This is a genomic window from Dyadobacter sp. AC419, assembly GCF_979253085.1.
On sequence record NZ_CEEDCD010000009.1, the window covers coordinates 1 to 46,932 of the forward strand.

The window sequence follows — 46,932 nt, forward strand, 5'->3', positions numbered from 1 at the left end:
ATGTTATATGTCCTCTACTTGGTTCGGTTATGCGAACCGGGTGTTTAACCGAGCCTCTCATTGTCCGTTCTCTAGTTTTCGCATTTATCGTGAAACGCTTTCGCGTTTTTCGTGCGCCGCTTCATGCGGCTCGTCAAGGATGAAGGCTGGCAATCTTTGTCTATCCGGAAAATCGCTGACGCCATCGAATATAGCGTGCCGGTGATTTACGATCATTTTGAAAATAAAGAAGCCATCCTGTTTGAACTTTCTATGGATGGTTTTCGGTTGCTGGAAAGGACGCTCGAAAAGAACAAAAAGAAATACGCCGATCCGGCACAGCTGCTAAAAGCACACGCAGAGGTTTACTGGAACTTCGCTTTCAAGAATCCGGAATATTATCAACTCATGTACGGACTGGGGATGCCCTGCTCCGGTTCCGGAAAGATCAAGCCGGAATTCAATGTCTTCCGTAATTATATAGGACAAGCCATTGAAAAAATTGTAAAAGAAAAAAAATCGACCGACGATGAAACCTGCTTTAAAATTCATGCGTTCTGGTCGGTACTACATGGCCTCATCTCGATCGTAATGATGCGCTGCGCCGACATTGACGATTCGCAAATGAACAAGAAAGTAATGGACGACACTGTGGAAGCATTCATAAAAAACTTATAATTTTTTTCAAAATAAGCTAACACTGTTAGTAATAATAACCACACTATCTCTTAAAGAAAGTCTATCTCCACCACAAAAAACGACCTTCAAGGCCATGACAATCAAACATCTAACCAAAACAAGGAAGCTTGCCCCATTTGTACTATTAGCGACATTATCAGGCGCACTTTACAGCTGCGGATCCACCACCGCCAACGCACCAGCCGAAATGCCAGCCCAATCTTTGCCCGTACTCACCGTAAGTGACCACCAGGTTACCGCGCACAGAGAATTTACAGCATCCATCGAAGGAAGCCGCGACATCGAGATCCGTCCCCCAAGTGGATGGTTACCTGGATAAGATTTCCGTTGACGAAGGTGCGTATGTAAGAAAGGGTCAGGTGTTGTTTCACATCGACGCGCGCCCTTATACTGAGCAGCTTAACACAGCTAACGCGAGCCTGCAGTCTGCAAAGGCAGCTTTGGAAAGCGCAGCCATTAATGTGGACAAACTTGCGCCGCTGGTTGCCAACAATGTGATTTCGGACGTGCAATTAAAATCAGCAAAAGCCGCTTACGAGGCTGCAAAGGGCAATGTTGCGCAAGCGCAAGCCGCTGTGGATGCTGCCAAGATCAATACAGGCTACACTTCGATCAAAGCGCCTGCGGATGGTTACATTGGCACCATTCCGTTTAAAACGGGCAGTCTTGTAGGAAAGGCAACGATGGAAGCGCTTACCGTGCTTTCTGAAACCAAGGACATTCACGTTTACTTTTCCATGAGTGAGCTTGACTTCCTGGAATTTAAAAATCAGTTTCCTGGCAACACCGTTGAGCAGAAAATCAAGCAGATTCCGCCTGTTGAGCTGGTTTTGGCCGATAACAGCATTTATCCGCAAAAAGGAAAAGTGGAAGTTGTGGAAGGACAGTTTGACAAAACCATGGGCGCGATCAACTTCCGGGCAACATTCCCGAATGTGAACGGACTGCTTCGTTCAGGCAACACCGGTAGGATCCGGATTCCAAGAGAACTCACGAAATCTGTGCTGATCCCGCAGGAAGCCACATTCGAGCTGCAAGATAAAGTGTTTGTTTACACGGTTCTGGACAGCAACAAAGTAGAAGGCCGGCCGGTAACCGTTTCTGACCGAAGCGGACGCTATTATCTGATTTCAGCAGGATTGAAGCCTGGCGAAAAGATTGTTTACAACGGTCTCGACAGGCTCCGTGACGGAATGGCCATCGCGCCTCAGAAGATGTCCATGGACAGCCTGCTGCTCGCCAATCCCATTTAAATTGACCCTAGAAAAGTAATCGTTATCAAGGAAATAGCACCATAGCGTTGTGAAATGCTATGGAACGCTATCCCTTTGCAAAAACAAATTTACCCAATCATGCTCTGACACTCCGGAGCAAAACAGCATTTTTATGTTTCAGAAATTTATAGAAAGGCCTGTTCTTTCGACGGTTATCTCCATCCTTATACTATTGCTGGGAGGTATCGCGCTGACAACATTGCCCATTACCAAATTCCCCGACATTGCTCCACCGACTGTCCAGGTTACCGCAGTATATCCGGGAGCAAACGCCGAAGTGGTTGCCCGTGCCGTGGCCACGCCCATCGAAGAAGCCGTAAATGGTGTTGAAAACATGACTTACATGACGTCGTCGTCCAATAATGACGGCACCATGGCGCTGAATGTTTATTTCAAACAAGGCACCGACCCGGACATTGCAGCGGTGAACGTGCAAAACCGTGTTTCAAAAGCCGTGAGCCAGATTCCGCAAGAAGTGGTGCAGGCGGGGATTTCGACGCAAAAGCAGCAGAACAGCATTATCATGTTCGTGGCATTGTCCAGTGAAGACAGCACCTATGATGAAACGTTTTTGTTGAATTATATCAAGATCAATTTGGTGCCTCAGCTGCAACGTATACCCGGGGTCGGACAGGCGCAGCCGTTTGGAACGCGTGATTATTCAATGCGGATCTGGCTGAAACCGGACCGTCTAGCAGCATATAAACTGTCCCCGCAGGAAGTGACGAGTGCCATTCGCGAGCAAAGTCTGGAAGCTGCGCCGGGACGATTGGGCGAAAGCAGCAAGGAGGTTTTTGAATATGTTTTGAAATACAAAGGAAAACTGACGCAGAATGCTGAATACGAGAACATTATCATCAAAGCAAACAGCGACGGTTCGGTCATCAGGCTGAAAGATCTGGCGCGGGTTGAATTCGGGTCTTACACCTATTCCTCCAATGGTAAATTAAATGGCGACGCATCTTCGGGTGTGGCCGTTTTCCAGACTGCCGGAACGAACGCGAACGAGATCCTGATCCAGGCAGAAGCATTGCTCGCAGATTTTGAAAAAACGCTGCCTAAGGGCATGAAAACGACGATTATGTACAACTCCAAAGACTTTTTGGATGAGTCGATCGGCCAGGTGCGCACGACATTGATCGAGGCATTTATTCTCGTTTTCATTGTTGTATTCATCTTTTTGCAAGATTTCCGCTCTACATTAATCCCTGCCATTGCGGTGCCGGTGGCGATTGTAGGAACGTTCTTTTTCATGCAGCTTTTCGGATTTACGATCAACTTCCTGACGCTTTTTGCGCTGGTGCTGGCGATTGGGATTGTGGTGGATGATGCCATTGTCGTCGTCGAGGCCGTCCATTCCAAGATGGAGCTCACGCATTTGCCCGCTGCTGCGGCCACCAAAGAATCCATCGAACGAGATTTCCGGAGCGATCATTTCGATTACCCTGGTGATGGCGGCGGTGTTTGTTCCGGTTGGTTTTATGCAAGGTCCGGCCGGGGTCTTTTACCGGCAATTTGCCTTTACGCTGGCCATAGCAATCTTAATATCAGCGCTTAACGCCTTGACATTGAGTCCAGCATTGTGCGCATTGTTTTTGAAAAATCCGCATGCAGAACAATCGCATGACGGTCAGCTCGTGCGTGCAGGATTCTCCGCGCGCTTTTTCTCGGCATTCAATACGGGCTTCCAGACGATGACGAACAAATACATCAACAGTCTGCAATTCCTGGTGAAACGCAAGTGGATCACGATTGTCGGTTTGCTCGTTTTGACGGGTTCTACGCTTTGGCTTACATTAAAAACACCAACGGGTTTTATTCCGACAGAAGACCAGGGTTTCTTGCTTTACGCATTAAACACACCTCCCGGAAGCTCGCTGGATCGTACGCAAAAAGCGATGGCACAGGTTGATAGCATTGTCAAAAACTCACCGATTGCCGAGCAGCGCTACATTGTGGAAGGGATGAACATCATTTCGAACTCGAATGCGTCGCCTTACGGTGTCGGGTTTATCCGGATGAAACCGCAGGCGGAACGCGGCGATGTGCAGAATTTTGATCAGATCGTAGCTATGATGTCGCAGAAAGTCCGCGCCGTGAATGATGCGAATGCATTTTTCTTCACATTCCCGACCGTGGACGGTTTTGGTAATGTCAGTGGTTTCGAGTTCATGTTGCAAGATCGTGGGAACGGTTCTCTGGAAAAATTGAGCGCAACGACAAACCAGTTCCTGGCTGCATTGATGAAGAAAAAAGAGATTGCTTATGCGTTCACAACCTTTGCTACGGCGAATCCGCAATACATGCTGGAAGTTGATAATGCCAAGGCGAAGCAATTGAATGTGCCGGTGAACGAGCTTTTGCAAACGCTGCAGATTTACTATGGCAGCAGCTTCGTGTCTGACTTCAACCGTTTTGGGAAATATTACCGCGTAATGGCGCAGGCAGATGCTTCCTACCGGACCAATCCTTCGTCTCTAAACAACATTTATGTTAAAAATACAGAAGGCGAAATGGTGCCCGCCAATCAGCTGGTTACATTGAAACGCGTTTTTGGTCCTGAAACTGTGACCAGAAACAACCTCTATAATGCAGTTGCAATCAATGGAACACCGAAACCCGGTTACAGCACGGGCGATGCGATTCGTGCCGTGAAAGAGACGGCAGCGGAAGTTTTGCCCAACAATTACCGCACCGAATGGACGGGTATGACGCGGGAAGAGATCAACGCCGGTTCGCAGATCCTGCTGATTTTCGTTTTGAGCCTTGTGTTCGTTTATTTCTTGCTAGCTGCTCAGTATGAGAGTTATATCCTGCCATTTGCCGTGATCCTGACCATTCCGCTAGGTGTTTTCGGAGTGATGCTTTTTATCAATTTGTCCGGCATCGAAAACAACATTTACGTGCAGGTTGGTTTGATCATGCTCATTGGTCTGCTTGCAAAAAATGCCATTCTGATCATTGAATACGCAGTGCAGCGCCGCAAGGCCGGGATGAGCATTGTGGAGTCAGCGATGGAAGCTTCGCGGTTGAGGTTAAGACCAATTTTGATGACCTCTTTCGCATTTATCGTGGGTCTGGTGCCATTAATGCGCGCAACGGGCGGGTCGGCTTTGGGTAACCGCTCCATCGGAACGGGTGCTGTGGGCGGCATGTTGACGGGCGTGATCTTCGGGATTTTCGTGATTCCAGTCCTTTATGTCATTTTTCAATATTTGCAGGAAAGAGTTGTCGGTAAGCCAAAAGAACTGCGCGAACGCCTGGAACATTGAGCTGCCATTTGAAATACAAAACCGACTGTAAATAACAAAGAATCACCATTATGAAACTCAAATTAAGTCACTTATATATCCCGCTTTTACTGATGCTGATCGCCTCCTGCAAAGTGAGCAAAGATTACCAGCGACCAGAGCTGGCCGTGCCGACACAATATCGGAACGTGGCTTTCGCCGACACGGCAACGGCGGCAGATATTGAATGGAAAAAGTTTTTTCCGGACACCACATTGCAGGCGCTTATCCAGCGCGGATTAACGTATAACAACGATTTGCAACTCGCTCTGAAACGCATCGACATTGCGCAGCAGCAGGTGAAACAAGCGAAGTTTTTGCAGATCCCGGTGCTCGACCTTCGGGTTACGGGCACTTACAACCGCCCTTCGAGCAACAGTTTGAACGGGATCAGCGCGAGCAGTTTTTTGGGTTCAAAACACATTGAAAACTATATAGCGGCTGTGGACGTGAGCTGGGAAGCGGACATTTGGGGAAAGATCCGCAGACAACAGCAAGCGACGCTCGGCCAGTATCTGCAGACTTTCGAAGCTTCAAAAGCCGTTCAGACCAAGCTGGTTGCAGACATCGCGAAAGGGTTTTTTAACCTGTTAATGTTGGACAAACAGCTTGCAATCGCCAAAAGCAATCTGGAACTGAGTGAAAATACATTGCGCCTGACGCGCCTGCTGAAAGACGCCGGAGAAGTAACGTCGCTCTCGATCCAGCAGTCGGAAGCACAGCGCGAGTCGATTGCATTGCTGATTCCGCAATTGGAACAAGACATTGCAATCCAGGAAAATGCATTGCAAATACTCACCGGACAAATGCCCGATAGCATTGCCCGGAAGGTGCAACTGTCTGATTTTAATGCCAATGATAGTCTGGCAACGGGTGTGCCCGCGGCGGTGCTGAGCCGTCGTCCGGACGTCCGTGCAGCCGAATTGTCTGTGCTCGTTGCGAATGCACAGCTTGGTGTTGCGCAGGCGAGTATGTATCCGTCACTCGTGATCACGGCGAGCGGCGGGATTGAATCATTCAAGTCCAGCAACTGGTTCAACATTCCGGGATCATTGTTTGGTCTTGTAGCAGGGACAGTCGCACGTCCTATTTTGGCCCGAAGACAGTTGAAAACGAATCTGGAAGTTGCCAAAATTCAGCGCGAGCAATCGGTGATCGAGTTTCGTCAGTCGGTGCTGAATGCGGTGGGGGAGGTTTCCAATTCCTTGATCCAAACACAGAAATTGAAAGAACAGGAAGCCATTGCCAACAACCAGGTGACCATTTTGCAGGCAGCAATTACCAATGCACAGCTCCTTTACAAAAGCGATATGGCCAATTATCTGGAAGTGATCACGGCGCAGGGAAATGCGCTGCAAGCTGAATTGAACCTGGCCTTTATACGCAGCCAGTCGCTCATTGCACGCGTGGATCTGTATCGCAGCCTGGGCGGTGGCTGGAAATGATATGGGTTAATGATCATTTATTAGCCATGAAATGTTAGTGTAGTAATGAGAAAAGCCGGAAACCATTGGAGTTTCCGGCTTTCTTTGTTACTATATGTTTAAAACTCAGCGCCAGCCCAATCCGGGTGCCACGTGTTCGAGAATGGATGAGAGCACATGCACATTGTAATCTACGCCCAATGTATTTGGAATCGTTAACAGCAATGTGTCGGCTTCCTGAATGGCTTCGTCCTGAGCCAGATCCTTAATCAGCTGATCCGGTTCGGCGGCATAGCTTCTTCCGAAAATCGCGCGTTTATCCTGTTCAATCATGCCTATCTTGTCTCGTCGGCTGGCTTCCTGTCCAAAATACATCCGGTCCTGATCATTTACCAAAGCGAAAATAGACCGGCTGACAGAAACCCGTGGCTCACGCTGGTGCCCCGCTTTTTTCCAAGCCTCTTTGTACAACCGGATTTGCTCCGCCTGCTGCACGTGAAAAGGTTTGCCGCCTTCATCATATTTCAAGGTCGAGCTTTGCAGATACATTCCCTGCTCGGCCGCCCACACAGCGGTTGCATTGGAAGCAGCTCCCCACCAGATGCGATCGCGTAATCCTTCCGAATATGGTTCCAGACGCAATAAACCCGGCGGGTTAGGGAACATCGGATATGGATTAGGCTGCGCAAATCCAGCGCCTTTCAGCTTGTCCAGAAATTCCAAAGCCTTACGCCGACCCATATCTGCGTCGGTTTCGCCTTCCGCCAGTTCGTATCCAAAGTAGCGCCATCCGTCAATAACCTGTTCCGGCGATCCTCTGCTGATGCCTAACTGTAATCGGCCTTCTGAAATGAGGTCCGCGGCGCTGGCGTCTTCCACCATGTAAAGCGGATTTTCGTAACGCATGTCAATGACGCCCGTCCCGATCTCAATTTTGCTTGTTTTGGCACCGACGGCCGCAAGCAAAGGGAACGGCGATGCGAGCTGAGATGCAAAATGATGCACCCGAAAATAAGCGCCATCCAAACCGATTTCTTCCGCGGCAACAGCCAGGTCGATAGATTGAAGCAATGTGTCACTCGCAGTCCTGGCATTATAAGCAGGATGATTTGACCAATGCCCAAAAGATAAAAAACCAATTTTCTTCATGAGCGCCTTTCTTGTTTTTACAACATTAATTAAGTTAAGCCAGCGTATACTGCGGGCTTGGGTTCACTCTATTGAAACAGTAGACTGGCGTAATAAATTCACGAAATCGACAAGGCATCATGCGTAGAAATAACCGTTGCAAACTCCTCATTCAGCTGTGCTAATGCAGTTTGATGCATGGTTTCGCCATCATAATGCTGACCGTCAATGCCTTTTTTGCCAAAAGTTGCGGTTGCGTCTGCTACGATAAATGTGTTGTATCCATAATTGCCAGCCATGCGGGTGGTGGTTGAAACGCAATGGTCAGTGGTCAAACCGGCGATGACGACTGTCGTAATTCCATGCTTATCCAAGAGCTCTTTCAGGTTTGTGCCGATAAAGGCGCTGTTAACCGACTTTTGGATGACTGTTTCGCCCGCTGATGGTGCGACTATATCCTGAAAATGGTGTCCGGAATTATTAATGCTGAGCTTTGACTGGGGATTGGAAGAAAGATGTTGGATGTGGAAAATCGGCAGATGATGGGCTCTCCAATGTTTCAGCAATGTTGCCGCATTTGTCTCAGCGTCAGGGTTATTTCTTTGCCCGCCCCAGTAAGCTTCATCTTCGAAGCCTTTTTGAATATCAATCAGGATCAAAGCAGGAGACATTTCTTTCGCAAGTGTCATATTTTATTTTGTAAAAAAACGGCTAATAAATTGCCCTAAAAGTATCAGAGCAAATTTACATAGCCGAGCATTTTAATTTCAAATGGGAAATATTAAAGTTGAAATGTATCAATGTCCGAGTGACTCATGCAAATGACGTTGCCAGAGGACGATCAGGATGGGAGCCAAAAGTTCGACCGCCAGAAAAGATGTGATAAACAGGGGAGGCGTGCCCAGTTCATAGATCGAGATCAGCCGGCCGAGTCCGCCCAGGAATATTGTCAAACAAAGGATCCTGCAGGCATAAATTTCAGTTTCAATAACAGGGATTATGGCGTAAAAAGATAGTCCGACGGCCACAGACATGGCATTCAAGAAACGCAGATTACTGTCCAGAACAAGGTTGGGAGGCAGTTTCTCGATAAAAATCGGATTGTGAATTCCGGATAGTCCTACAATTCCGGCCAGCAACGGAGCGGCTGCCAGCACGGCAAGGGTGATTTGGAGTGCCTTTCTGCTTTTCTGAATTTTCATAACATCTGTGGAATGTGAAATTTTGACGATCACGGATGTAATAAAAATTGATCCATACGGCAGATTTTTGAAATAGCGTATCTGAAAATGGCTTGGATAAAGGGTTACAAAATGTAGTTCCCTTAACCAAGCCATTGTTTTTAAAGAAAATGTCAGGCAATTTCCGAGCGGCTTCAAAGCTGCATCCTTGCCAAATTAAACGTTGTTAAGACAGGCAAAAACTTCGCGGTAAAACTCGGGGTGTGATTGCCAGGTCTGTCCGGTTATAATGTTTCCGTCGCGGATGGCTTGTTCGGTGGAATAGGTGCCGCCGCCCATTTCGATTTCCGTGCGCACGTGTTCATAAGCGGTTAAATTCCGGTTATTGGCCAATCCGGCGGTAACCAAAATCTGGATTCCGTGGCAGATGGCTAAAACCCATTTGCCCTGCCGGTCAAACTCGCGTACAACTTCCAGCAACCCGGCATGGTTGCGTAAATATTCAGGCGCACGGCCGCCCAGCAACAGAATGGCATCATAATCGCTCACTACAACCTCATCAATGGTCAGGTCGGAAGCGAGACAATAACCCGGCCGCTCCACATAAGTGTCCCAGCCAATTTCAAAATCGTGCATCACGAGGTTAAGCCTGCGTTTGCTCGGCGCCGCAATGATGGCAATATCGCCCTCTTCCTGAAAACGGTGAACGGCATAAAGGGTTTCATAACTTTCGCCACCATCTCCGGTGACAATCAATATTTTGCGATTCATGGTTATAAAAAATTAATTTTTGGCGTGCTGATTAAGCCATTTTACTTGACTACTAACCAGCAAAAGCTAAAATCAGGCGTGTACTACCTTGATGATTTCTAAAATCAGTCACGAAAATCAAAACTAAATTTGCGCAACTCAGAAGTTGCGCTTATATTCGCAACTCGCAGGTTGCATATCTGATTTTAAACATGAGGCAAGACATATTCCAGGCGATAGCCGACCCCACGCGGAGAGCCATTTTATCATTGATTGCGATTCAGGCATTGACGCCCAACACAATGGCTGAGAAGTTTGACATGAGCCGGCAAGCCGTATCGAAACACATTAAAGTTTTAAATGAATGCGGACTGATCACAGCTGAGCAGTCAGGCAGAGAAATATATTATCATTTTAATGCCAAAAAAATGCTGGAACTTGACAATTGGCTGGCCCAGTTTCGGCAAAATTGGGAGACGCAGTTTAATCAGCTAGACAATTTATTATCATCCATAAAAGAGCAGAAAAATGAACAATGATTTATTATTTGATTTTACTGTTGACAAAGCTGCGAAAACGGTTTTTATAACGAGGGAATTTAATGCTGGAATTTCTTTGGTTTGGGATGCCTTTACCAAACCTGAATTACTGGATCAATGGTCGGCGCCGGCTCCCATGCGCGCCAAAACCAAATACATGAATTTCGAAGTTGGCGGGGCGCGATTTTATGCGATGGTAAGTCCCGACGGGCAGGAGCGCTGGGCAATTCAGCGATACACTTCCATTACGCCCAAGACCAATTATAAGATCTATAATACTTTTTCCGATAAAGACGAGAACGCCGAACTGCCTGGTTCTGAGTGGGATCACAATTTTAGTGAGCAAAATGGCATTACAAAAGTAATGATCAGCATTTTCAATGAATCGTTCGAGCGAATGGAGAAATTACTGGATGGATTCACGATCGGTTTCAAAATGACATTGACGAATTTGGAAGATCTTTTGGAAACAATGTCGGAGAAATCATAGGAGAGAAGTGATAATGTCCTGAAATAATTTGTGCAAAAACCTTAATTGAAAACATTAAACAATTTAAATAGATCGAGATGAAAGCAATTAATCCGTGGATCAATTTCAATGGAAATGCTGAGGAAGCATTTAATTTTTACAAATCAGTTTTTGGAGGAGAATTTTCGAAAATTGTTCGTTTCAAAGACCTGGCAAGTGCTGATTTTCAAGTGCCGGAGAGCGAAGCAGAAAAGTTAATGCACATTGCATTGCCAATAGGGAAAAACAATGTGCTAATAGCCAACGACGTTCCCGAATTTATGGGGCGCGTAAATGAAAACGAGAACAGATCAAAAATCGCAGTGCGCGCAGAAAGCCGCGAAGAAGCGGAGCAAGTATTCAACGGCCTCTCAGCCGGCGGAGCCGTAGAAGGTCCCATCGGCGACAGTCCCTGGGGCACATACGGCGGAACATTCCGCGACAAATACGGCATCGAATGGATCATAGAATTCGACCCAAATGATCATGCGTGACGTTCGTTTTGGATAATTGGTGCAAGTTAAACTGCCGCTTCGATGTTTCGGAGCGGCAGTTTTGCTTTGCTAAGTGAAGAATTTGTTTGGACTTTGAAGGTTGGAATGTTGTGACTGATATTTTGAAATCACTTTTACGGCGTGGGCATAAACATTAGGCTCTGCTTTCCTTCAACTGCGTTTCAATGAGCCTTTTTTCGCGCTCAATCTCAGCAATCAGCTCGTCCTCCGTCGGAAGATAAAGCATGTATTTGGTTGCAAACAGCTGCTTGCTGTCGTTCAAAATGCTGTACTTAACAACCGTTTCATCCTTTTCTGTGCAAAGAATAATTCCTATCGTCGGATTATCATCATCTTGTTTTTTCAGATCGTCGAACATGCGAATGTACATATCCATTTGTCCGGTGTCTTGATGCGTTAATTTTCCTGTTTTTAGATCAAAAAGAACAAAGCATTTAAGCAAATAATTGTAAAAAACGAGGTCGATATAAAAGTGACTTGTTTCGGTGCTGATTCTGAATTGTCTGCCTACAAATGAGAATCCTTTTCCTAATTCAAGTAAAAACTGCTGCAAGTTTACGATTAAAGCTTTTTCAATATCTTGCTCCAATACATTCAGCGGTTGTGGAATATTCAGGAATTCGAAGACATAGGGATCTTTTATGAAATCAGCTGCGTGCACTTTGTCCGAAGTCTGCTCTTTACTTGATAGATCTGCTTTGTTTTGAGAAGAAAGCAAGCGCTGATAATAAGATGAGTTGATATTGCGCTCCAATGTTCGCGTGCTCCACATTTGATCCGCACATTCTTGGATGTAATATGCTCTCGCTTTTGGGTCTTCGACTCTCATTAACAGCCTATAATGCGTCCAGCTCAATTCCCTACGCACTGCGTAAGATTTGTGTTCGTCTAAAAAAGTCAGATAAAACTTGCGAAAATTTTCAAGGTTTGCTATTGAGAATCCTTTACCAATCTCTTTGCTCAAATCCTTCGAGAGCTGCTTAATAACTCCTTCACCATACGCAGCTCTCGCTGCTCCGGATTGTTCTTCTTCTACAATTCTTTTACCAATATGCCAATAAGCTTCAAGCATTGCTGTATTTACAACACTATAAGCTTTTTGTCTTGCGGATTGTAAAATTCTGTACAACGTCTTGTATTAAAGACGTTGCCGGAAGCTCAGCCTCACTCATCGGTTTAAAAGTTTCTCCAACCGCCCCATCATTTCATCTTTTTCCTTCAACATTCGCTCGTATAATGCAATCTTCTCCGCATGAAGCTGTACAATTTTTTCAATGGGATGCAGGTGAATGGTGCCGTAATTGAAGGAGTTGCCAATCGTATTTTCGGTGAATGTATTCGAGATAATGTTGATTGCTTGATCCTCGTCAAAATTGCGGATTGCCTCAGCCGGGATTTTAAGTATGGCAGCAACCTGCTCCAGAATATCAGCATCGATTATTTCCTTTTGTTCGAGTAGAGAAATTTTCTGTTGGTTCCAGTCTTCGCCTAGCTCAATTGCGATTGCGTCTTGTTTAATCCCAAGCATTTCCCGGAACCGCTTCAAATTACGGCCTTCGTGAATCTTTGGGTTAGCGGTAGCATGTGTCATCTGTTGAAAGGGTGTTTGGTTAAAAAGGCAATTTATATAAATCCGCCGGGAAGTCGCCGGATATTTTACGCACTTGACAATGTATGTTACCGGCCAATTTGTTGGAAGTGGTGACAAGTGTACCAAGTGATGAAAAAGATTCGTTTTTTTGTGTGATGCGAAGTTGCTTTTTGTCTTTTTGTTGGGTGATTGCCGGTGTGCTGGGATGGATTGAGAAGGGCATGGCTCAATCCAATGAATATCAGTTTGCGCGCTATAATACGGAGCGCGGACTGTCGCACAACCAGGTCAATTGCTTTCTGAAAGACAGCAAGGGTTTTGTCTGGATCGGCACTGCCAACGGACTCAACCGCTTCGACGGCTACGCTTTCAGGGTTTTTAAGCACATTCAAGGCGACTCGACAACCATTTCCGATCACCGCATTGCTGCGATTTTCGAGGATCCGCAAGGTTTTATCTGGATCAATACGCAGCTCGGTTATGACATTTATGACCCTGTTACAGAGCGCATTGACCACAATGCTGATAAAGCTGCGCAAAGGCTTGGATTGCCAGACGCGAATTTCAGCCGCATTATCAAAACCCGCTCCGGCGATTACTGGATCAACCACAACCGGCTGGGTTTGTTGAAATTTTTTACGCGATCTAAAAAGCTTGTTAAGGTCAAATTTGGCCCTTCGGAAGATTCGTCTGCACCCGCAAAAAGGCTGATCTCTGATTTTTGCGAGGATGCATTGGGTAACCTCTGGGTGGTGTGCGACGATGGTTTTCTTGCACGCGTTCGATGGGCAAACAAACGTCGTGGATGTGCAGAGTGCAATGTTGCAAAACCGGAACCTCGGTAATTTATCTAATCACAAGGTTTTTGTCGACGATGATGGCGAGCCCTGGGTTTATGTCGTTAAAGCTGCATTAGGCGCATTTTATTTTGATTTTAAAAACAATGTGCTGCGCATTGCCAACACTGGGGGCCCGGATTTTCGCCTTAGTAACAACACCGTAAGCTCCATGGTTACCGGCCCGGACGGGCGCATCTGGATGGGCACCGATCACGGCGGCATTAATGTCGTTGACAAAAAGAGTGGGACGGTTTCAACATTGCTTTTCAATCCCGGCGACCCGAGAACAATCAGTCAAAACAGCATTCAGGCGCTTTATAAGGATCCGACGGGCATGATATGGGCCGGGACATTTAAAAAAGGATTTTGCAGTTACCATAAAAATATCTTCAAGTTCTCGCTGATTCAGCACGCACCCGGCGATCCGCGCAGTCTGCCTTTTGACGATGTCAATATGTTTGTAGAGGATCAGAAAGGCAATCTTTGGCTGGGCATGAATGGTGGCGGTCTGGTTTATTTTGATCGAAAAAACAACTTATTCAGGCAATACAAGAATGTTCCGGGTGATCCTAAAAGTTTGAGTAACAATGTGATTGTCAGTCTTTGTCTGGATAAAAGCAATGTGCTTTGGATAGGGACTTATTTCGGCGGACTAAACAGTTTTGACGGCAAAACTTTCACGCGTTACCTGCACGATCCCACCGATTCGACCAGCCTCATTGACGACCGCGTGTGGGAGATTTTTGAAGATTCCCAGAAACGACTTTGGGTGGGCACGCTGGCCGATGGCCTTGATTTATTTGACAGAAACAAAAAGACATTCCGCCATTATCGCAGACTGGCTCCCAACTCCGTCAGCTCGGATTACATTTCGGCCATGCTGGAAGATAAGCAGGGCAACATTTGGATTGGAACGGCGAATGGAGTCGATGTTTTGATGCGGCAGACGGGCCGTTTTATACATTATGCGTACAGAGCCGGTGATCCGTCGAGCCTGAGCAGCGATGCCGTAACCTCGCTGGCGCAGGATAGTTTCGGCAACATCTGGATTGGAACTTCGGAAGGATTGAACCTGTATGATGCCCAGAAAAATGCGTTCGTAGCCTACGATACGCGGCATGGCCTGCCGGATAATTCGATTCTCACCGTGGCTGTCGATGCCAAGCAAAACTTATGGCTTGGGACGCCGAAAGGGTTGGTTAATGTGAACATTTCCACGCGTTCGGGAAGCCTGCCCAAAAGCATTCAGGTGCGTACTTTTAACGAGGTTGATGGTTTGCAGGGTAGGGGATTCAACGAAAATGCGGCGCTACGGTTGCAATCGGGCGAAATGGTTTTTGGCGGTGCGAACGGTTTCTCTATTTTTGACCCAAAACAAATTACAAACGAGCGCACCGCCACAAACGTAATGCTCACCGATTTTCAAATTTTCAACAAAAGCGTTCAGCCCGGCGAGCTTTTCGATGGTGAAGCCGTTCTGGCAAAGTCCATTTCGCTTACCGACCGCATTGTGTTGAAATACAGCCAGAATGTGTTCACGATTGAATTCGCCGCGCTGAATTTCCTGCATCCCGAAAAAAACCATTACCAGTATACATTAGAAGGTTTTAACGAACAATGGTTCGACGCTGATAACACGCGCAAGGTAACTTACACCAACCTCGATCCGGGGACATATATTTTTAAAGTGAAAATGAAAGAAGGCGGCGGGTCCACCGAGCGCAGCCTTCGTGTGGTGATCCTGCCGCCTTTCTGGCGCACGCCGTGGGCTTATTTTCTGTATTTCCTGATTGTGGCTGGCGGATTGATGACTGCACGCTGGATTTTGATCGAGCGGGAGCGGATGAACTTCAAACTCGAACAGGAACGGCATTACGCCCAGCAATTGCACGAGCTGGACATGATGAAAATCCGGTTTTTTACCAATGTTAGCCATGAGTTCCGCACGCCGCTCACGCTCATGCTCACGCCGCTGGAAAACCTGTTGAAAAATATTCGTTCGGACCACGCCGTGCATAGGCAGCTGTCGCTCGTGCACCGGAATGCGCAGCGGCTTTTTAATCTGGTAACCCAAATGCTCGATTTCAAAAAGCTGGAAGTGGAGGAAACGCAGTTTCGGCCTGAGCGCGGGGACATTGTCCGGTTTTTGCGCCAGATCGCACAAACATTCTCGGATCTGTCTGAGCATAAGCACATTCGTTACCGGTTTGAAAGTGAGCTAACATCGCGTTATGCCGATTTTGATCAGGATAAATTGTCCAAAGTCATGTATAACCTGCTTTCCAACGCATTTAAATTCACGCCTGAAAATGGTCAGGTGACTGTAAACCTGCACGTTGTAGCGCTGGAAGAGGGCGAAGCTTTGGAAATCAGTGTGGCGGATTCAGGGATCGGGATTCCTCCTGAGGCACAGGCCAAGGTTTTTGAAAGGTTTTATCAGCATCCGATGCCCGATAATATGATGAACCAGGGCAGCGGCATTGGGCTTGCGATTGCCTGGGAATTTGTCAGGATGCACGGCGGCACCATTGAACTGGAAAGTGAAGTGGGCAGGGGGAGCACATTTACGGTCACATTGCCATTGCTGGAAAGTCCGCCGCGTGTTTATTCCTTGCCGGCGGCGGAAGCATCGCCAACTGTGGAAACTGCCTTGGAAATAGAGCTTCCGGCCGAAAAACCGGTGAAAAACAAGCCGCTCGTGTTGCTCGTGGAGGATAATGATGAATTCAGAGTGTATTTAAAGGAAGTTTTTCAAAAAGAATACGACATTCTGGAAGCGGCCAACGGGAAGATCGGACTGGAAATTACATTGGAACAAATCCCCGACCTGATCGTAAGCGACGTGATGATGCCCGAAATGGACGGGATCGAATTATGCCGCATCATTAAAACCGACCGGCGCATTTCCCACATTCCGGTGGTGTTGCTCACAGCCCGCGCCGAGGAAGAGCAGCAATTGCAGGGTTACCAGACCGGCGCCGATGCTTACGTGACGAAACCTTTCCGGCTCGACATTCTGCAAGTGAGAATGGCCAACCTCATCCGTCAGCGCGAGCAGTTGCAGCAGCAATTTCAGCAGCACGTGGAGATTCGCCCGAGTGAAGTCGCGATCCGTTCGCTCGATGAAGAATTTGTAAATAGCGCCGTAAAAGTGGTGGAGGAAAACCTGCCGAATGCAGAGTTTACTGTCGAGGAACTGAGCGACGCCATGTCGATGAGCCGCATGTATTTGTACAAAAAAATCCTTTCGCTGACAGGCAAAACACCCATCGAATTTATCCGCATTATCAGGATCCGGAGGGGTGCAAGTCTGCTCGAAAAAAGCCAGCTTTCGATCTCCGAAATTGCTTATCAGATCGGTTTCAACAACCCCAAATATTTCGCCAAACTCTTTAAAGAAGAATATAATATGCTTCCCACAGCATATCGCAAAGAGCATCTTGGCCAGGAATAATACAAAAGAACATTCTGATACGAACATAAGCTTGGCATGTAACTGCTCATTACTTGCTCAATCTTCTTTTTGCAAAATCTTCCTCAAAATGCACTCACAGGCGAAAAAATAGGGTGATTTTCTGCGAAAGTTTACAAATGAACCCCTATTTGTAAACATTTGGATCCCCTACTGCATTGTTTTTTAAAGGCACATTTGTCCAACTATTCATTCGATTTATACCAAATCCGGTGCCTCACCCAGGCGTATTGGAAAAATCTAAATCGGAGGTTAACAAATAGTCACTTTATAAAACCAAACAACATGCAACAAAATTTGTACGAAACAAGGCGGGTAAGTCAGTTCCTCGCCGGGTTGCTACGACCTCTTCTTTTAACATTGGGGATCATGGGCGTCGGGCTGGGTGTCTTTGCGCAGGGCGATGCGAAAAAAACAGTAACTGGGACGGTGGTTTCTGCGGATGGAGATGACGGAATTCCAGGCGCAAGCGTGGTCGTGAAGGGAACCTCTAACGGAACAACTACGAATACTGCGGGCGAGTTTTCGATTGAGGCGGCTTCGGGAAATACATTGGTGATTTCCTTTATTGGCTATGTGACGCAGGAAATTCCGGTAGGAAACAAAACGAAAATCGATATCAGGTTGCAGGAAAACGTTGCTGCGCTGGATGAAGTGGTGGTGGTAGGATATGGTGAAATGAAGAAAACGGATGTATCCAGCTCACAGGTGACGGTTTCCGGAAAAGATTTGAGCAAAACCATTAATACTTCGCTTGAACAAGGTTTGCAAGGACGTGCGGCCAACGTAATGGTGCAGCAGAACTCGGGTCAGCCGGGAGCAGCGCCTTCGGTTTTGATACGCGGTCTGAGCTCGCTGACGGGCACGACGCAGCCATTATATGTGATCGACGGGGTGCAGATCAAGCCGGATAACATGAAGGATGATCCGAACAACCGTCCAACGGGTTTTTCCAACATTCTTTCGAGCATTAACCCGGACGACATTGAAACGATCAACGTTTTGCAAGGTCCTTCTGCAACAGCGATTTACGGTGCGGTGGGAGCGAATGGGGTTGTGATGATCACGACCAAACGCGGTAAGGCGGGCGAAGCAAAAATTACTTTCAACTCGCTGCTAACATTACAATCGGAGCCTAAGCACATTGATGTGATGAACCTGCGTGAATATGCGCAGTTTCGGAACGAAGCGGCGGCGGTGGGAAGCACTGCTACGGAACCGCAATTTGCTGATCCATCGGTTTTGGGAGAAGGAACAAACTGGCAGAGCGCACTTTTCCGCCCGACTACATTGCAGAAATATTCTGTGGGGCTAAGCGGAGGCACGGAAAAATCGACTTATTATCTTTCAGGTGAATATTTTAACCAAAAAGGGATTGTAGAAGGTTCTGGTTTTAAGCGCTATAACGGTCGTTTGAACTTGGAAAACCAGACGCGTAACTGGCTGAAAATCGGTGCAAATCTGAGTGTTGGTATTACAGAAGAAAAGGTTAATACAAACAATGGAGGCATTATCCAGCTTGCATTGGATCAAAATCCAAGTGTGCCCGTAACCAATCCGGACGGAAGCTGGGGCGGACCTGTTTCCACGCAGTTCCAGTTTACAAACCCGGTGATGATCTCCAAGATATATAATGATTATAACCGCCGGACGTCGATTCTGGGAAGTCTTTTCGCAGACGTAAAGCTGTTGAAAAACCTTACCTGGCACACAGAAGTGAACGGAAGTGCTGAGTTTTTGAAATATTACTCGTTCCACCCATCTTATACAATCGGTGGATATGTGGTTTCGCAAGATGCGGCGACTTCGGTGCGTTCGGTGAACACCAATAACTGGTGGAGCTTGCACAGCCGTTTGACCTATGATCTGAAACTGGGCAAACATGATGTGAACATTATGGCTGGCCACGAAGCGCAGGCATTCACTTATGAGTCACTTACTGCTCAGCGCAAGAAGTTCATTACCAACACGATTGAAGAACTTTCGGGTGGCGATGCATCGGTTATTTCCAATGTTAGCAACAACAGCGGAAAAGGCGCAGGATCACGTGAATCTTATTTTGCACGTGTGAATTACAGCTTTATGGAGCGTTACATTGTGCAGGGAACTTACCGGATGGACGGTTCTTCGGCATTCCGTGATGGACGCCGCTGGGGCAACTTCCCGGCCGTTTCTGTTGCGTGGCGCGTGTCGGAAGAGCCTTTCCTGAAAAGTGTCAGTGCGATCAACGATTTGAAACTAAGATTTGAAATCGGTCGCTCGGGTAACCAGGGAAGTGGTGGTAATGCCATTTATTCAACATTGCAAACCGTTCCAACGGGCTGGGGGACAGGATTCTTGGCTTCCAACTTTGCCAATGAGTTCCTTACCTGGGAAAAAGACGACGTGCTTAACGGAGGCTTGGACCTGCACATGTTCAGCAACCGCGTAGAGCTGATCGTGGATGCTTATATCAAGAACATTACGAGCCTGATCACGGTGAACTCTTATCCATTTACTTACGGTGGTGACATTGCTTATTCACCGGGATATCTGAGCTGGCCGGCTGTAAATGCGGGTTCTATGAAAAACCGTGGTGTGGGCTTTACGCTGAACACGGTCAACATTGATAAAGGTGGATTTTACTGGAGAACGGGTGTGAACCTTTCATTCGACCGCAACAAGGTAACTTCGCTTTTGAACCCGATCACACCGATCTGGAATGCAACTTCGGTTGGTTTCAAAACGGAAGTGGGACAACCTGCGAGTATGCTTACGGGCTACGTGGCTGAGGGACTTTATCAGGATGCCAACGACATCAAGAACCACGCCATCCAGACTTCCAACAATGAGTTGACGATCAATCCGCTGACAGGCAGCTGGGTAGGCGATACGAAATTCAAGGATCTGAACGGCGATGGCGTCATTGATGCAGAAGACCGCACGGTGATCGGTAATCCATGGCCGAAGTTCACATTGGGTTTCAATAACAATATGACCTATAAAAACTTCGAGCTGAATGCATTCCTGACCGGAAGTTTCAAGAATGATATCCTGAATTATCCACGTTACCGTGCAGAAGTGCCAGGCAATGGTGGCGTATTTGGAAATCAGTGGAAATCGGTGGCCAACTATGCACGCCCGAGCAGCTATGCGGTAGGCGACGCAGAAACAGTGACGCTAACCAACCCAGGCCACGTGATCCCGCGGATCGCACCGGGTGATCCGAATGGTAACAACCGGATGAGCACCAACTTCATTGAAGACGGCAGCTATGTGCGTTTGAAAAACATCACATTGAGCTACAACTTCCCAAAATCACTGATGAAAGATCTTTTCATCCGCGGTTTGAAGGCTTCGGTGGGTGCGCAAAACCTGTTTACCATTACCAAATACAAAGGATATGATCCTGAGATCGGAATGGTGAATTATGGTGGAACCGTGATGGCAGGTGTGGACACAGGCCGTTATCCATCGGTTCGCATGTATTCCTTCGGTTTGACAGCTGATTTCTAATCGATTCAATTTTAATTTCAAAAGAGCTTTTTATATGCAATTCAAAATCAAACTCTTAGCGGCTATCAGCGCAATGATGCTCATGCAGGGATGTGGCGAGGATTTCCTCGACCGCCCGCCGCTGGACGCACTTACTTCGGGTAATTTTTATAAAACCGATGCCGAAATCCTTGCCGGAACGGCGCCGCTTTACAACATTGTGTGGTTCGATTTCAATGATAAGGCCAATATGTCTTTTCAGGAAGCCCGCGCCGGAAACCTCAACTCCAATGACCGCACGGCTTATGTGAAGCATGCGATCCCGTCGACGGATGTGAATACGCTTTTGCCGGGTTACAAATCATTTTATAAAATTATCGCGCAAAGTAACAATGCTTACAAGGCGATAAAAGAAGCAACGGGGAGCACGGCTTCTGCTGCTGTAAAATCGCAGGGACTGGGTGAATGCCGTTTCATGCGTGCAACCGCTTATTATTACTTGGTGACTAACTGGGGAGCTGTGCCGATCGTGTATGACAACGTTGCGCAGCTGAACACGCCGCCGGTTCGTAACCGTGTTGAAGATGTTTGGAAACTGTTGATCCAGGATTACCGCTTTGCAGCAGAAAACTTGCCATTGACAGCAGAACAAGGTCGTTTGACAAAATACTCAGCCGAAGGAATGCTGGCCAGAATGTATCTGATGCGCGCCGGTTTGAACCAGAATGGAACGCGTAACCAGTCGGATCTGGATAGTGCGAAGTTTTATGCAGAAGACGTGATTACCAAGAGCGGCCGGACACTGGCTCCGACTTATGGGGAGCTTTTTGAAAGTGCCAATAATAACTCTTCCAAAAACAATCAGGAGAGCTTGTTTTCACTGCAATGGATGCCGGTTAGCAATCCTTGGGGGGTTAATAATTCATTTCAGGCATATTTCGCTTACGATGCCAACATTACCACAACGGGTGACGGCTGGGGCGCGGCGCAAGGTTTGTCGGCGGATTTAGTGAAATATTTTACTGAAAATCCTGCGGATTCTCTTCGCAGAAAGTCAATCGCCATGTTTGACAGCGATGTTTATCCAAACATTCAAAAAGCAACCGGCGGTTTGAAATATAACCGGCCAGCACAATTGTCGGCCATCAAAAAATACATTGTTGGTTCACCAGCAGACAATGGTGGTTTGGGTGGATTTATGGCTGCCAATATCAATTCCTATATGTTGCGTCTGGCAGAAGTTTACCTGATTTATGCTGATGCGGTTTTGGGAAATGCGGCTACAACCAATGACGCGAAAGCATTGGAATATTTCAATGCAGTGCGTAAAAGAGCTGGAATGCCTGCTAAAACGTCGCTGACTTTCGAGGATATTTTCAAAGAAAGAAGAATTGAAACCGTGTTTGAGGGTAACTCCTGGAATGAGGTCGTTCGCTGGTATTATTTCAATCCTGCCAAAGCAATCGCTTACACGGCTGCCCAACGCAGGGAGAACTACACAATGACTTATGTGCCTGGTTCTACCAATCCGAAAAAATACACGGTAACGTATTCGCCGGCCGAGTATTATCCGTTGTCGGAAAATACGCTTTACCTGCCATTTCCTGAGGGAGAGCTGGTAAATGCGCCTTCTTTGAAAGACGAACCGGTTCCGTTTGATTTCAGCAAACTAGTAGATTAACCCAAACTCTGACGAAAAATGAACTTCAAAAATATATATAGGACAGCGCTGGGATTGTGTCTGGCGGCAGGAATGCTGCTTACTTTCCAGAGCTGTAATGAGGATGATGTGGACGGCGCACCGTCGATCACCAACGTCCGCCTGCTCGATCCTGCCAAAGCCGACAGTTCGCTGAATGCAGCAGAACCCGGAACGCTGATCGTGATCCAGGGCCAGAACCTGGGCAGTGTGATGAAAGTGTATTTCAATGATTTCGAAGCGACATTTAATGCAGCATTGGGTAGCAACTCCAATCTGATCGTGACCATTCCAGCCAATGCGCCTACCAAGGCAGTGGATGCGGGCGTTTCCAACAAGATCAAGGTGCAAACCAAAGGTGGGGAAACGACTTATGATTTCGTATTGTCGGCTCCGATGCCGATTTTAAGCGGATTGTACTCTGAGTTTGTAAAGCCGGGAGGCACGCTCGTTATTCAGGGTGATTATTTTTACAACATTAAATCCGTAAAAGTAGGCGCAACCAACTTGCAGATCCTGAGCACGACTGTAAAGCAGATCACGGCAAAAATGCCCGCTACTGCAATTTCAGATGTCGTTACGGTGGAAGGAGAGTTTGGCACGGTCAAAACAGCATTCAAAGTGAATGGTACGGAAGGGCATATGATCAATTTCGATGTTCCTGCAACAACCTGGGGTTCTGATGTGTGCTATGGAGCGGCTGCTATTTTACCTGCAACCGATCCGGGTGCTATTTCAGGTAAATATTCAAGGATCAAACAAACCAAGTTGCCTGCAACCGGCTATGCCGATGCATGGGTTTTCGCCACTTGCAATTTCGATTTCAAGCTGGCAGCAGGACCGGCGGCGGAAAGACAATTCAAGTTCGAGCACAACATTGCAGAACCTTGGAAAGCGGGTAAATACGACATTACCATTACAGCAGGCGGCACGGAATACACCTATGCATTCCAGCCCTGGAATTCCACTGAATTCACTTCCACCGGTTACCAAACCACTGGTTGGAGAACTGCTGTTATTGAGCTTTCTGAGTTCAAAAGTGCAGCCGGCGGCACTATCGCTGACGTATCCAAAGTAAGCGATTTGAAAGTATCATTCAGCACGCCTGACGTTGCCATTGCTTCATTCAATGGAAGTGTTGATAATTTCAGGATTGTGAAAAAGTAATTGCGCTGTCACCCTGAGCGAACGATCTGCTCAGGGTGACAAAACAATGCTAACCGCACCCCAATGCATGTATAAAACGCTTCTCCTGCTCCTCCTTTCCCAAATCACATACGCTCAGATTTCGATCGAGATCGACGCAACAGCGGAGGTGAAGGCCATTTCTCCTTATCTCTACGGCCGAAACAATTCTTTTTCCTCCACTGACCCAAACTGGACATTGCCCGATGCGGATCTGATCCGGTTGCGGGATGCCGGTGTGCGGTTTTTTCGTGAAAGTGGCGGCAATAATGCTTCCAAATACAATTGGCGAAGGAAGCTGAGCAGTCATCCGGATTGGTATAACAATGTTTATTTCAATAATTGGGACCAGACTGCGCAGACATTACAAAAGCATTTTCCGGGTGCGCAGGGCATGTGGGCATTTCCGCTGTTGGGTTATGCGGCAAAAACCAATGCGGCCAATTTTGCGGATTGGGATTATAACCGGTCGCAATGGTGGGAGGGTGTGAACCAGAACCTGGCCGGCGGCGGGGCGGCTAATGCAACTGGAACGAAAGCGAAAACGGAGGGAAACATTAATCTTTATCTGGAAAAATGGACTGCCGATTCATCCGTTAGTATTCTTAATCATTGGTTTGGTGCAAAAGGACTGGGCTTGAAGCAGGAAGGAATCCGTTACTGGAATATGGATAATGAGCCGGAAATATGGTCTGGGACGCATGATGATGTGATGCCGAAGCAGATTTCGCCTCAGGAATTCATGCAGCGATATATCGAAACAGCCAAAAAAGCGCAGGCGAAGTTTCCCGACATGAAGCTGGTTGGCCCGGTTACGGCGAACGAATGGCAATGGTATAATTGGGACGGGAAGCCTGTTACCGAAAACGGAAAAACCTATCCCTGGCTGGAATATTTCATCAAAATCATTGGCGAAGAGCAGCAGAAAAGCGGCATAAGGCTGCTCGATGTGCTGGACATTCATTTTTACCCCGGCACCAAAAAAACGGAGGAAGTTATACAGTTGCACCGGGTGTTTTTTGATAAAAATTACAATTTTCCCGAAGCCAATGGCGTAAAAACCATCAATGGTGGCTATGACAACAGCATTACTAAGGAATATATTTTCGCGCGTTGCAATGATTGGCTAAGCCAATATCTGGGACCTGATCACGGCGTGACGCTCGGGCTGACCGAAACCGGCATTGATGAAAGTATAGCCCCCTCCGTTACGGCCGTTTGGTATGCTTCTACTTTGGGTGAATTCATGAAAAATAATGTCGAGATTTTCACCCCATGGTCCTGGAAAACGGGCATGTGGGAAACTTTGCATTTGCTAAGCCGCTATAATCAGACGCATGCGGTGAAGGCGGTTTCGGCAAACGAAACACTGGTTTCTGCCTATCCAAGTGTGAATGCGGCCGCAGATTCTATGACGATTGTGTTGGTTAATCGCTCTCCGGATCAAAGCCAGAACGTCCGTGTGCGGCTAGACCATTTCCTGCCTTTGGCGGGGAAAGCGGCGGTTTATACATTGTCACAGCTTCCGGGTAATGAAACATTTATCTCCCATGCAGACAATGCTTTGAAGAAATCGGAGCTGGATGTGAGCGGAAATGTGCTGAGTCTTTCCCTCCCTGCCATGTCTGTGACCTCTGTTATTCTTAGCGGCGGCGGCGCGGTGACGGGCGTCGCAAAGGAAGAGGAAGCATTTCAGATTTATCCAAATCCTACCTGGAACAGCATTGTGGTCAAATGGGCTGACCAGGACTTTGACCAGATCATGATAAATTCAGCAAGTGGAAAGCAGGTTTTTGAAAAAATCTTGGCAAAAGGGCAAAGAGAAATCACCATTAATCCCAAACTGACCGGCGGCACTTATATCATTCGCCTTACGGCTGCGAATGGCCGATCGATTTTCAAAAAAATTATCGCCCAGTAAAGTGAAGGGCCTTACAAATTGCATCCTTAATATGTTTGATTTTAAATTTTTACCCAAAATAGCGTTGCCGCTAATGCTGCTTTCGCTGGTTTTTAATGCCAATTCTGCCACTGCGCAGCAGAGCAAACTGGTGAATGATCCGGTTGATATCAGCGGTGATTTTAAGAATTTTTCCAATACATTGTTTTTTGCGGATAGTCTGGCTGCATTTGATCCTGCGACGGGCGTTGGGAAGATCAAGTGGAAGCGCCATGAGGCTTTTGCGGCGCATAATTTTGATAACTCCATGCTGAGTTACAAGCGGTCTTATAGCAACGAATTTCCTTCTATCGAATATGCGCAGGATCCTGTTTTGCCGTTTTCGGTTGAGTTTACTTCACCTCGTACAGTGCGGATTCGCGCAAATACGGGTGCTCAGGGTGCTGCTGAGGAGCCTTCTTTAATGCTTGTGAAAGAGCCTGTTAGAGATGCATCCTGGAAATATAAAAAGATCAATGGGGGCCACGAATACACGAATGTGCACGGATCTGTTACTGTTTTTGAGAATCCCTGGAAGATATTGATTCGGGATGCAGCTGGAAAAGTGCTTACACAAACGCGGGGGCAGGCGGATGGGCGGTCTTCTTACACGCCTACTTTGCCGTTCTCATTTGTTCGCCGCGCTTCGGATTACTCGCGGAGTGTTGCAGCGGTGTTTTCTATTTCGCCGGATGAGAAGATTTTTGGCTGCGGAGAGTCATTCACACGCCTCGATAAGAATGGTCAGAAGGTGGTTTTGTGGACGCATGATCCGAATGGTGTGCAGACGCAGACGATGTACAAGCCCATCCCGTTTTACATGAGCTCGCGTGGTTATGGCATGTTTATGCACACAACTTCACCCATTACGTGCGATTTTGGCGCGACTTATGGCGAATCCAATGCGATGCAGATCGGCGATGAGAACCTGGATTTGTTTGTGTTTTTAGGTCAGCCGAAAGACATTCTGGATGAATATACAAACCTGACCGGAAAGGCGTCTATGCCGCCATTATGGTCATTTGGGTTGTGGATGAGCCGCATAACCTACTTTTCAGAGCAGGACGGACGCAATGTTGCGGCCAAACTTCGCGAAAACCGCATTCCATCCGACGTGATCCATTTTGATACGGGTTGGTTTGAAACCGATTGGCGTTGCGATTACAACTTCGCGCCAAGTCGTTTTAAAAATCCCGAAGGCATGATCGCCGATCTGAAAAAACAGGGTTTCCGCACTTCGCTATGGCAATTGCCTTATTTTGTTCCAAAAAATACATTGTATCCTGAGATTGTAGGCAAAGGCCTCGCCGTGAAAAATGCAAACGGGACCATTCCCTATGAAGATGCGGTGCTTGATTTTTCTAATCCCAATACAATCAAATGGTATGAAGATAAAATCTCAGGCTTGCTGAAACTGGGTGTGGGCGCGATTAAAGTGGATTTTGGCGAAGCAGCGCCATTATCCGGCGTGTATGCATCCGGCCGCACGGGCTTTTACGAGCATAACCTTTATCCGCTGCGTTACAACAAGATCGTTTCGGAACTGACAAAAAAATTGACCGGTGACAACATTATCTGGGCACGGAGCACGTGGGCAGGAAGTCAGCGTTACCCGATCCATTGGGGCGGCGATGCGGAGACGACCAACAAGGGAATGGAGGCGCAGCTGCGGGGCGGCTTGTCGCTGGGACTTTCGGGTTTTACGTTTTGGAGCCATGATATAGGCGGTTTTACCATGAAAACGCCGGAAGATCTTTATCGCCGCTGGCTGCTGATGGGCTTGCTCAGCTCCCATACCCGCACCCACGGACAAGCACCTAAAAGAACCCTGGGAATACGGAGCAGATTTTCAAAATTATTTCCGGAAAGCGGTTGAGTTGAAATACAAGCTCATGCCCTACATCTACACCCAGTCCAAACTCGCGTCTGAAAAAGGGCTTCCAATGGTGCGCGCATTGCTGGTTGAATTCCCGGAAGATCCGGGCGCTTGGATGGTGGATAATGAATATATGCTGGGGTCGGACATTCTGGTTGCGCCGTTTTTTGAAAACACAAAAAGTCGGCAAGTGTATTTACCAAAAGGCAAATGGGTGGATTATCAAACCCGCAAGGTGTACGAAGGCGGCTGGCATGATATCGCCGCCGGTGAGCTGGAAGTGGCCATGTTAGTCCGCGAAGGAGCCGTGCTTCCGCACGTAAAAGTAGCACAGTCAACCGATCAGATCGATTGGAAAAATATTGAACTTGTTGGTTTTAATGTGACGGCTGCAAACACGACTATGAAGCTTTTCCTGCCAGGCGAAAGTGAGGTGAAGGATGTGCTGGTTGTGAAAAAAGGCGGGAAGCTGGTTGTAGGGAAGGATGTTTTTGGCGGGAATGTTAAATGGGTGTTGAAGTGATTTTTTGAATAAAATTACCGGGCTGTTGTCTGAAAGCAGCCCGGTAACTTGTATTAATGCTTGATGAATTTTGAGCTCCAACCGTCATTTGATTTTATCAAATAAGTCCCAATTGGGAGTTGCGTTACGGGTATAACGGTCTCTTCTTTTTTCACCGCTATCTTTCCAACCACTTGACCAGACTGTGTGTAAATCCAGATATGTCCGTCCGTCTTTCCTGAAAGTGTTAGAGAAGTCGTCGCCGGATTCGGATAAATGCTCGGGGCAGTCGTTGTGCCAATGTGAATAACGCGAATGTTCGAATGTTCTGTTTTTCCAGCAAAATCAACGATTTTCAGTCGATAATATGATCTTCCTTCCAATGGGCTTGAATCGGTCACTGCATATTTGCTCAATGTATTCACAGTTCCTGCACCCTTTATGCGACTGATTGGTTTCCAGTTTCTTGCATCGGCTGAGCGCTCCACATCGAAGTAATCATTGTCTGTTTCCGATTCCGTGGCCCAGTCCAGCTTTACTGCTCCATTAGCGATTTTTGCATTGAAACTGATCAATGATACAGCCAAAGCTTCGCATAAAACCTCATCACCAATCTGAATTGACCAATTTTTGGTATTTCTCAACGTTTGAAGCGCAGCAGCAGCCGCAGTGCCATATGTAATGTCCTGAGCGCCAAATGTAATGTTATCAGGCATCGCGTCATTTGCTGCCCATGCCTGCAAAGTCTTGGACATATTTACGCAATCCACTCCCGAGCGGAAAAGCAGGGCGTTCAGGTCAGCACCCGGAGAAAGCGTCCAGTTGGTGAGAGGTTGATTAAATGCAGTTGCCTCAGAAAACGCGCCATTCATGTTTGAAACACTACCCACATTCCAGTTACTGACCGGTTGGTTAAATGATTTGGCCTGGAAAAACATGGCGAGAATGCTGGTCACGCCGCTCATATCCCAGTCATTAAGGGGCTGGTTAAAATTTGTTGCTCCAAAAAACATATATGACATATCGGTAACGAGGTTAACAGTCCAGTTTCCGATCGGCTGATTAAATGAGGAAGCGCGTCGGAACATTGCAGCCATGTCGTTTACACTACTGATCTCCCACGTGCTGAGCGGTTGGTTAAAGCTCGTTGCGCCGTCGAACATCGACTGCATACTAGACACACTTCTTACATCCCAAGACCCCAATGGCTGATTGAAGGAAATAGCAAGTGAAAATACAGCGGCCATAGACTGGACATTACGGACATCCCAGTTTCCGATGGGCTGGTTAAAGCTCGGCGCATTGAAAAACATGGCGTCCATATTGACAAGCTGGCTTACATCCCAGTCATTGAGCGGCTGGTTAAAGTTTGCGGCAGAGTTGAACATTGCGCTCATCGTATGAACCTGGCTCACGTTCCAGGAACCAATCGGCTGATTAAAATTGAATGCGCCTTCGAACATTAAACCCATTTCGAAAACACTGCCGACGTCCCAGCTGCCGATGGGCTGGTTAAATGAGGAGTTTTGAAACATGCCTGTCATATTCGTCACATTGCTGACGTCCCATTGATTGAGCGGGTCGTTGAACAACGAGGTTCCTGAAAACAAAAAGCTCATATCGGATACTGAACTAACATCCCAATCATTGATTCCGGGGATGGTTGTGATTGCACGACATTCACGGAACATGCGTCGCATAGAGCTAACATTGATTAGATCGGGAGCATCGGTTGCTGTAATTTGTAACTTATCGCATCCCGAATATGCATCTTCCATGCTGTCCCACTGCGTATCGCCCCATTGCTTTATTTCCAGTAATTTGGGGTAGTCGACCGCATTGGCAAATGAAATTCTTGTGAACGTTCCATTACCCGGCGAAATGCTTACCTGATATGTCCCTGGTGTTGGAAATGTGAGTGTATGACTGTTTGTGCCGATTGCCGAACCATTGTTGAGCGGATTCCCGATTTCCTCCCAGGCAATGCTATAACCGGCTCCTGTTGCCGGAATAATGATCTGATTGTCGCCGCTTGTATTGCCGCTGATGCTTCCGTTATCAGTTTTCCAGACGGTTATGTATTGGCCGCTTGCCTGTAATACGCAGATTAAAAATAAGCATGTCAAATAGTAAAGTTTATTCATTAGTGGAGCTTTGGTAAATGTAAAATCAAGGAAATTGAGTTGTCTCCGGAAAGTTACATAATGCAATGGAATGTATCAAATTGCGAAGTGGCTTGCACTTCATAATCTGTTAAGTAGAAGCACGAGATTTTTGATATTTTAGATCTTTCAAATTCACTGTAAATGAGGGAGACATGAAATATATACTTACGCTGGCAACACTCATTATTTTTCTAACCGATGGGCATTGTAAACAGGATAATCTGGATTATGTAATTCTCAAAGGTGCATGCTTTGATTACAATAAAGGTCCAAGTATTAAAACGGATGTTTATTCAATTATCGATGGAAAGAAACAGCATTTGGGTACGAGCAATGAGACTGGGCTTTATCGTGTAAAAGTGCCGCTTAGTTCTGATTTCCTTGTATTTGCATCCGCTGGATTTCATGAAATCAAGCTGCCCGTTCGGTTTATTGGACAGGCTACGTCCGAAGTCGAATTTTTATTTGAGTTGCCGACGTCGTTGTTGGACTCCGCTATTGTGCCAATTGAAGATGCCTTATATCTGGGCACCGCCAAATCAGTATTGAAAAACTATAATGTTCAGCTGGCAAAGAAAGAGTGCGTTGTAAACTTCCCGAAGGCCATGATTGATAGGGGATATCGAGGGGCGTTCATGGGGGTTACGGATCAATCACCGACAATCGATTTACTGGTCACTTCTTCGTCCGAAGAAATATTGATGAAAAAACAAATTACGGTTAGGAAAGGGTTGAATCTACTTTTGATTGACAATATCGAATCGGTGTTAAGACCGTCTGATGAAAAAGTAAGCATTGCATTTCCGTTCACCAAGGTTCTGTATTTCAATCAAACAGAATACAAATTAAGTAATTCGTCGATTTTGACACTGGATTCGATTATTAGCATTGTAAAGCCAATTCAAAATTACACGATCTCGATTGCCGGTTACACGGATCATGTTGGAGAGAAAGCTAAAAACCTGACGCTGTCGGAATACAGAACCAGGACAGTCGCAAAGTATTTAAAAGATGCAGGAATAAATGATTCAAGAGTGAAAAAGAAATGGTTTGGATCAGAAAGTTTGGTCTCAGAAAGTGAGCCCGAGAGAAACAGACGGGTGGTTGTGCAAGTTTCCTCAGACTAATAGATTGGAAAAAGCGATGATTTAGATCTGAAATAAATTTTCAAATATAAATTAGCTTCGCAAAAGGGTATGACATAGGGCTGTCACAATGCACATTGATCTTTGTAGCGTCAAATCAAATAAACGTTACAAAAATGGAAAAGAACATCACGGATCCCTGGGAGTGGAGCAAGTATTCAAATTCAGTGCAGGCAGTTGAGATTAAGCAACCTTTGGGGACACTTTATTGCTCCGGGCAAGTGGCGATTGATGCCGGCGGCCAGCCGGTTGCATCGGATATGAACACCCAATTTGAGCTCATTATCCGGAACCTGGAACAACTAATCAGTGAGGCTGGATACAAGCCAAGCGGCATTGTGAGGCTGAATATCTTCACGACTTCAACACAAGAATTTTTCACAAGCTGCGTACAGACCTATCAAGCCTGGATTGCCAAGCATGGCATTAAGCAAGCGACAACATTACTTGAAATAAAAGGTTTATATGGCGGACTTTACCCTTGAACTTAAGGCAACAGTCGTTAAGTAATTGCTTTGTTTAAAATTTAAAACAGAAGTCCGAAACCGGGCTTCTGTTTTGTTATTAATTATGGAAAAAACCTGAGCCATGATAGATTCCGAAACGACTCGCCTCTCGCGGCTCGTCGCCCTGCTTACACTCCTGCAAACAAAACGGACCATTACAGCCACCGAGCTGGCAGAACGTTTTTCGGTGAGCACCCGCACGATTTACCGGGACATCAGAACCCTTGAAAGCGCAGGAATACCGATCCTGACGCAGGAGGGAAAGGGATATGCGATGGTTGAAGGATATCGGCTCCCGCCGGTGATGTTCAACCGGGAAGAAGCCATGGCATTGCTAACAGCAGAAAAGCTCGCTTCCAGGCTTACCGATGCGGCTACTGCCCGGCTGAGCGGCGCGGCGATGGACAAAGTTCGGGCAGCACTCCGGCATTCAGACCGCGACCATCTGGAAACAATTGCGCCTTACATTCAGGTCATGGAGCCGCCTAGCGCATCTGAGCGGCCCAATACATATCAGCAGCTGGTCACTGCCGTGACATCTTATCAGGTTGTAACCGTTGGTTATCAAGCTGCGGAGTCAGGCGAAGCGAGTATGCGTGAGATCGAGCCGATCGGTCTTTATCTGAGCGCGCATTGGCATGTGGTGGCCTATTGTCGGCTGAGGCAAGCATTTCGGAATTTTCGGCTTGACCGCATTACGAGCTTTGTCGTTTCCGATGAATCATTTTCTCCACGTCCGGAAACATTGCAGCAATACTGGACAGATGAAGCCAAACGCACGGATCAGGAAAAAGTGGTCATCCATTTCGACCCTTCCAAAATTCCGCCTGCCCAAGTCCAGCATTTGCATGATACCAAACACAAATATGGCTGGGCACATCAAAAAACGCTATCCGACGGGAGCTTGGAGATCTTGTTTCTGGTCGGCTCACTTACTTACCTATCAACCTGGTTATTGCCTTTTGCCGGTTCCGTCAAAATCATAGAGCCTGTTTCGCTGCGAGGACATTTGTCCCGGCTGGCGAAACAGGCGCATGATTCTTTCTGTGTAAATCGAAAAAATAATAAAAATAAATCAGCTAACGGTGAATTGTATCCTTCGTTAAATGTTAGGATAGCCCAAAAAAACAAGCTCTAAAAGTGACACGCTGTCACTTTATCAGTTCGTAGAATCGAGTGGAACGCCCTTGGCTTTTTGATGTACTATTTAAACCGTGCAACTTAGCATTAACGCAAAAATCCCGGCATTGCCGGGACTTTTGCGCATCATTTACTCAAACTTCAACCCTGAAAAATACATTCTATTTTTCCAATGATTTTTCAAACCTTTTTGCGATTTCTACCGGATGATTGATTGTTACGGACATTGGAGAATTTGTAAACAGGGCTACCTGAGCTTTGCCAAAATCCATAATAATTGTATTGCATCTATATCCTAAGCCGGTTTTATAATAGTACTTCCCAATTGTACCATTAAGTGCAGCGTCAAAGCCAAAAAGCTTGTCTTTCATTAGGTGAAGATCGGCAGCGGTTACTACTTTTAATTGAGACACCGCAGATTGAAGGTTAGCAAACTGAGATGCGCTCATGTACAATCCCGTTGCACCAGCATTTGCAGAGACAACAGCCTTATCCACTCCTGCGGCGGTTCCTTTTATCTCTAAATATCCTTGTGTTGACAGGTGCGGCTCCATATAACCTTCATCACCCCACGCTTGCCAGTCGATTAAACTTGCTTGTTTAATTCCGGCCGGAAGAAATACACTTTCATAAACAATTTTACGAAATTCGGCTGCGTAAATGTTAAAGTTTGACGGAGCCTGATTAAGTACTTTCAATAGCGTTGAATTGCCCTTCTTACTCTTTTCAACAGCATCAACATAAGGCGTGATAATGCCTAAGAGTATGTAATTGATATCGTTAGGTTGCCGCAAACCAGTATTGACACCACCTTTAACAGAAACCATAATTGATTGTTCCGTCCCCCCATTAACCAAACCTGTTCGGTGGGACAGTAAATGCTCAAAATTCAACGATTTGAATCCTGGGCTTGGCTCCCAGCCCTTTGGTAAGTAAGGCCATACTTTTGTTTGTAACGAAAGATTATAACGTTTAAGGATCTTAAGAACCGCAAGCGCAGTAACATATTGTGTTGCCTGAAGTGATTCCTGCTGCACCAAGGCGCCATGCTGTTTCTCGCCACCTGCTTCAAAGGCTTTTCGGGCAAACCCTTCACCACCATTTCCTACAAAAAATTCTTCTCCATTGGACATAATTGAATAACCGAAACCAACTTTCTGGTCTTCCATGTATCTTTCAATTTCTTCGGCGAAGGTAAGACGCGTTAAACTTTGTAGGCTGGCCAATAATAAGCTTCGGCATTCGCATCATCGCTTAGCTCTTGCTTTTCCATTGCGCTCTCCTGTAAGATCTGTTCTTCATTGCAAGCACTTGCAAACAAAACTGCGCTAAAAACAAGGCAGTTGGATACTGATTTCAAAATCTGTGTTTTCATTTTAATGATTTGTATGAATGATTTTTTCATCGCGGTGTTCTTACACTTTGATCGCAACAAAGGTCGGGAGACGCAGAGAGCCAAGCTTTTAACTTATGTTAATAAGAATAAAAAAGTATAAAAACTGAAAGCACAAGAATCAAGTCCAATTCCTTGGACAATCAGCAGTGAGGTTTTGTAGAAGTTTGGAAGCAAAAAAGCCCCTCAACTTGCGTTGAAGGGCTTTTGTACCCAGAGCCGGAGTACCATACTTTTTTGATTGCTTTTAACCAGTTTTAACCATCTATATATCAGTATATTTGAGTATTGCAGGGTTTTTGGTATGGGTATTGGCATTGAGTTTATCTACTTTTGATTTACATTTAGCCACCCTTTTGACCACCCTTTAACTACACTTAACTGGTTTTAATAGAGATGAAAGTAAGTTTTGAGCTTAGAAAGGAGAAAGTTAGTTCAAGTGGATTAATGCCCGTGCAGTTTGTTCTGCGGCTGATAGCGTCCGAATCCGGCGTAATGTAGGTGTGTCGGTTCAAGAAAAATACTGGGACGGATCCAGGGTTAAACCGAACCTTAAAAAAGAACCAAGCAATAACTACCATCACATTAATGATGAATTGCAGAAAGTAGAGGAAAGGATAAACGATATCTTTTTCTTTTTCCGAGCAAACAAACTACCATTCTCAAAGGAGCTGTTCCTGAGTAAGTTCGACAGCGAGGTTGAAATTAAAGCAGTCACGATCGAGTTCTTCGAATGCTTTGGTGAGTTTATTGATGGTGGAAAGCTTACCAAAACCTACAATACCGTAAAAGCGCAAACCTCAGTAATGAATTTCTTGAAGCAGTTTGAAATGGATTTCGCATCGAAAATTTCGTTTGATTCCATCAATGACGTCTTTTTTGAAGAGCTGTCAAGATACGCTATTAAGGAGAGGAAAATAAAAAACAACTATTTCGCAAAAATAGTAGCGGTCATGAAAAGCATGCTCAGGTGGAGCATAAAGAAAGGCTACAACGAGAATCGGAAGTTTGAGGATTTTCGGGCTTCGGAACATGACGTAGACATTGTTTACCTAACTTTCGAGGAGCTGATGTGCTTGTACAGATCACGATTTTGAAAATAATAGACTGGCACATGTGCGTGACTTTTACTGCATGGGATGTTTCACCGGATTGAGATTTTCAGACCTATCCAAGCTGCATTTAGCAAATATCAGTGATGAGCACATTGTGATATCTATTCAAAAAACAAAAACTCAAAATCACGCTATTAAGCTAAATAGATATGCCAAGGCGATCCTTACGAGAGTCTGAAAAACAGCTGTTTACGAGCCCCTGCCCACTATATCTTCTCAGAAATTCAATGACTATATTAAGGAATGCCGCAAGTTTCAGCCGGTATTATCCAACAATTTACTGCACACTGGTTTGTTGGGGTGGAGAAGAAATCAATCACGCAGCCCAAATACAAATTTATTACCAGTCATACTGCCCGTAAGACTTTCATTACAAATTCTTTGCTTCTGGGTATGGAGCCGAAAGCGATCAAGAAGATTGCGAACATTAAGAGAGATGCGGTTCTTGATAAATATATGAAAGTCACAGAAGCATTTACTGATTCTCAAATGGACAACGCATGGAAATGACAAATTACATCGCGATCAGGAATAGTAGTGACAGTGCTGACTTTTTTTGCACAAAAATATTTCACGTATTTGAGCAGAGGTGTTTTTGAGATTCAATCTCAAAAAATTATGAACTTTCTGTTTTTCGTTCCTTTCGTTGGTTTCGTTACAGTTTTCCTGGATTTAACATTCTTGTTAATATTTATGTCATATATAGCCTCTTGAGATATCAGCGTAGACTGGATAACAATTTGTTTTTCTGCGGGTCTGTTTTGCTGTGCTTGTGTACTATCTTACAAATTACATTCAGTTATCAGTGCAGATAAGGACTTTTTTCTTTTTTATAAATATTCATCGAGTGTTAGATATTATAATTCGCTCAATGAAGCTGAGCGGAGAGGGTTTACGGAGTTATTTTACGAAGGCTTAGTAAGCTCAGATATTAAACACTTAGGGCAGAGTCGGCTCATTGACTTTTTTCAGGAAAATTATATCGCCAAACTTGGCTGGGCGATAAGTTTTGAAAGGTTCGATTATTGGTTGGAAAACTCTGAATCTCGGCACTATATTGGAACGCTGTTCTATTCAAAATTTAAAAAGAATATTTATTCTGAGCTGCGTGAAATACAATTATTGAATGAAGCGGTTGATCTTCATGAATATCATCTTTCGCTCTTGGTATCCATATTATTGGAATCCAGCTCTTTTAGATTCGGTGATAACCTGGGTTTACATTATGAATCCAGTCTGGTAAGTGATCGATTTAATAAAATAGTGGCCTTAAACCGGCAAGAAAGTGCATCTAAAATGTTGGATGAAAGGTTACGTGAAATAGAGCGTCGCCTACAAGGCATCGCTCAAAACGGTAACGATGCCTTGAAAATTTCCGAAATACGGGAGTATGTGGAAAATTCCGTTAAGAAAAGTCAGTCCGATCAGGATTTGACAGTTTTCGTTGAAAGGTTGGACGAGATCTCCGAAGATGTTAAAATGATTAAATCAAATGGCGCCACAGAGGAAAATCTGATTGAGTTAAACCAGTCAATCACTGACTTGATTAATGAACGTTCCATCCAGCGCGATTTTGCAGCAGCAGAAGAACTTGGTAAGGTGGCGGCAGGCATCAGTAGTCTACATGAAAGAAAGCTGGACGTTTTTGCTCAAAAAAATGAAAAAATTGAAAAGCTATTATCCAATCTTACTCCCAGGATTATTTGTGAAATAGATGAGTGTAAAAAAGAAAATGTCTCTGATTATCTTATCAGGCAACTTGAAAGCGATAAAACAGTCGTGCTGGTCAGCAATAATAAGTCTGATATCCGAAAACCAGTTAATGACCATTTCGTTGAAAAAGGTAGCAAAAAGTACAATATTCCTACTGGACGATATAAGGATGAAGATTCTTTTTAAGAACAATAGGGATAGTATTTATACCGCCCTGGCAGCACTATCAAATGAATTTAAGTCAATCACTAAGACAAAACTGGCCGAAATCCTTTTCCAAGCACTTCCAAATTCCTTCAATTCTGAAAAGACAATTAAAAATGGTCTAAGTAAGTGGGATAACAAAAAAGGTTGATATTGAAATAATTGACTGATTTTCAAGGCTTTGATTCGGAAATTTGGGTCCTAAGTCAAATCTGACTGGTTTCACTAGAAATTTGCATTGATCATTAAGGTCATGCATGTTTCATTTAAACCAGTTTAAAATCATGTCAGTCCAACTTTACTTCCCACGCCAAGGGAGACTTAGAAAAGGCCGTTGAAATCATCCTTCAAAAGGCAAACAGCTTATCGCTTGTAAAAGAAAAAAAATCATCGGAAGAACTTGATGAACTGATCCCACAGGCGGAGGCAGCAAAAGTTATGCAGAGTTCTGTCGCTACCATTATAGAGTGGCGCAAGCGCAAAGCCCTACCGCATTATAACTTCAACGGTAGATACCTTTATTCAGAAGGCCGAATTACTCGAATATGGGAGAAAACGGGGTCAAAAAAAAAGCGTAACCACCGCCATGGTCACGCTCTGCAAATCTTTTCAAGCTACTCACCGTAGTCTAAATTAACCTTTATGGAAAAACCTGCAATTCTCCTTCTTTAAGGGAGGGATAGGAAATACAATACCCGCAAAAAACCTAACGTTAGAAGAGGCCTTTCAAATTATACGCTCTGATGAGTACAAAACTCAAATAGAATTGATACGTAAAGCTAACGAAAAGTCTCTAATTGACGAACTTAAAAAGAAACTTGATTACTTTGTTTTTGGTGCGATTATGCAACAAAAGCGGTCATCACGTAACATAAAAGAATATTCTGGACTCATATGCATTGACTTTGATAATGTCACAAGCTTAGAAAGAATCAAGGGCAAAATTTGTAAGGATAAGTATGTGATCCTCTGTTTTGTAAGCCCTTCGGGGAATGGGTTGAAGGTTGTCGTAAAAATTGCGACAACTGATTTCAAGCTAGCCTGGGAGTCACTTGCTTGTTATTTCAAGAATCAGTTCGGTATCCAGGCTGATAAATCTGGCAAGGACGCTGTTAGGGCATGTTTTGTAAGTTATGACCCAGATGCACGTATAAATCTATTTGCTGCGGTTTATGATGTTAAGCCTCCGTCAAGTTTAAGCTCTGTAAAATATCAACAGTCAGATTTGGAAAGAGCCAAGTTGGTAGCTGAACGTATAGTCAATTCCGTTGTAGATATAACCGAAGGGTATGACAATTGGATTAAGATTGGTTTTGCTTTGGCGACGTTTGGCGAGAATGGCAGGGAGATTTTCCATCAAGTATCGTCAAAAAATACTTCATATAATGCTGACACAACGGATCAGAAATTTTCTGACTGTCTGAAAAACGGGAAATTCACATCACCTGCTTATTTTTTCAGGGCTGCCAAAGATGCCGGAATTGCTATTCTTAAAAGAAGCAATATCGAATCAGAAAGCGAGTCAATAACCAGAAATGACCTATTTATCAGGGATAATGTGATAACGTATGACTTACAAAACTTTGAAATCGTTGTAAAATCAGGAAAGGGAGCTTTTACGATAGCTGAAAACTTTCTGGTATTTATCAAGTATCAAACAAAAGATGAAAAGGATCGGATCACCTGGCTAATCGAAATTCAGCGTCCAGATGAAGAGAATCTATACATTACTATTCCGCACGATGATCTATTTGAAGCAAAAGCAATTGAGAAGATTTTCGGGGCATACAAGCTCAGTTTTTCTTTAAATTCACTCCAATTGCAAAAATTGAGGAAGTTTCTGTTTCTAAGCACCACTTTCCCAGTGGCTCAATCCGTTTTGCGGTATGGAATGGAGCCTAATTCTGAGCTCTATTTTTTCTCTAACCTAGCCATAAGTAAAACAGGATCATTACTAAAGCCTGATATTCATGGCATCATAAATTTTGACGACCAGTGCTTACAAGCTTCCGAATTACCAGAAAGGAGCTCCTTCGGCATTTGAGTATTCAGAAAATGAAGTAACGTTTAATGACTGGTTTCAGTTATTCTCGTTGGCGCAAGGCGAGTACATAAGCTTTCTAGCCGCTTCCTTTTTGCTATTCAGCATATTCCGGGACATAGGCGTCAAGATCAATAACTTTTCACCAATGCTCTTTATTTCGGGTGTTGCCGGATCGGGCAAGAGTACAACATTCATCCATTTGAACTACGTATTCGGCACTGATGGAAAGGGAATGACTGTTAATTTAAAGGGAAAAAATACTGAAGCAGCTGTCGTCGCAAAAATGGAACAGCGATACAATGGTTTTCAGTTCTGGCGACGAATACTACCCAAACCATCCGCTCACTCCCTTATTTCAAGCCTCATTCGATAACAAGGCTTATTCTAAACTCAATCAATTTTCGGAAAATTACATTGACACCATTGACCTGGTTCCAAAATGTACCGTTGGCTTTGCCTCCAATTTTTTACCAGATTTACCAGCTGATGAACCTTTTTTCAGCCGTATCATGCTGATAATTAACAATAATCGAAAGCCATCCAATATTCAAAAGGAAGCATATAAAGCCCTTGTGGAGCTGGAACAAAAGGGTATCACCTCTGTTTTGAGACAACTTTGGTCATACAGAGATGTTATCAAGGCTGAGTATAAAAAGGCGTATCAGGATTTAAAGTCTGCATTTGAAAAGTCTCTGGGAGCCGTACCATATCAGTAATCACCGATACATATATAATGTAGCTCAGCTTTTGTCCGTCCCATACATTCTTGCAAAACAAGACATTATAAGACTAACGGATGATGACGACGTCCTTTCTTTTTCCTGGAGCATGGGAAAAAGGCAATACTAACGTCAGAAGAAATTTCGAAGGATAAATCATCGTTGCAGGAATTCTCGGCGTAGTTCAGGAACTATTGGATAGAGGAGCGCTGATTCCAAATGTTCATTACCGATTGAATAGCTCTGACGTGACAATTAATTTTCGGAGAGTTTACAAAAAGTTTGAATTTGAATTTAAGCGTTTGAACCGGTTTGAAGTTGCACCACCATCCATTCACATACTGAGAGAAGAGCTTCTACAACTGGTCAATAAGCCTGAATCTGAGTTTTTCAAAAAGCTTCGTTTTGCAAAAGAAAATGAATTCGGTAAAATTGATTTCGCACGAGATTCATTTTCAATCGATTGTAAAATTTTGAAAGAAAAATTCGATTTTGAAATCGGCTGAAAAAATGCCACGCTGCCACGCTTAGTATAAAGGGTATTAAGTGACTATATATCAATTATTTATGTCATAAAAATACGTGGCATTTTCCGTGGCATTGCGTGGCATTTGTGGTATTGTGGCAGAGTGTGGCATTAAAAAGCCACGCGGAAAAATATATAATGATCTTATCCACAGTAAGTTAAATACGTTGTGGCAAATAGTTGAGGCGTGGCAGGAAAAGACATATCAAAAAATAAAAAGAATGGACAAAAAAACGATAAAAGAACTTTACGAGTGTAAAGACCGAAGGAGGCAACTCGCTCTGTTTAAAGCTTATTCTTCCTGGCTGTTTATGGACGCCTCGTTGAAATTTATACAGGAACGGATTAATCGAGATCTGGGCTTTAACCTGGTCACTGTACGGGATATCAAATACATCAGACACCACTTTAAAGGCCAGCTGCAAATCGTCCCCAAATCTTCTATGGCAGTGAATGTCAAAGCCCCGGAAGCAATATTTAGAGAACGACCGGCAGATGTTGTTTCCTGGACGAATCCGGATGAAGTAGGCAGCAATCAAAACATTTTAAAAACTAAATTTTCCTAATGATCATGAAACAAGTACATTTTATCATGCAGAGCAAAGGAGGAGTAGGCAAAAGCCTGCTAGCAGCTCTAATCGGTTTAAAAAGTCAAAATTCGGAGTCCACGGCTTTTGTTGACCTGGATTGCAGCACTAAGTCATCGATGAGACAATTGAAATTTCTGGGCGGAAACAGACTGGAGGCTGTTTCTCTTCTGAATGAAAAGGAGGTTTTGGTGCGGGATAATCTAGTATCATATCTCGAGAGTCTAGTAAACACACCATTTGAAGAAATCATTTTTGATTTTGGAGCGCCTGAGTCAGAGCAGTTTCCTGCATTGATTGAAAGAGATTTGCCGTTTGAAGAGTTTATGGAGATGCTTCAAATGAAAGTTAACTATCACATCGTTATTGGCGGTGGAAGCGCTTACATTCCCTCAGTCCAGTTTTCCTGCAGAACCTCTACAGGATCGTTGATAATAAAGCATCCCTCACAGTATGGGCATCGATCACGACATTTAATCACCAACCAATGCTTTTAAAAGAGTTGCAGCAAAACTGTGAAAAGCTGGGTTTGAAATTATGCAAGTTTGGAGATTTTGATCCTCAAAGCCATTTGGGTGGGCAGATTCTGGACTCCATACGACTGGGTATTCCTCTTGAACAGTATAGCCCTGGATCGAAACTCCGAATGCGGAAAGAACTTACTGAAAACATTAATTTTTAGGATCAATGCAAGAGGTTAACCAAGAGTATCTCAACCGGATTAAAGGGCGGTACACGGAAAAATATGCCACTGTAATGGATGACTGGACTGCAATCATTTTGCACGAGGTGAACGAAGCGGTTGCGCTATTACGAAGGGAAAACAGCTCAAAACTTTCTGAAAGTATTCAGGAAATGAGCGCTGCTTCTGAAAAAATTAGAGGTCAGGTACACCAGGTCCGTTTTGATAACAAACAACAAGCTTTTTTCTATGGATTGGGCAACCACTTACTTTATGGATTGACCGGTATTCTCAGGTATCTGTTCAATTATCTGGATATACACAACCCAAACAGATTTTTCTGAAAAGCGCGAGTTTGTTAATGAGCACCCCGCTGTCGAGAAATTTCAAAGCATTTATCTGAATGGTAAGACTATTAACCAGGATGGATATGAATTTCTTGTAGTTGAACCAATTGAAGGCGATAAAGTGGAATTTGCTCGTAACTACCTGTATGACAAGAAGAACAATCGTGTATTGGTCCCAATTAGACGAAAATGAAACCAATTAAACCGGTTTAAACCTAATTGATCCCAGTTGAACCATCCTATACAAACGGTTTAAAAGCAAGCTATCGCCTGTACGTCGCGAAAAGCGAGCATACAGGCGAGGACTTATTTGGGGATACCCCAAACCCCAATATTCGCTTGGGCTCATATTTAAAAAAAACAGAAATGGAAAAGATAAAAGGCCGACCGTCGCTGCCGTCTAAAAGGCAGAAGAGACTTCATTATTCTGTATGGCTAAATGAAGAACAAAAACAGAAGATTGACGAACGTATTTCAAAAAGTAATCTTTCGGCCAGTCAATACATCCTTGCTCAACTAGAACTGGTACCAGTGAAATTACCAGTCCGGCGGGACATTCCGGATCACATTTCCCGGCAAATAATTAACCTCGAAAAACTATCGGGTATCCTCGCTTTTTACGCCCATCGGACGAAGGACCAGCAGTTGTTAACATCTGAATGGATGAAAAGCTCACAAGTAATCAGACGACTTTCAGAACTGGTTTCAAAGTGGCTCTTCGAGCAATTCGAAATACCAGCAATGCAGGACTTTTTTCGAGACCAACAGCCTGTCTTTTGAAAACCTTCTTCAATTGATTGGATCAGGGGAAGATACCGAAGAGCAAAAGATTTACCTTTCTGAAATTTATAAACTCTACAAGAAAAATGAGCTGACGTGGGGGAAGTACAAAAGCTATTACAGCCGCTTAGATCATGATCTGTCTATTTTTCAAGCGGACAAAGTCACGGTAGTTGAAGATGTTTATGCAGAAATTAAGAATGAAATCAAGCAAATTCTGGAATCCTTATGATTGGTAAAGCTGGGTTAGGCAACTACGCAAAAGGAATCTTAGAGTACTGCTACTATGAAAAGAATAATCTTTCAGAACGCAAACGGAATGAGCTAACCATCAATGATGTCCGTGGTGAATTAGTTTATATTCAAAATCTCGGAATTGATTTCAAACCGGATGGGAGATTGAACATTGATTATCTGTCCAAGCAGTTTGTTCACAACCAAAACCATAACAAAAATCTTAGCAAGTTCGTGTGGCACCAGACGTTCAGCTTTCCTCCGGAAGAGAAGGTCAAAACGGAAACGGTGCGCAGTATTTGTGAACGGTTTTCGGAAGAATTCGGTCCGGGAATAATCAAATGATTGCTTTTATTCACCGAGATACTGCCCACCAGCATTTTCACATTGTAGCAAACCGGATTGCCGGTAGTGGAAAGAATACAGCAGACCACTTCAACAACTATCGCCGCACCGGAGATTTTTGCCGGAAGATAGAGCTCGACATGGGTTTAAGCATCGCACCAGAAATGAAGCAGCGCGGTAAAAAGGAAAAGGTAATTATAGAGGTTGATTTCAAAGCTGAGCTTTTGCTGAAACTACCAAAGGTGGTGAAAGAGTCTAAACATTTCAGCGAGTTTACTGCACTTATGAAAAAACAAGGAGTTAAATGTGACATTGGCCGGGGTTTGACATTTATTCATGCCCAGACAAACCAACGGATCAAGGGGTCCGACATATCAAGAGAATACAGTTTACAAAATTTAAAAAATCAATTTGCACTTTTGAATACAGCAGCTGAAAAGGTCAAGTCTGTTAAAAAAGGATTGTCGTTATAAAAACTATCGACTTAATTTTCAATTTGCCAACAAGGTTCCCGACATCGTTAAGGTCTTAACAAAATTTTGGGATTTGTCGACGATACTGAAACTGAGGGAGATCGCAAGGAGATATGGTAGCAGCCAGCCGGAGTTAAAAGCTATGGTTTGGTTCAATGGGACTGCAATGCTCAATGGTGTATGTAAAGTGTTTGTTAGTGTACATGAAAACCGTGGTTAAATCGAACTATGCCCATTTTTCAATTTTATAGCATATCGTGGCTGGGAACGCGAATATTTTACAGTTAAGTGTTGTCGGCATACGTTTGATTGTACTTTGATTGTCAATACTCAGCGATGTGCAGGCTTGTTCGCTTTTGGACAACAATGATAAGCAATCCGAGGAGAATGAACGGGATGCTAAGTATCTGGCCCATATTGAGCAGCATACTATTTTCAAAAGCTTCCTGATTTTCCTTAAAATACTCATCGAGAAAGCGGAATGAAAAAAGGATCGAATATCATAATTCCAAATCAGTACCCCATCTCCCCATTTTGTTACGTTTGCGGCGCCATAGATGAAAAACGAGTCCGAATATCAGACCACAATAAATCGCTTTGTACAATTGAGCCGGGTGTCTTGGGATATTATCAATATGGGTGAATACAAATGCCCAAGGCATATTAGTTGGAATTCCAATCATTTCTGAATTCATTAGATTTCCCAATCGTATGAATGCCCCACATAATGGGACTACAACAGCAATCCGGTCCAGGAGCCAAAGGAAATCCATTTTTTTCCGCCTCAGCGAAAATGAAAGCCGCCATAATCAGGCCAATCCCACCGCCATGGCTGGCTAGCCCTGCAAGTCCGGTAAAATGAAATGACGGGGTTAAGGAGACAGGCAAAATCTCAATTGGATGCTGCAAGTAATGCAGGGGTTCGTAAAATCAGAGTATGCCCCAACCGCGCACCAACCAAGGTACCAACGATTAAAAACAGGGTAAGCTTGTCAATTTCTTTGTCAGGGCGCTTTTCAATCTTAAAGATGTAGGTCGCCACAAAAATGCTCAGGAATATGCCAATTGCCCAAAAGATTCCATACCAACGCGGAACACTTGACCAGGAGAATGCTTCGGGCTCAGCATCCCAGATTATGTAGTTTAGCATTAGCAGGTTTGACAAAAAATGAGCAAGAATATAACGGACGATGCATTATAAAGAAGCCTTTGAAGTTTCTGCTGTTTGCTGAACTCTTGGTGTATTATAGATAAAATATCGTCCTCAGAAATCAGCGGATCTTCAAAATTCATTTTTTGTTGCTGCCCAAGCGTGTTTTAACCTATTGTTGTTCATTGAGATAACGTTCTTTGAGTTTGTGTTTTATGCGGTTCAGCCTTGTGCTTATATTCGTTGCAGTTAGAATCAAGTATAGCAGCAATTTCCTTATTGGAATATTCCTTCGGCCAAAAGGATGATGATGGCACTTGTCACAATCCTCAGAGGGTGCTAACCAACCAGGCAAATTCCTGGATAAAATCTGCCGCTCACATCAGCGCAAGAAGAAAATATGATCAAGGTGCAGTTGCGACAACGATTCATTTGCACCCAAGTTGTGATCCTTTTTCCTCTTGGCTAAAATTGTGTTAAGGGCTACCCTGTAAATCTAGGTGCTGATCTTTGAATCACCTCGAAATGTTGGAAAGGAACGCCAAAGCTGTAAAATGACATCCTGCCTGGCATCTTTGAAATCATCAGATCTGGAAAAATAAGTGTTGCAAATACTATTGATTATACCCAGTGTTCTCCTGGATCGTTTTGATAAAATCTTTTTCAACAGACATAAGTACTGAGTTTCAAGAGCATTCTTATTGTTAGTATGTTTTCTAGTTGAGATTGTCACAAATTCGCTTTTTTATTTTATGTTAACATTTCTTTCTGCTTGGAAGAACATGGCTATTAGGTTAGGTATCCTGCTTTTTAGCACCGTAAAGGACACAATTAGATGGCCAGGATCCTTCTACAGGCTTTTCTCTTTAAATTGATTAATAAACTTCAAATCAATCAGAAGACTCACCATGCATCATTTGGTGGCCTGCCATGCCTGTTTGTGTGTGTGTGTTGCCATGCCTAAAATAATTTTTTTTTTTAGGGTCTCCAGCTCCGCCATGCCACTGCCATGCCATGCCACTGCCATGCCATGCCATGCCATGCCATGCCATGCCAAAAAAAAAAAAAAAAAAAAAAATGACCATGCCATTGCCATTTTTTTTTTTTTTTTTTTTTTTTTTTTTTCTGGAAAAGAAGTGGTGAGGGTGAGAGGAAAAGGGTAGTAAATTCAGTGGCAACAGTGCATGCTGGCCAGCCATGCCAAAAAAAAAAAAAAAAAAAAAAAAAAAAAAGGTGGAAGATGAACCATGAGAGGCTGGGAGGAAAAAAAAAAAAATTTGCCATCCTTGCCTGGGTGCCATGCCAAAAACCTACCATTCCAGCCATGCCAAAAAAACAATTTTTTTTCTGATGCCAAATTCATGCCACCATGCCTTGGGATGAACAAAAAAATTGAGAAAAAAAACAAAAAAAAAAAAAAAAAAAAAAAAAAAAAAAAAAAAAAAAAAAAAAAAAAAAAAAAAAAAAAAAGCTGCCAAAAAATGCCATGCCTGTTTTTTTTTTTTTTGCCTTGCCAGCCTCCGCCTGCCAGCCTGCCAAAAAAAAAAAAAAAAAAAAAAAAAAAAAAAAAAAAAAAAAAAAAAAAAAAAAAAAAAAATGCCACCATGCCATGCCTGCCCCCGCCATGCCATGCCTGGGTAGGACAGTGAGTGGTTGAGCCTGAGTGCGTGGGCCTGGGAGGAGAAAGAGAAAAAACCCTCCTGATTTAAAAAAAAAAAAAAAAAAAAAAAAAAAAATTTTTTTTTTTTTTTTTTTTTGTTTTGTTTTTTGTGTGTGTGTGTGTGTGTGAACATGCCATGC

44 protein-coding genes and 3 pseudogenes are annotated in these 46,932 nt (G+C 44.6%); 34 read left to right on the forward strand and 13 right to left on the reverse strand.

Annotated features, from left to right (window positions below; translation table 11 throughout):
• The first annotated feature begins 123 nt into the window (after nt 1-123).
• The 6 genes from AC0IYG_RS04165 to AC0IYG_RS04190 all read left to right on the forward strand — a co-directional run bounded on the left by AC0IYG_RS04165 (nt 124) and on the right by AC0IYG_RS04190 (nt 6,687).
• Complete coding sequence (locus tag AC0IYG_RS04165; RefSeq protein ID WP_471709774.1) at nt 124-657, forward strand: TetR/AcrR family transcriptional regulator; 534 nt, start codon at nt 124-126, stop codon at nt 655-657.
• A gap of 94 nt (nt 658-751) precedes the next feature.
• A complete protein-coding gene (locus AC0IYG_RS04170) occupies nt 752-997 on the forward strand; it encodes a hypothetical protein (RefSeq protein ID WP_471709775.1) in 246 nt (81 codons plus the stop codon).
• Entirely contained in the window at nt 978-1,931 is a 954-nt protein-coding gene (locus AC0IYG_RS04175; protein ID WP_471709776.1) for an efflux RND transporter periplasmic adaptor subunit, read from the forward strand. Before AC0IYG_RS04170 ends, AC0IYG_RS04175 begins: the two co-directional genes overlap by 20 nt.
• A 133-nt stretch (nt 1,932-2,064) precedes the next feature.
• Nucleotides 2,065-3,510 carry an efflux RND transporter permease subunit gene (locus tag AC0IYG_RS04180; protein ID WP_471709777.1) on the forward strand — a complete coding sequence of 482 codons (1,446 nt, stop codon included), beginning with the start codon at nt 2,065-2,067 and terminating at the stop codon, nt 3,508-3,510.
• Nucleotides 3,404-5,224: an efflux RND transporter permease subunit gene (locus AC0IYG_RS04185; protein ID WP_471709778.1), complete on the forward strand. Its 1,821-nt coding sequence runs from the start codon at nt 3,404-3,406 to the stop codon at nt 5,222-5,224. Before AC0IYG_RS04180 ends, AC0IYG_RS04185 begins: the two co-directional genes overlap by 107 nt.
• 50 nt (nt 5,225-5,274) lie before the next feature.
• Entirely contained in the window at nt 5,275-6,687 is a 1,413-nt protein-coding gene (locus tag AC0IYG_RS04190; protein WP_471709779.1) for an efflux transporter outer membrane subunit, read from the forward strand.
• A 105-nt stretch (nt 6,688-6,792) separates the two neighbouring features.
• Here AC0IYG_RS04190 and AC0IYG_RS04195 read toward each other — a convergent pair whose 3' ends face one another.
• The 4 genes from AC0IYG_RS04195 to AC0IYG_RS04210 form a co-directional block, all read right to left on the reverse strand.
• A complete protein-coding gene (locus tag AC0IYG_RS04195; RefSeq protein WP_471709780.1) occupies nt 6,793-7,815 on the reverse strand; it encodes an LLM class flavin-dependent oxidoreductase in 1,023 nt (340 codons plus the stop codon).
• Nucleotides 7,816-7,913: 98 nt separating this feature from the next.
• Entirely contained in the window at nt 7,914-8,483 is a 570-nt protein-coding gene (locus tag AC0IYG_RS04200) for a cysteine hydrolase family protein (protein WP_471709781.1), read from the reverse strand.
• A 108-nt stretch (nt 8,484-8,591) separates the two neighbouring features.
• Nucleotides 8,592-8,996 carry a DUF4345 domain-containing protein gene (locus tag AC0IYG_RS04205; RefSeq protein ID WP_471709782.1) on the reverse strand — a complete coding sequence of 135 codons (405 nt, stop codon included), beginning with the start codon at nt 8,994-8,996 and terminating at the stop codon, nt 8,592-8,594.
• Nucleotides 8,997-9,191: 195 nt separating this feature from the next.
• Complete coding sequence (locus AC0IYG_RS04210) at nt 9,192-9,746, reverse strand: DJ-1/PfpI family protein (RefSeq protein ID WP_471709784.1); 555 nt, start codon at nt 9,744-9,746, stop codon at nt 9,192-9,194.
• A gap of 191 nt (nt 9,747-9,937) precedes the next feature.
• On the opposite strand from AC0IYG_RS04210, the gene AC0IYG_RS04215 reads away from it, so the two are divergent.
• The 3 genes from AC0IYG_RS04215 to AC0IYG_RS04225 all read left to right on the forward strand — a co-directional run bounded on the left by AC0IYG_RS04215 (nt 9,938) and on the right by AC0IYG_RS04225 (nt 11,266).
• Nucleotides 9,938-10,264, forward strand: coding sequence for an ArsR/SmtB family transcription factor (locus AC0IYG_RS04215; RefSeq protein ID WP_471709786.1), 327 nt, complete (start codon nt 9,938-9,940; stop codon nt 10,262-10,264).
• Nucleotides 10,254-10,754, forward strand: coding sequence for an SRPBCC family protein (locus tag AC0IYG_RS04220; protein ID WP_471709787.1), 501 nt, complete (start codon nt 10,254-10,256; stop codon nt 10,752-10,754). Before AC0IYG_RS04215 ends, AC0IYG_RS04220 begins: the two co-directional genes overlap by 11 nt.
• Nucleotides 10,755-10,831: 77 nt before the next feature.
• Nucleotides 10,832-11,266: a VOC family protein gene (locus tag AC0IYG_RS04225; protein WP_471709788.1), complete on the forward strand. Its 435-nt coding sequence runs from the start codon at nt 10,832-10,834 to the stop codon at nt 11,264-11,266.
• 154 nt (nt 11,267-11,420) lie between these two features.
• On the opposite strand, the gene AC0IYG_RS04230 is transcribed toward AC0IYG_RS04225, so the two are convergent.
• Both AC0IYG_RS04230 and AC0IYG_RS04235 read right to left on the reverse strand, forming a co-directional pair.
• Nucleotides 11,421-12,416: a PDDEXK nuclease domain-containing protein gene (locus AC0IYG_RS04230; RefSeq protein WP_471709789.1), complete on the reverse strand. Its 996-nt coding sequence runs from the start codon at nt 12,414-12,416 to the stop codon at nt 11,421-11,423.
• Nucleotides 12,417-12,455: 39 nt separating this feature from the next.
• On the reverse strand, nt 12,456-12,878 hold the full coding sequence (locus AC0IYG_RS04235; protein ID WP_471709790.1) for a helix-turn-helix domain-containing protein: 423 nt from the start codon (nt 12,876-12,878) through the stop codon (nt 12,456-12,458).
• Between the two features lie 170 nt (nt 12,879-13,048).
• Here AC0IYG_RS04235 and AC0IYG_RS04240 point away from each other — a divergent pair, with 170 nt between their 5' ends.
• From AC0IYG_RS04240 to AC0IYG_RS04275, 8 genes and pseudogenes are all read left to right on the forward strand, one after another.
• Entirely contained in the window at nt 13,049-13,723 is a 675-nt protein-coding gene (locus tag AC0IYG_RS04240) for a ligand-binding sensor domain-containing protein (RefSeq protein ID WP_471709791.1), read from the forward strand.
• On the forward strand, nt 13,680-17,171 hold the full coding sequence (locus AC0IYG_RS04245) for a two-component regulator propeller domain-containing protein (protein ID WP_471709792.1): 3,492 nt from the start codon (nt 13,680-13,682) through the stop codon (nt 17,169-17,171). The genes AC0IYG_RS04240 and AC0IYG_RS04245 overlap by 44 nt, the downstream gene beginning before the upstream one ends.
• A gap of 303 nt (nt 17,172-17,474) precedes the next feature.
• Nucleotides 17,475-20,684, forward strand: a complete 3,210-nt coding sequence (locus tag AC0IYG_RS04250; protein ID WP_471709793.1) for a SusC/RagA family TonB-linked outer membrane protein — start codon at nt 17,475-17,477, stop codon at nt 20,682-20,684.
• 34 nt (nt 20,685-20,718) lie between these two features.
• Nucleotides 20,719-22,344: a RagB/SusD family nutrient uptake outer membrane protein gene (locus AC0IYG_RS04255; RefSeq protein WP_471709794.1), complete on the forward strand. Its 1,626-nt coding sequence runs from the start codon at nt 20,719-20,721 to the stop codon at nt 22,342-22,344.
• 18 nt (nt 22,345-22,362) lie between these two features.
• Nucleotides 22,363-23,529, forward strand: a complete 1,167-nt coding sequence (locus AC0IYG_RS04260) for a glycan-binding surface protein (RefSeq protein WP_471709795.1) — start codon at nt 22,363-22,365, stop codon at nt 23,527-23,529.
• A 67-nt stretch (nt 23,530-23,596) separates the two neighbouring features.
• On the forward strand, nt 23,597-25,468 hold the full coding sequence (locus AC0IYG_RS04265) for a glycoside hydrolase family 44 protein (RefSeq protein ID WP_471709797.1): 1,872 nt from the start codon (nt 23,597-23,599) through the stop codon (nt 25,466-25,468).
• A gap of 286 nt (nt 25,469-25,754) precedes the next feature.
• A pseudogene (locus tag AC0IYG_RS04270) lies at nt 25,755-27,339 on the forward strand (glycoside hydrolase family 31 protein); the annotation flags it as partial.
• A 39-nt stretch (nt 27,340-27,378) separates the two neighbouring features.
• The gene (locus tag AC0IYG_RS04275) at nt 27,379-27,885 is read left to right on the forward strand and encodes a hypothetical protein (RefSeq protein WP_471709823.1); all 507 of its coding nucleotides are present in this window, start codon (nt 27,379-27,381) and stop codon (nt 27,883-27,885) included.
• Between the two features lie 53 nt (nt 27,886-27,938).
• Here the strand turns inward: AC0IYG_RS04275 and AC0IYG_RS04280 are convergent, their stop codons facing one another.
• Complete coding sequence (locus AC0IYG_RS04280; protein WP_471709798.1) at nt 27,939-30,008, reverse strand: BspA family leucine-rich repeat surface protein; 2,070 nt, start codon at nt 30,006-30,008, stop codon at nt 27,939-27,941.
• A 173-nt stretch (nt 30,009-30,181) separates the two neighbouring features.
• On the opposite strand from AC0IYG_RS04280, the gene AC0IYG_RS04285 reads away from it, so the two are divergent.
• The 3 genes from AC0IYG_RS04285 (at nt 30,182) to AC0IYG_RS04295 (ending at nt 32,818) form a co-directional block, all read left to right on the forward strand.
• Complete coding sequence (locus AC0IYG_RS04285) at nt 30,182-31,156, forward strand: OmpA family protein (protein WP_471709799.1); 975 nt, start codon at nt 30,182-30,184, stop codon at nt 31,154-31,156.
• Between the two features lie 134 nt (nt 31,157-31,290).
• Nucleotides 31,291-31,659 (forward strand): RidA family protein, encoded by a 369-nt coding sequence (locus AC0IYG_RS04290; protein WP_471709800.1) that lies wholly within the window; start codon nt 31,291-31,293, stop codon nt 31,657-31,659.
• A 103-nt stretch (nt 31,660-31,762) separates the two neighbouring features.
• The gene (locus AC0IYG_RS04295; RefSeq protein ID WP_471709801.1) at nt 31,763-32,818 is read left to right on the forward strand and encodes a helix-turn-helix transcriptional regulator; all 1,056 of its coding nucleotides are present in this window, start codon (nt 31,763-31,765) and stop codon (nt 32,816-32,818) included.
• Nucleotides 32,819-32,981: 163 nt separating this feature from the next.
• Here the strand turns inward: AC0IYG_RS04295 and AC0IYG_RS04300 are convergent, their stop codons facing one another.
• The gene (locus tag AC0IYG_RS04300; RefSeq protein WP_471709802.1) at nt 32,982-33,989 is read right to left on the reverse strand and encodes a serine hydrolase domain-containing protein; all 1,008 of its coding nucleotides are present in this window, start codon (nt 33,987-33,989) and stop codon (nt 32,982-32,984) included.
• A gap of 35 nt (nt 33,990-34,024) precedes the next feature.
• Nucleotides 34,025-34,195, reverse strand: a complete 171-nt coding sequence (locus tag AC0IYG_RS04305; RefSeq protein ID WP_471709803.1) for a hypothetical protein — start codon at nt 34,193-34,195, stop codon at nt 34,025-34,027.
• Between the two features lie 521 nt (nt 34,196-34,716).
• Here AC0IYG_RS04305 and AC0IYG_RS04310 point away from each other — a divergent pair.
• The 4 genes from AC0IYG_RS04310 to AC0IYG_RS04325 all read left to right on the forward strand — a co-directional run bounded on the left by AC0IYG_RS04310 (nt 34,717) and on the right by AC0IYG_RS04325 (nt 39,289).
• Nucleotides 34,717-35,310: a phage integrase SAM-like domain-containing protein gene (locus AC0IYG_RS04310; protein WP_471709804.1), complete on the forward strand. Its 594-nt coding sequence runs from the start codon at nt 34,717-34,719 to the stop codon at nt 35,308-35,310.
• A gap of 261 nt (nt 35,311-35,571) precedes the next feature.
• Nucleotides 35,572-35,838: a hypothetical protein gene (locus AC0IYG_RS04315; RefSeq protein ID WP_471709805.1), complete on the forward strand. Its 267-nt coding sequence runs from the start codon at nt 35,572-35,574 to the stop codon at nt 35,836-35,838.
• 519 nt (nt 35,839-36,357) lie between these two features.
• Entirely contained in the window at nt 36,358-37,227 is an 870-nt protein-coding gene (locus AC0IYG_RS04320) for a hypothetical protein (protein WP_471709806.1), read from the forward strand.
• A 784-nt stretch (nt 37,228-38,011) separates the two neighbouring features.
• Nucleotides 38,012-39,289 (forward strand): BT4734/BF3469 family protein, encoded by a 1,278-nt coding sequence (locus AC0IYG_RS04325; protein WP_471709807.1) that lies wholly within the window; start codon nt 38,012-38,014, stop codon nt 39,287-39,289.
• Between the two features lie 36 nt (nt 39,290-39,325).
• Here the strand turns inward: AC0IYG_RS04325 and AC0IYG_RS04330 are convergent, their stop codons facing one another.
• Complete coding sequence (locus AC0IYG_RS04330) at nt 39,326-39,484, reverse strand: hypothetical protein (RefSeq protein ID WP_471709809.1); 159 nt, start codon at nt 39,482-39,484, stop codon at nt 39,326-39,328.
• A 104-nt stretch (nt 39,485-39,588) separates the two neighbouring features.
• Between AC0IYG_RS04330 and AC0IYG_RS04335 the strand changes: the two genes are divergently transcribed.
• The 9 genes and pseudogenes from AC0IYG_RS04335 to AC0IYG_RS04375 all read left to right on the forward strand — a co-directional run bounded on the left by AC0IYG_RS04335 (nt 39,589) and on the right by AC0IYG_RS04375 (nt 43,982).
• Nucleotides 39,589-40,005, forward strand: a complete 417-nt coding sequence (locus AC0IYG_RS04335) for a hypothetical protein (protein ID WP_471709810.1) — start codon at nt 39,589-39,591, stop codon at nt 40,003-40,005.
• A gap of 251 nt (nt 40,006-40,256) precedes the next feature.
• Complete coding sequence (locus AC0IYG_RS04340) at nt 40,257-40,514, forward strand: hypothetical protein (RefSeq protein WP_471709812.1); 258 nt, start codon at nt 40,257-40,259, stop codon at nt 40,512-40,514.
• A gap of 76 nt (nt 40,515-40,590) precedes the next feature.
• On the forward strand, nt 40,591-41,100 hold the full coding sequence (locus AC0IYG_RS04345; RefSeq protein ID WP_471709813.1) for a hypothetical protein: 510 nt from the start codon (nt 40,591-40,593) through the stop codon (nt 41,098-41,100).
• A gap of 5 nt (nt 41,101-41,105) precedes the next feature.
• The gene (locus AC0IYG_RS04350; RefSeq protein WP_471709814.1) at nt 41,106-41,618 is read left to right on the forward strand and encodes a P-loop NTPase family protein; all 513 of its coding nucleotides are present in this window, start codon (nt 41,106-41,108) and stop codon (nt 41,616-41,618) included.
• Nucleotides 41,609-41,803 carry a hypothetical protein gene (locus tag AC0IYG_RS04355; RefSeq protein ID WP_471709816.1) on the forward strand — a complete coding sequence of 65 codons (195 nt, stop codon included), beginning with the start codon at nt 41,609-41,611 and terminating at the stop codon, nt 41,801-41,803. The genes AC0IYG_RS04350 and AC0IYG_RS04355 overlap by 10 nt, the downstream gene beginning before the upstream one ends.
• Nucleotides 41,804-41,808: 5 nt before the next feature.
• On the forward strand, nt 41,809-42,147 hold the full coding sequence (locus AC0IYG_RS04360; protein ID WP_471709817.1) for a hypothetical protein: 339 nt from the start codon (nt 41,809-41,811) through the stop codon (nt 42,145-42,147).
• A 222-nt stretch (nt 42,148-42,369) separates the two neighbouring features.
• On the forward strand, nt 42,370-42,930 hold the full coding sequence (locus AC0IYG_RS04365; RefSeq protein ID WP_471709818.1) for a hypothetical protein: 561 nt from the start codon (nt 42,370-42,372) through the stop codon (nt 42,928-42,930).
• A 13-nt stretch (nt 42,931-42,943) separates the two neighbouring features.
• Nucleotides 42,944-43,162: a hypothetical protein gene (locus AC0IYG_RS04370; RefSeq protein WP_471709819.1), complete on the forward strand. Its 219-nt coding sequence runs from the start codon at nt 42,944-42,946 to the stop codon at nt 43,160-43,162.
• Nucleotides 43,159-43,982 (forward strand): annotated as a pseudogene (locus AC0IYG_RS04375) (relaxase/mobilization nuclease domain-containing protein). Before AC0IYG_RS04370 ends, AC0IYG_RS04375 begins: the two are co-directional and overlap by 4 nt.
• Before the next feature lie 323 nt (nt 43,983-44,305).
• On the opposite strand, the pseudogene AC0IYG_RS04380 reads toward AC0IYG_RS04375, so the two are convergent.
• From AC0IYG_RS04380 to AC0IYG_RS04390, 3 genes and pseudogenes are all read right to left on the reverse strand, one after another.
• Nucleotides 44,306-44,755 (reverse strand): annotated as a pseudogene (locus tag AC0IYG_RS04380) (prolipoprotein diacylglyceryl transferase).
• 119 nt (nt 44,756-44,874) lie between these two features.
• Complete coding sequence (locus AC0IYG_RS04385; protein ID WP_471709820.1) at nt 44,875-45,132, reverse strand: prolipoprotein diacylglyceryl transferase family protein; 258 nt, start codon at nt 45,130-45,132, stop codon at nt 44,875-44,877.
• A gap of 890 nt (nt 45,133-46,022) precedes the next feature.
• Nucleotides 46,023-46,331, reverse strand: a complete 309-nt coding sequence (locus AC0IYG_RS04390) for a hypothetical protein (RefSeq protein WP_471709821.1) — start codon at nt 46,329-46,331, stop codon at nt 46,023-46,025.
• Between the two features lie 48 nt (nt 46,332-46,379).
• On the opposite strand from AC0IYG_RS04390, the gene AC0IYG_RS04395 reads away from it, so the two are divergent.
• The gene (locus AC0IYG_RS04395; protein ID WP_471709822.1) at nt 46,380-46,781 is read left to right on the forward strand and encodes a hypothetical protein; all 402 of its coding nucleotides are present in this window, start codon (nt 46,380-46,382) and stop codon (nt 46,779-46,781) included.
• The last annotated feature ends 151 nt before the right edge of the window (nt 46,782-46,932 follow it).

Excerpts from the sequence above, each read along its gene's own strand:
- AC0IYG_RS04165 (WP_471709774.1), top strand. The coding sequence starts at position 124 with ATGCGGCTCGTCAAGGATGAAGGCTGGCAATCTTTGTCTATCCGGAAA.
- AC0IYG_RS04170 (WP_471709775.1), top strand. The coding sequence starts at position 752 with ATGACAATCAAACATCTAACCAAAACAAGGAAGCTTGCCCCATTTGTA.
- AC0IYG_RS04180 (WP_471709777.1), top strand. The coding sequence starts at position 2,065 with ATGTTTCAGAAATTTATAGAAAGGCCTGTTCTTTCGACGGTTATCTCC.
- AC0IYG_RS04185 (WP_471709778.1), top strand. The coding sequence starts at position 3,404 with ATGGCGGCGGTGTTTGTTCCGGTTGGTTTTATGCAAGGTCCGGCCGGG.
- AC0IYG_RS04190 (WP_471709779.1), top strand. The coding sequence starts at position 5,275 with ATGAAACTCAAATTAAGTCACTTATATATCCCGCTTTTACTGATGCTG.
- AC0IYG_RS04195 (WP_471709780.1), bottom strand. The coding sequence starts at position 7,815 with ATGAAGAAAATTGGTTTTTTATCTTTTGGGCATTGGTCAAATCATCCT.
- AC0IYG_RS04200 (WP_471709781.1), bottom strand. The coding sequence starts at position 8,483 with ATGACACTTGCGAAAGAAATGTCTCCTGCTTTGATCCTGATTGATATT.
- AC0IYG_RS04205 (WP_471709782.1), bottom strand. The coding sequence starts at position 8,996 with ATGAAAATTCAGAAAAGCAGAAAGGCACTCCAAATCACCCTTGCCGTG.
- AC0IYG_RS04210 (WP_471709784.1), bottom strand. The coding sequence starts at position 9,746 with ATGAATCGCAAAATATTGATTGTCACCGGAGATGGTGGCGAAAGTTAT.
- AC0IYG_RS04215 (WP_471709786.1), top strand. The coding sequence starts at position 9,938 with ATGAGGCAAGACATATTCCAGGCGATAGCCGACCCCACGCGGAGAGCC.
- AC0IYG_RS04220 (WP_471709787.1), top strand. The coding sequence starts at position 10,254 with ATGAACAATGATTTATTATTTGATTTTACTGTTGACAAAGCTGCGAAA.
- AC0IYG_RS04225 (WP_471709788.1), top strand. The coding sequence starts at position 10,832 with ATGAAAGCAATTAATCCGTGGATCAATTTCAATGGAAATGCTGAGGAA.
- AC0IYG_RS04235 (WP_471709790.1), bottom strand. The coding sequence starts at position 12,878 with ATGACACATGCTACCGCTAACCCAAAGATTCACGAAGGCCGTAATTTG.
- AC0IYG_RS04250 (WP_471709793.1), top strand. The coding sequence starts at position 17,475 with ATGCAACAAAATTTGTACGAAACAAGGCGGGTAAGTCAGTTCCTCGCC.
- AC0IYG_RS04255 (WP_471709794.1), top strand. The coding sequence starts at position 20,719 with ATGCAATTCAAAATCAAACTCTTAGCGGCTATCAGCGCAATGATGCTC.
- AC0IYG_RS04260 (WP_471709795.1), top strand. The coding sequence starts at position 22,363 with ATGAACTTCAAAAATATATATAGGACAGCGCTGGGATTGTGTCTGGCG.
- AC0IYG_RS04265 (WP_471709797.1), top strand. The coding sequence starts at position 23,597 with ATGTATAAAACGCTTCTCCTGCTCCTCCTTTCCCAAATCACATACGCT.
- AC0IYG_RS04275 (WP_471709823.1), top strand. The coding sequence starts at position 27,379 with ATGCCCTACATCTACACCCAGTCCAAACTCGCGTCTGAAAAAGGGCTT.
- AC0IYG_RS04280 (WP_471709798.1), bottom strand. The coding sequence starts at position 30,008 with ATGAATAAACTTTACTATTTGACATGCTTATTTTTAATCTGCGTATTA.
- AC0IYG_RS04285 (WP_471709799.1), top strand. The coding sequence starts at position 30,182 with ATGAAATATATACTTACGCTGGCAACACTCATTATTTTTCTAACCGAT.
- AC0IYG_RS04290 (WP_471709800.1), top strand. The coding sequence starts at position 31,291 with ATGGAAAAGAACATCACGGATCCCTGGGAGTGGAGCAAGTATTCAAAT.
- AC0IYG_RS04295 (WP_471709801.1), top strand. The coding sequence starts at position 31,763 with ATGATAGATTCCGAAACGACTCGCCTCTCGCGGCTCGTCGCCCTGCTT.
- AC0IYG_RS04300 (WP_471709802.1), bottom strand. The coding sequence starts at position 33,989 with ATGGAAGACCAGAAAGTTGGTTTCGGTTATTCAATTATGTCCAATGGA.
- AC0IYG_RS04305 (WP_471709803.1), bottom strand. The coding sequence starts at position 34,195 with ATGAAAACACAGATTTTGAAATCAGTATCCAACTGCCTTGTTTTTAGC.
- AC0IYG_RS04315 (WP_471709805.1), top strand. The coding sequence starts at position 35,572 with ATGCCGCAAGTTTCAGCCGGTATTATCCAACAATTTACTGCACACTGG.
- AC0IYG_RS04330 (WP_471709809.1), bottom strand. The coding sequence starts at position 39,484 with ATGAATGTTGTACTCTTGCCCGATCCGGCAACACCCGAAATAAAGAGC.
- AC0IYG_RS04335 (WP_471709810.1), top strand. The coding sequence starts at position 39,589 with ATGGTTTTCAGTTCTGGCGACGAATACTACCCAAACCATCCGCTCACT.
- AC0IYG_RS04350 (WP_471709814.1), top strand. The coding sequence starts at position 41,106 with ATGAAACAAGTACATTTTATCATGCAGAGCAAAGGAGGAGTAGGCAAA.
- AC0IYG_RS04355 (WP_471709816.1), top strand. The coding sequence starts at position 41,609 with ATGCTTTTAAAAGAGTTGCAGCAAAACTGTGAAAAGCTGGGTTTGAAA.
- AC0IYG_RS04360 (WP_471709817.1), top strand. The coding sequence starts at position 41,809 with ATGCAAGAGGTTAACCAAGAGTATCTCAACCGGATTAAAGGGCGGTAC.
- AC0IYG_RS04385 (WP_471709820.1), bottom strand. The coding sequence starts at position 45,132 with ATGCTAAACTACATAATCTGGGATGCTGAGCCCGAAGCATTCTCCTGG.
- AC0IYG_RS04390 (WP_471709821.1), bottom strand. The coding sequence starts at position 46,331 with ATGGCTGGCCAGCATGCACTGTTGCCACTGAATTTACTACCCTTTTCC.
- AC0IYG_RS04395 (WP_471709822.1), top strand. The coding sequence starts at position 46,380 with ATGAGAGGCTGGGAGGAAAAAAAAAAAAATTTGCCATCCTTGCCTGGG.